General features: G+C 67.7%; 45 protein-coding genes, 1 tRNA gene and 2 pseudogenes (1 of these 48 cut by a window edge). 22 read left to right on the top strand and 26 right to left on the bottom strand.

Annotation, left to right across the window (positions count from 1 at the left end; translation table 11 throughout):
• The 8 genes from IEZ11_RS33460 to IEZ11_RS33425 all read left to right on the top strand — a co-directional run.
• Positions 1 to 700, top strand: a 700-nt coding sequence (locus tag IEZ11_RS33460; protein ID WP_229713510.1) for a WD40 repeat domain-containing protein, incomplete at its 5' end; no start/stop codon positions are given.
• Between the two features lie 369 nt (positions 701 to 1,069).
• Positions 1,070 to 2,362, top strand: a complete 1,293-nt coding sequence (locus IEZ11_RS33455; RefSeq protein WP_189266695.1) for a helix-turn-helix domain-containing protein — start codon at positions 1,070 to 1,072, stop codon at positions 2,360 to 2,362.
• A gap of 8 nt (positions 2,363 to 2,370) precedes the next feature.
• A complete protein-coding gene (locus IEZ11_RS33450; RefSeq protein ID WP_229713509.1) occupies positions 2,371 to 3,129 on the top strand; it encodes a toll/interleukin-1 receptor domain-containing protein in 759 nt (252 codons plus the stop codon).
• Complete coding sequence (locus IEZ11_RS33445; RefSeq protein ID WP_189266694.1) at positions 3,126 to 5,126, top strand: hypothetical protein; 2,001 nt, start codon at positions 3,126 to 3,128, stop codon at positions 5,124 to 5,126. Before IEZ11_RS33450 ends, IEZ11_RS33445 begins: the two co-directional genes overlap by 4 nt.
• Positions 5,123 to 6,229, top strand: a complete 1,107-nt coding sequence (locus tag IEZ11_RS51275) for a hypothetical protein (protein ID WP_229713508.1) — start codon at positions 5,123 to 5,125, stop codon at positions 6,227 to 6,229. The genes IEZ11_RS33445 and IEZ11_RS51275 overlap by 4 nt, the downstream gene beginning before the upstream one ends.
• Positions 6,219 to 6,662: a hypothetical protein gene (locus tag IEZ11_RS33435; RefSeq protein WP_189266693.1), complete on the top strand. Its 444-nt coding sequence runs from the start codon at positions 6,219 to 6,221 to the stop codon at positions 6,660 to 6,662. Before IEZ11_RS51275 ends, IEZ11_RS33435 begins: the two co-directional genes overlap by 11 nt.
• 313 nt (positions 6,663 to 6,975) lie before the next feature.
• The gene (locus IEZ11_RS33430; RefSeq protein WP_189266692.1) at positions 6,976 to 7,560 is read left to right on the top strand and encodes a class I SAM-dependent methyltransferase; all 585 of its coding nucleotides are present in this window, start codon (positions 6,976 to 6,978) and stop codon (positions 7,558 to 7,560) included.
• Between the two features lie 22 nt (positions 7,561 to 7,582).
• The gene (locus tag IEZ11_RS33425; RefSeq protein WP_229713507.1) at positions 7,583 to 8,755 is read left to right on the top strand and encodes a bifunctional class I SAM-dependent methyltransferase/NUDIX hydrolase; all 1,173 of its coding nucleotides are present in this window, start codon (positions 7,583 to 7,585) and stop codon (positions 8,753 to 8,755) included.
• 114 nt (positions 8,756 to 8,869) lie between these two features.
• Here the strand turns inward: IEZ11_RS33425 and IEZ11_RS33420 are convergent, their stop codons facing one another.
• Genes IEZ11_RS33420 through IEZ11_RS33400 form a run of 5 tightly spaced genes read right to left on the bottom strand, consistent with a single transcriptional unit; the run spans position 8,870 to position 16,165 of the window.
• Positions 8,870 to 9,226 carry a helix-turn-helix domain-containing protein gene (locus IEZ11_RS33420; RefSeq protein WP_229713514.1) on the bottom strand — a complete coding sequence of 119 codons (357 nt, stop codon included), beginning with the start codon at positions 9,224 to 9,226 and terminating at the stop codon, positions 8,870 to 8,872.
• Between the two features lie 52 nt (positions 9,227 to 9,278).
• Positions 9,279 to 10,754, bottom strand: coding sequence for a hypothetical protein (locus IEZ11_RS33415; RefSeq protein ID WP_189266690.1), 1,476 nt, complete (start codon positions 10,752 to 10,754; stop codon positions 9,279 to 9,281).
• Positions 10,754 to 11,296, bottom strand: a complete 543-nt coding sequence (locus IEZ11_RS33410) for a hypothetical protein (RefSeq protein ID WP_189266689.1) — start codon at positions 11,294 to 11,296, stop codon at positions 10,754 to 10,756. Before IEZ11_RS33410 ends, IEZ11_RS33415 begins: the two co-directional genes overlap by 1 nt.
• 7 nt (positions 11,297 to 11,303) lie before the next feature.
• Positions 11,304 to 15,731, bottom strand: coding sequence for a CHAT domain-containing tetratricopeptide repeat protein (locus IEZ11_RS33405; protein ID WP_189266688.1), 4,428 nt, complete (start codon positions 15,729 to 15,731; stop codon positions 11,304 to 11,306).
• Positions 15,732 to 15,784: 53 nt separating this feature from the next.
• Positions 15,785 to 16,165: a winged helix-turn-helix transcriptional regulator gene (locus IEZ11_RS33400; protein ID WP_189266687.1), complete on the bottom strand. Its 381-nt coding sequence runs from the start codon at positions 16,163 to 16,165 to the stop codon at positions 15,785 to 15,787.
• A 142-nt stretch (positions 16,166 to 16,307) separates the two neighbouring features.
• Between IEZ11_RS33400 and IEZ11_RS33395 the strand changes: the two genes are divergently transcribed.
• A complete protein-coding gene (locus IEZ11_RS33395) occupies positions 16,308 to 16,715 on the top strand; it encodes a RidA family protein (RefSeq protein WP_189266686.1) in 408 nt (135 codons plus the stop codon).
• A 74-nt stretch (positions 16,716 to 16,789) separates the two neighbouring features.
• On the opposite strand, the gene IEZ11_RS33390 is transcribed toward IEZ11_RS33395, so the two are convergent.
• Positions 16,790 to 18,028: an IS701 family transposase gene (locus IEZ11_RS33390; protein WP_189266685.1), complete on the bottom strand. Its 1,239-nt coding sequence runs from the start codon at positions 18,026 to 18,028 to the stop codon at positions 16,790 to 16,792.
• 339 nt (positions 18,029 to 18,367) lie between these two features.
• Here IEZ11_RS33390 and IEZ11_RS52560 point away from each other — a divergent pair.
• Positions 18,368 to 18,523 (top strand): annotated as a pseudogene (locus IEZ11_RS52560) (helix-turn-helix domain-containing protein); the annotation flags it as partial.
• 132 nt (positions 18,524 to 18,655) lie between these two features.
• Here the strand turns inward: IEZ11_RS52560 and IEZ11_RS33380 are convergent.
• The 4 genes from IEZ11_RS33380 to IEZ11_RS51265 form a co-directional block, all read right to left on the bottom strand.
• On the bottom strand, positions 18,656 to 19,411 hold the full coding sequence (locus tag IEZ11_RS33380; RefSeq protein WP_189266714.1) for a hypothetical protein: 756 nt from the start codon (positions 19,409 to 19,411) through the stop codon (positions 18,656 to 18,658).
• A 1-nt stretch (position 19,412) separates the two neighbouring features.
• On the bottom strand, positions 19,413 to 20,501 hold the full coding sequence (locus IEZ11_RS33375; RefSeq protein WP_189266684.1) for a ComEC/Rec2 family competence protein: 1,089 nt from the start codon (positions 20,499 to 20,501) through the stop codon (positions 19,413 to 19,415).
• 259 nt (positions 20,502 to 20,760) lie between these two features.
• A complete protein-coding gene (locus IEZ11_RS51270; RefSeq protein ID WP_229713506.1) occupies positions 20,761 to 21,006 on the bottom strand; it encodes a 5-formyltetrahydrofolate cyclo-ligase in 246 nt (81 codons plus the stop codon).
• Positions 20,955 to 21,128, bottom strand: a complete 174-nt coding sequence (locus IEZ11_RS51265; protein WP_229713513.1) for a hypothetical protein — start codon at positions 21,126 to 21,128, stop codon at positions 20,955 to 20,957. The genes IEZ11_RS51270 and IEZ11_RS51265 overlap by 52 nt, the downstream gene beginning before the upstream one ends.
• 489 nt (positions 21,129 to 21,617) lie before the next feature.
• Here IEZ11_RS51265 and IEZ11_RS33365 point away from each other — a divergent pair, with 489 nt between their 5' ends.
• The gene (locus tag IEZ11_RS33365; RefSeq protein ID WP_189266683.1) at positions 21,618 to 22,958 is read left to right on the top strand and encodes a recombinase family protein; all 1,341 of its coding nucleotides are present in this window, start codon (positions 21,618 to 21,620) and stop codon (positions 22,956 to 22,958) included.
• 142 nt (positions 22,959 to 23,100) lie between these two features.
• Here the strand turns inward: IEZ11_RS33365 and IEZ11_RS33360 are convergent.
• From IEZ11_RS33360 to sucC, 4 genes are all read right to left on the bottom strand, one after another.
• Positions 23,101 to 23,185 (bottom strand) — tRNA-Leu (locus IEZ11_RS33360).
• A 237-nt stretch (positions 23,186 to 23,422) separates the two neighbouring features.
• Positions 23,423 to 24,958 (bottom strand): aldehyde dehydrogenase family protein, encoded by a 1,536-nt coding sequence (locus IEZ11_RS33355; protein WP_189266682.1) that lies wholly within the window; start codon positions 24,956 to 24,958, stop codon positions 23,423 to 23,425.
• A 3-nt stretch (positions 24,959 to 24,961) separates the two neighbouring features.
• Positions 24,962 to 25,858, bottom strand: a complete 897-nt coding sequence (gene sucD, locus IEZ11_RS33350; protein WP_189266681.1) for a succinate--CoA ligase subunit alpha — start codon at positions 25,856 to 25,858, stop codon at positions 24,962 to 24,964.
• A gap of 11 nt (positions 25,859 to 25,869) precedes the next feature.
• A complete protein-coding gene (gene sucC, locus IEZ11_RS33345) occupies positions 25,870 to 27,000 on the bottom strand; it encodes an ADP-forming succinate--CoA ligase subunit beta (RefSeq protein ID WP_189266680.1) in 1,131 nt (376 codons plus the stop codon).
• A 143-nt stretch (positions 27,001 to 27,143) separates the two neighbouring features.
• Between sucC and IEZ11_RS33340 the strand changes: the two genes are divergently transcribed.
• The 4 genes from IEZ11_RS33340 (at position 27,144) to IEZ11_RS33325 (ending at position 33,765) form a co-directional block, all read left to right on the top strand.
• Positions 27,144 to 28,826: a thiamine pyrophosphate-binding protein gene (locus IEZ11_RS33340; protein WP_189266679.1), complete on the top strand. Its 1,683-nt coding sequence runs from the start codon at positions 27,144 to 27,146 to the stop codon at positions 28,824 to 28,826.
• A 12-nt stretch (positions 28,827 to 28,838) separates the two neighbouring features.
• Complete coding sequence (frc, locus tag IEZ11_RS33335; RefSeq protein WP_189266678.1) at positions 28,839 to 30,071, top strand: formyl-CoA transferase; 1,233 nt, start codon at positions 28,839 to 28,841, stop codon at positions 30,069 to 30,071.
• Between the two features lie 4 nt (positions 30,072 to 30,075).
• Complete coding sequence (locus tag IEZ11_RS33330) at positions 30,076 to 32,250, top strand: acetate--CoA ligase family protein (RefSeq protein WP_189266677.1); 2,175 nt, start codon at positions 30,076 to 30,078, stop codon at positions 32,248 to 32,250.
• A 126-nt stretch (positions 32,251 to 32,376) separates the two neighbouring features.
• A complete protein-coding gene (locus IEZ11_RS33325) occupies positions 32,377 to 33,765 on the top strand; it encodes an OFA family MFS transporter (protein WP_189266676.1) in 1,389 nt (462 codons plus the stop codon).
• Positions 33,766 to 33,783: 18 nt separating this feature from the next.
• Here IEZ11_RS33325 and IEZ11_RS33320 read toward each other — a convergent pair whose 3' ends face one another.
• Positions 33,784 to 34,992, bottom strand: coding sequence for an RNA-guided endonuclease InsQ/TnpB family protein (locus IEZ11_RS33320; RefSeq protein ID WP_189266675.1), 1,209 nt, complete (start codon positions 34,990 to 34,992; stop codon positions 33,784 to 33,786).
• Between the two features lie 137 nt (positions 34,993 to 35,129).
• Between IEZ11_RS33320 and IEZ11_RS33315 the strand changes: the two genes are divergently transcribed.
• Positions 35,130 to 36,530: an OFA family MFS transporter gene (locus IEZ11_RS33315; protein ID WP_189266674.1), complete on the top strand. Its 1,401-nt coding sequence runs from the start codon at positions 35,130 to 35,132 to the stop codon at positions 36,528 to 36,530.
• A gap of 401 nt (positions 36,531 to 36,931) precedes the next feature.
• On the opposite strand, the pseudogene IEZ11_RS51260 reads toward IEZ11_RS33315, so the two are convergent.
• The 3 genes and pseudogenes from IEZ11_RS51260 to IEZ11_RS52555 form a co-directional block, all read right to left on the bottom strand.
• Positions 36,932 to 37,135: pseudogene (locus tag IEZ11_RS51260) on the bottom strand (transposase); the annotation flags it as partial.
• A 27-nt stretch (positions 37,136 to 37,162) separates the two neighbouring features.
• The gene (locus IEZ11_RS33305; protein WP_189266672.1) at positions 37,163 to 37,369 is read right to left on the bottom strand and encodes a hypothetical protein; all 207 of its coding nucleotides are present in this window, start codon (positions 37,367 to 37,369) and stop codon (positions 37,163 to 37,165) included.
• A complete protein-coding gene (locus IEZ11_RS52555) occupies positions 37,366 to 37,551 on the bottom strand; it encodes a helix-turn-helix domain-containing protein (protein WP_189266710.1) in 186 nt (61 codons plus the stop codon). The genes IEZ11_RS33305 and IEZ11_RS52555 overlap by 4 nt, the downstream gene beginning before the upstream one ends.
• 814 nt (positions 37,552 to 38,365) lie before the next feature.
• On the opposite strand from IEZ11_RS52555, the gene IEZ11_RS33295 reads away from it, so the two are divergent.
• Positions 38,366 to 38,563, top strand: a complete 198-nt coding sequence (locus tag IEZ11_RS33295) for a hypothetical protein (RefSeq protein ID WP_189266671.1) — start codon at positions 38,366 to 38,368, stop codon at positions 38,561 to 38,563.
• 46 nt (positions 38,564 to 38,609) lie between these two features.
• On the opposite strand, the gene IEZ11_RS33290 is transcribed toward IEZ11_RS33295, so the two are convergent.
• From IEZ11_RS33290 to IEZ11_RS33280, 3 genes are all read right to left on the bottom strand, one after another.
• Positions 38,610 to 39,311 (bottom strand): TRADD-N-associated membrane domain-containing protein, encoded by a 702-nt coding sequence (locus IEZ11_RS33290; protein WP_229713505.1) that lies wholly within the window; start codon positions 39,309 to 39,311, stop codon positions 38,610 to 38,612.
• A 149-nt stretch (positions 39,312 to 39,460) separates the two neighbouring features.
• A complete protein-coding gene (locus IEZ11_RS33285; RefSeq protein ID WP_189266670.1) occupies positions 39,461 to 40,318 on the bottom strand; it encodes a helix-turn-helix domain-containing protein in 858 nt (285 codons plus the stop codon).
• A gap of 15 nt (positions 40,319 to 40,333) precedes the next feature.
• Entirely contained in the window at positions 40,334 to 41,086 is a 753-nt protein-coding gene (locus IEZ11_RS33280; RefSeq protein ID WP_189266669.1) for a DUF6879 family protein, read from the bottom strand.
• Positions 41,087 to 41,259: 173 nt separating this feature from the next.
• Here IEZ11_RS33280 and IEZ11_RS33275 point away from each other — a divergent pair, with 173 nt between their 5' ends.
• From IEZ11_RS33275 to IEZ11_RS33265, 3 genes are read left to right on the top strand one after another with little or no spacing between them, the layout of a single operon-like run.
• Complete coding sequence (locus tag IEZ11_RS33275) at positions 41,260 to 41,466, top strand: hypothetical protein (protein ID WP_189266668.1); 207 nt, start codon at positions 41,260 to 41,262, stop codon at positions 41,464 to 41,466.
• A complete protein-coding gene (locus IEZ11_RS33270; RefSeq protein ID WP_189266713.1) occupies positions 41,459 to 41,689 on the top strand; it encodes a hypothetical protein in 231 nt (76 codons plus the stop codon). The genes IEZ11_RS33275 and IEZ11_RS33270 overlap by 8 nt, the downstream gene beginning before the upstream one ends.
• On the top strand, positions 41,686 to 41,871 hold the full coding sequence (locus IEZ11_RS33265) for a hypothetical protein (protein WP_189266667.1): 186 nt from the start codon (positions 41,686 to 41,688) through the stop codon (positions 41,869 to 41,871). Before IEZ11_RS33270 ends, IEZ11_RS33265 begins: the two co-directional genes overlap by 4 nt.
• Before the next feature lie 453 nt (positions 41,872 to 42,324).
• On the opposite strand, the gene IEZ11_RS33260 is transcribed toward IEZ11_RS33265, so the two are convergent.
• On the bottom strand, positions 42,325 to 43,290 hold the full coding sequence (locus IEZ11_RS33260; RefSeq protein WP_189266666.1) for a hypothetical protein: 966 nt from the start codon (positions 43,288 to 43,290) through the stop codon (positions 42,325 to 42,327).
• A 730-nt stretch (positions 43,291 to 44,020) separates the two neighbouring features.
• Here IEZ11_RS33260 and IEZ11_RS51255 point away from each other — a divergent pair.
• On the top strand, positions 44,021 to 44,257 hold the full coding sequence (locus IEZ11_RS51255) for a VOC family protein (RefSeq protein ID WP_229713504.1): 237 nt from the start codon (positions 44,021 to 44,023) through the stop codon (positions 44,255 to 44,257).
• Positions 44,254 to 45,243 carry a hypothetical protein gene (locus IEZ11_RS33250; protein ID WP_189266665.1) on the top strand — a complete coding sequence of 330 codons (990 nt, stop codon included), beginning with the start codon at positions 44,254 to 44,256 and terminating at the stop codon, positions 45,241 to 45,243. Before IEZ11_RS51255 ends, IEZ11_RS33250 begins: the two co-directional genes overlap by 4 nt.
• A 12-nt stretch (positions 45,244 to 45,255) precedes the next feature.
• On the opposite strand, the gene IEZ11_RS33245 is transcribed toward IEZ11_RS33250, so the two are convergent.
• From IEZ11_RS33245 to IEZ11_RS33235, 4 genes are all read right to left on the bottom strand, one after another.
• Positions 45,256 to 45,933: a GntR family transcriptional regulator gene (locus IEZ11_RS33245; protein ID WP_189266664.1), complete on the bottom strand. Its 678-nt coding sequence runs from the start codon at positions 45,931 to 45,933 to the stop codon at positions 45,256 to 45,258.
• 141 nt (positions 45,934 to 46,074) lie between these two features.
• On the bottom strand, positions 46,075 to 47,022 hold the full coding sequence (locus IEZ11_RS33240; protein ID WP_189266663.1) for a beta-ketoacyl-ACP synthase III: 948 nt from the start codon (positions 47,020 to 47,022) through the stop codon (positions 46,075 to 46,077).
• Between the two features lie 147 nt (positions 47,023 to 47,169).
• Positions 47,170 to 47,304, bottom strand: a complete 135-nt coding sequence (locus tag IEZ11_RS52055; protein WP_268239940.1) for an MFS transporter small subunit — start codon at positions 47,302 to 47,304, stop codon at positions 47,170 to 47,172.
• Positions 47,279 to 48,352, bottom strand: partial view of an OFA family MFS transporter gene (locus tag IEZ11_RS33235; RefSeq protein ID WP_189266662.1) — the 3' portion only. 255 nt of this gene lie beyond the right edge of the window; the window shows 1,074 of its 1,329 coding nt (coding positions 256–1,329); the start codon falls outside the window, past its right edge; its stop codon occupies positions 47,279 to 47,281. Before IEZ11_RS33235 ends, IEZ11_RS52055 begins: the two co-directional genes overlap by 26 nt.

Below are 48,352 nucleotides of genomic sequence, written 5' to 3'. Positions count from 1 at the left end.
CGCGTTTCCGCACGTCAACCCCCGAATCCACGGACTATCCCGCTACATCAACTGCGGAACCCGGGACAAAATGCGGCCCATGATTCCTGTCACCCCAGGGGTCGGGGGATTCACGGTGAAATCCGTGAAGTTCAGTCCGGACGGCCACACCCTTGCCACCGGCGTCGCCGACACCACAGTGAGACTCTGGGACGTGGCAACGCTCAGACCCCGCGGCACGCTCGTAGGCCACACAAATGTGGTGCAGGCGGTGGCGTTCAGCCCGGACGGCCGCACCCTCGCCACTGCGAGTGATGACAAAACCGCCCGGCTCTGGAACGTGACCACGGCCAAGTCCCGTTCCACGCTCACGGGCCACACTGGCAAGGTGTACTCGGTGGCGTTCAGCCAGGACGCTCGCACCCTCGCCACAGCCAGTGACGACCATACAGTGCGAATGTGGGACGTGATTACGGGCAAGGTCCGCGCCGCCTTCGCCGGCCACACCGGCCCGGTGTACTCGGTGGCGTTCGGCCGGGACGGCCGCACCCTCGCCACAGCCAGTGACGACAGGACCGTACGGCTGTGGAATGCAGCGCTTCCGAAGCCTGACGCAGCGATCCAAACCATCTGCCGAAACGTCAACCGCGACCTGACTCAGGACGAACGGGCGTCCTTCCTGCCGGGACTATCAGTTGGCCGAGTGTGCCCTTCGACCTGACTGTCCCCGAGCCTGAGGCCTTAACGCGGGCATAGTTGAGGGACACGGCCGTCACGGGTAGCACGCGCCATCGGCCCCCACTCGACGACGCAGCCGCTCATGAAGGTCACATACTCCTCCGTTCGGTCACCACCCCAGGTCATCTGGCGACACGGGCTCGCATCGACTTTGTCAAGACTGCTTTCCGCCCTCCCAACACCTCCGGATCAGGCTGTCCTCAGCTTCCAGCTGCGACGACACGTGCGGCGTCTCATCTGCGGGAAAGGAAACGGGAAACAGCATCGTTCGCCTTGTCCGTCCGGCCGGGGTTGCCGCAGTCTTTCGAGCGGCAACCCCGTTCGCCTGGATGGATGGTTATGGAGGTCTTCCGTGCCGCAACCGTCCACCGACTTCGGCGAGGAGCTGAGGCAACGGCGCCTGGACGCCGGACTCAGTCTCACCGCGCTGTCGGCCACCGTGCACTACAGCAAGGCACAGCTGAGCAAGGTCGAACGAGGTATCAAGGCGCCCAGTCGCGATCTGGCCCGACTATGCGACGCCGCCCTGCAAGCCGATGGAGCGCTGATCTCGTTGGTCGCCGCGCCCGCCGCGGTCGCGCCGGACGCAGCGATGCCCAACGGGATCGACGAGGAGGAGTGGATGATGCAGCTGTCATCGGGCAGTCCGAGCTGGTTCCAGCCCGTGAGCCGGCGTCAGGTCGTGAGTGCCGGTGCGGCCTCGCTCATGAAGTGGCGCGCGGGGGGCCAAGGACCAGTCTCTGCGGCTGCCGCGGGCGGCATGCTCGAAGCGTCGCGCGCACTGTTCAGGTACTACCGCCAGCTCGGCCAGAGCGTAGAACCCGGTTTCCTGTTACCGAGCCTGATCGCGCAGACACACACCTTGCGAGAGCTGTCCGTGCATGCAGACTTCCGCACCTGCCGACAACTGCTGGAGCTCGGCTCCCGGTACGCCGAATACGTCGGTTGGTTGGTGCAGGAGAGCGGAGACGAGCAGGCGGCGCTTTGGTGGACACAGCGCGCGGTGGATCTCGCGGCCGCCGCCGGTGACCGCACACTGGGCGGATATGCGCTGGTCCGCCGAGCGCTGGTCACGCTGTACCAGGAGGACGCGGAGCAGACAGTCGCCCTTGCACAGCGCGCGCAGAGCGGCACGCTCCCGCCGCGAATTCGAGGGTTGGCTGCGCAGCGTGAGGCGCAGGGGCACGCGCTCGCCGGCGATCACGACGCATGCCTTCGCGCCCTGGACCGGGCCCGGCCACTACTGGCCCGCCAGGAAGACGACGCCGACGCACCAGTGATCGGCAGCATGCACCTGCCCGACTCGGTCGGCATGGTCACCGGGTGGTGCCTATTCGACCTCGGCCGCCCGCGGGAGGCGGCAGAGGAGCTGACCCGGCAACTCGCACGGGTCTCCCCCGAGGCGATGCGCACGCAGGTGCGGTACGGCATACGTCGAGCGCTGGCCTACGCGTCGGACGGTGAGATCGAGCAGGCATGCGCGTTGACGGCACCGCTGCTCGACGCGGTGACAGCGGTTCGGTCGGCGACCGTCATGATCGATCTCCGGAGTCTCGCTCGCGTGCTGGGCCGCTACTCCGATCACGCCTCGGTACGTCAAGTGGCTGCGCGGCTCGGCGTCTTATCGCACACCCCCACTTCCTGAAGAGAGGCATGGCTGTGGCCGATGTGTTCATCAACTACCGGACTGGAGACGGCGACAAGACCGCCGCACTCATTGACCATGAGCTGTCGCGCCGCTTCGGCCGGGACCGCGCCTTCCGCGCCTCGAAGTCCATCGCCCCGGGCAGCGCCTACCCCGACGCCCTCTTGACCGGTCTGCGCCGCAGCTCTGTGCTTCTGGCGATCATCGGGCCGGACTGGACGAACTTCCGGGCCCGGCTGCACGACCCGGAGGACTGGGTACGCAAAGAGATCTTGGAGGCGTTCGCCAGCGGTATCCCGGTCATCCCTGTACTCGACGGCCGGAAAACGGACCGGCTGAACAAGGCGGACCTGCCAGATGAGTTGGCGCGGCTGGCCGATCTTCAGTCCATACCGTTCGACGGGCACGACGCCGAGGCATGCCTGAAGCGCCTCGGCGACCTGGTGGCCGGGATAGCCGGGCTGCGCGACCTGGACCGGGATGCCGCCCCCGCGCCCACGCCCAACTCGGTGACGAACTCGACCGGAGACGTGCACGGAACGACCGTACAGAGCCGGGACTTCACCGGAGACGTCGGCGGGACCGTCGTCAAGGGCTCCAACGGGCCCGTGCACACGGGACAGGGCAACATTTATCAGAACTCGCAACACGTGTCCGGTGGCCGGCACTTCTCCGGCAACGGGATGACCTACTACGAGGGCGACCATCACGGAGACAACCGGCACCGCTTCGGTGATGCCGACCGGCGCGAGGGCGACGACGCGTGAGCGAGCCCTACAGCACATGGGTCGACAGCCCCCGCGGGCCCATACACACCGGCAGCGGCGACATGTACGTCACCGTCGGCACTCAGCTGCAGGGAGTGGACAGATCCGCCTTCCGTCGTGTTGCCGACGATCAGCTCGCATGGCTGCGCAGGGTGTTGGTCACGCCGACCGGCATGGGAGACGCCCGCCACAAGCTGGCCGACACCGGCACCGTCATCCTCGACGGCCCGCCGGGAAGCGGTCGTACCTCCGCGGCCCGTGTACTCCTGCACGAACATCACCAGGACGCCGGCGTCTTCCACGAACTTCTGCCGGACGAAGAGGACGAGCTGTCCCTGCGGGACCCTGATCTCGTCGGTGGCGGGGACCGGCTGCTGCTGGACCTTTCGGCCGCCGACGTGCGCCTTTGGGCCGCAGCCCGGACGGACCTCTCCGCTCTCCGCAAGGCCGTGCACGAACAACACGCCCATCTTGTAGTCGTCATGCCTCGCGGGAACACCCTCGACTCGGACCTGCAGCCATACCGGGTCGAGATCGAACGCCCACCCGCCCTGGAGGCTTTCCGGCGCCACCTTCGTGTCCATGGTCTTTCGTACGACCAGTACCTACGGACTGATCCGACCGTCACGGAATTTCTGTACGAACAGCGGCCGATGCGAGAGATCGCGACGTTCGCCGACCTGGTACGCCGCGCCCGCGAGGCAGCTCGTGCCGACGACGGGTTCGCGGAGTGGTGCGCGACAGCGCGCAGAGCGCGGGACGATCGACGCAAGGAGATCGCCGCGTTTGTCACCAGGTTGCATGAGGGCCCGCAGCGGGCCTTGCTGATCACCCTCGCCATGCTGCACGGCGCCCACGCCGACGTCATCCACCAAGCGAGCCGACTCCTGCTCAGCACCCTCAAGCACCCACCGGACGAAATCCCATTACTCCAGCGCAAGGACCTCGCCGAGCGATTGGGAGAGATTTCAGCCAGTGCCGGTCCGGACGGCCACGTCCGCTTCGCGGAACTCGACTACGACGCCGCGATCCGCGCCCACTTCTGGAACCACATGCCCGAACTGCGGCAGTACCTCGGCATCTGGACCGCGCGCAGCGTGGACCTGAACGACCCGCATCTCACCCAGGGCCTCCGTGACGGGCTGGTGGCGAAGCTGGCCGGGCAGTATCTGCGGACCGGCCGGGAGGAAGGCCTGGCCTCCCTGGCCGAGGACTGGAGCACAACGGCCCCGAGTCGCGCACGCCTGGAGGCCGCCGTCCATGCACTCACCTGCGGTCTGAACGACCCCGCGCACGCCAGGAGCTTTCGCCAACGGATCTACCAGTGGTGTGCCAACAAGCAGCTCAAAGGAGAGTTCGCACAGGTCCTCGTCCGAGTCTGCAGGGACGTCATCGCCTCAAGCCACCCCGATCAGGCCCTGCTCCGGTTGTACCACCTGGCTCGGCGGGAACGAGGCACCGCCCACGCCGCGGAGGAACTGTGCGACCTGGTGGCAACGAGCGGCCGACTACGGCGGCGGTTGCTGGACCGCCTGGCGCGCTCTGCCCTCTCACCCGCCGAACTCCGCGTCTTCCTGCGAGTCTGTGACCCGGTACCGCTGATCGCCCCATATGACAACGCGCGGTCCCTGGTGGAGGAGAGCGGGGTACAGAATTCCGTCATCATGTGCTGGCGAGCGGTGCTGCACGGGCTGCCGCGTGCGACGTGGCAGCCGTACGCAGAACGCTGGCTGCACGCGGCGACCGACTCCGAACACCGCGGTGAGCTCCTGCTGGACCTCATCGTGGGCGCGGCCGACCAGTGTGACGACAAGCGCGGCGCAACCTTCGCCGAACTGTACGCAAGCGCCCGCAGCGCCGAGTCCACCGCCCCCGACGGAGCCGCACGAGCCACCGCGACCACCGAGCGGCTGCTCCAAAAGATCTCCGCGGCCCAGGGCATCGCTCTGGACGACACCTCACCGCCGACGGAATCACCCAGGGGGACCACACCATGACGACCGGCTGCAAGACGACGACCGTCTTCCTCACCATCCTGTGCGGCCTGCTGCTGACCATTCTCGGCCTGACTCAGAATTGGCCCACGTTCGCGTGGCCCGCACTGGCCTTACTCCTCGTCGGAGTCCCTACAGCCGCGTTCAAGATCGCCGTATTACGACGTGGATCCCTGCCAGTAGACGTGCAGGAGCAACGCACAGATCCCCCCGTTGAGCGCAGGGAACACCACGTCAGACATGTGGCACTACCCAGCCATTGGGCCGACTACGACTTCTTGTTCTCGGCAACTGTGCGGTGGTACCCCCTCGAAGCAGTCGGCAACGAACTCCTCCTCAACCCAGCCGGCCTCGCAGTCGAAGCGGTCCTGGACCGAGCCCGCTCGATAACCGAGCAGCGGGAGCCAGGTCGGCCATCCCTGGTTCAGAATGAACTGAGCGGTGCGCTCAGCAGGATGCGCCCGGACCCCACCGGACACCTTCACGTCATGGCGGAGGACATCACACTGAGCTTGCGCGAACACGACCAAGAACGGCTGGACCGTCTCGCCGAAGTACGCAAGGACAAGGCTGTCTGGGAACATCAGCGGAAGTACGAACAGAGCAAGCGTCAATACCTGAGCGAAGACGTACTGAAGGACACCGGCAGCGCGGTCGTCTGGTGGCTCGCCAAAAACGACGACCATGTAGAGAAGACCGTGGCTGACCTCGGCCTGCTCGCCCAGCTCACGTCTGCCGCCAACGACACGGACGTACCCGGACGGCTTCTTCATCTCATAGCTCCGCCGCACGACGAACAACCCGGTCCACTGCAGGAGTCGGCACCCTCCTTCGAACAAGAGCCGACGGCCGCCGAACACTTCGAGGCCTTCCTCAACAGCATGGGCTTCAAAGACGGAGACGTCCGACGAGCAATGCTGGCCAAGCAAATTGCCGACGTCATCAAGACACAGGACCGGCACGAGACCGCCGAGGACCTACTACGCAGGTTCGACCCGCCTGCGAGCTTCACGCCGGACATCGGTGATACATCGGCCTCAGCACACGCCACGACCGACGAAACGCCCGAAGCGCCGCCCTTTGAAAGGAAAGACGATGGACAGTGAGCTGGCCGCCCTGGCCGCATCCGGAGCGACCACCCTGGTCTCACTCATGGTCACAGACTCCTGGATGCACGCCCGGGAGCACGTCGGGCGGTACTTCTCACGCATCGGTGCAGATGAAACCTCGATCACCAACTTGGACACTGCCCGAACTCGACTACTCGCCGCCGAAGCCAGAGGTGACGCACAAACGACCCGTGACATCACCAACCAGTGGCACGCTTACCTGCGACATCTCCTGCGGCCAAGCTCCGCAACCAGCGACGACCTCCGTGGCTTACTCACATCCTTGCAGGACGTCGCGAACAACGCGGATACACAACCAAGCACTGTGCGCAACACCATCAGTGGAGGTGCACAGCACGGTCCCGTCATCCAATCCGGCCGGATCACCGGACTCACCTTCCACACACACCACCCCACCGATCCGGCGTAGGACCGGGCCACGGCCGTCGCACCATCAGTACGGGGCCGAACTGCCAATATGGCAAGCCTTGTGCCCTCCGCGGTTCCAGGGGCGGATGCAGGCCGTCAGCACCACGGTGATTGCCGGTTCCTGTCCGCTCGCTGTCGCGATCGCCGCTGTTCTGGTTGCCCATCTGCTCGACGTGCGCACCGCCCTCGCGCCCGATGCACTCCTCCAGGCATCCCCGTCCTGCTTCTGCTGCTGTGCTCCGTCCGAAGCCTCCGCTACCAATGCCCACCGGGACCACGGCCTCGGCTGTCCCGTCCGCTTGCGAAGGAGCCGAATGTCGACCATCACTGCCACCGCCGACTACTGGGAGCCGCTCTGGGCCGGCGGACGCCGGTACCGGGAAATCAGCAGCGCCGAGGCCACACTCCTGGCGGATCATGTCGGACCTAGCTGTGGACGCCCGGCCCTCGACATCGGCACCGGCGACGGTGCCCTCGCCCACCACCTCCACGCACTCGGTTACCGCACCACCGGCATCGACTTCTCCCCCAGCGCCATCGCCGCAGCAGTCGAGAAGCCCCGGAGCCACCAGCATGGCGAAGGGCCGACCTGGCATCTGATGGACTTCGCCGCCGACGACATCAACGCCCTGCCGGACCGCGCGTACGCGGTCGTCACCTGCCGCCTGGTCTACCGGTGGATGGACGACAAGCCGGCCTTCCTCGACCGAGTCCGGAAGGTCCTGGCAGCCGATGGGACCTTCTGGGTCGTCACCGAACTCGCCGGCCGTCGCGAGGACAGCGACCCCTGCAAGCACCTCGGGATCACCGTCGCCGAGGCCGAGACACTCACCGCGGGATGGTCCGTCGTACGCACCGCCGATCTCGACGTGCTGCGCTGCTACGCACTCCGCCCCTGAACCCGGCATGGGAGACAACGCGTTGGACCTCGAACGACAGACACGCCTCGCCTGGGACGCCTACGGAACACACCACCTGCGGCGCGGTACGCCCCTGACGGAGGTGGACCAGATCACGTGGGGCCCCGCGGCGGACGGGCCGGGCGACGGCATCCTCGGGGACCTCAGGGGCCTACGCGTCCTGGACCTCGGCTGCGGCCCCGCCCGGCACGCCGCACACCTAGCCCGCGCCTATGCTGCGCAGGTCGACGGCGTCGATGCCTCCCCCAGCCAGATCGAGCGGGCCCGCACCCGCTACCCCGATGTGCCGGGACTACAGCTGGTCAACGCCGATGCCGTCGAGCACCTGGGCACGGCAGCACCGTACGACGTGATCTACTCCCTGAACACCTTCCACTTCCTCGACCCCCACCGACTCCTGCCCGCCTTGGCGACCGCCCTCAAGCCGGGGGGCAGGCTGTACTTCACCGTGCTGCACACCAATTCCGCCGGCGACGGCCCCACCTCGACCGTCATTTCTCGTCCGGAGATCCTGCGCCTGGCTGGCGGCAGCGACCTCACTGTGCACATGTGGGTGCTCACACCGGAGTTGTGGGAAGACCTGCTCATGCAGTACGGGCTCCGTGTGCAGGGCATCACCGTCCTCGACGCGCCGCAGGAGGACAACAACGCCTCCTACCGGCTCTTCCAGGCCCACCGACCGGCTCGCATCACCGCCCGTCCCCGCACCCCGAAGCCACCCGTCGCCCATGCGGCTGTCGGCGTCGGCGCCGTGGTGTTCGGCCCCCGGGGCCTCCTCCTGGGTCGGCACCGGCTGGGCACGCGAGAGCTGCCCGGCGGAACCGTGGAGCCGGGCGAGTCTCTGCAAGAGGCAGTGGTGCGGGAACTCGCCGAGGAGACCGGCCTGTGCGCCGAACCCGCCGACGTCCGCCTCATGGGCATGCTCCTCGACCAGGTCGGCGACGTCGTCCGCATCACCTTCGGCGCACTCGTCACCCGCTGGCGCGGGGAGCCGGCCGACCAGCCCGACGAGAGCGTCGGCGACTGGCGCTGGTGGCCTGTGGACGCCCTACCCCCGGACCTGTTCGAGTGCAGTGCCCAAATCCTCACCGCCTGGCGCCCCGACCTGCCCATCGACCACGCACCCGCCCGCTTCACCTTCATCAGCGAACTACCCAGTCCCACCACTGCATGATCCCACTCCTACCTACGGGCGTGGATGATTCTCCGATCGTCAAACATCAAGTCCGGTTCCGAGACCACTCCCCCACCGCGCCTCGCCCGAGGACGCGGAAAACCCATCATGGGGCTACCGCAGGGTACAGACTCGTGGAAAGACCCACAGTTCCCCGTCGGGCTCCCACCTCATCCGCCCCGGTGGCACGGTCTTGACCACGGAGATGATCTGGGATCGGTCCTCCTCGGTGATCCGCCACTCGCGGCCCTGCCCGCCCAGATCCTCCAGCCCCTGCAGGCCTGAGCGATTGAAGCGGTGCAACCACCACCAGACCGTTCTCTGGCTGCAGCCCAGTTCCACCGCGATCGCCGGCACCGCAGGCCCGACCAGCTCAACTGGATCATCCGGGCCCGCATCACTGCATCGCGCGGCGCCTTCCGCGCCCGCGACAAACGGCGAACCACGTCCCGGCCGTGCCCGTAAAATCATCGTCAACCATCCCACCACCAGGACATATACCCAGCGAAAGAGGAACCCAGCACTAGCCGGGCGGAGCGGCTTGCGCCGGGCCGCTTGCGCAGCTCGTGGGCGCGGGTTCCGCGTACTGGAGTGTGCCGACTTCAGGCAAGGCGCCGCGATAGAGAAAGGCGCATAGAGCAGCCCAGGTACGCCGCTCCTCTGCCAGATCGCTGGGAGCGCGCAGTCGCATGCCCTCGAGGACACGTGAGCGGTGGAGATCGAAGGTAGATCGCACCTTCTCGGCGAAGGTGATCCCGGCTTGTACTGCCCCGCGGTAGGCGATGAGTGACAGCGTGACAATATCCGTGCAAAACAGGGTGGCCAGACCGAGGCGCAGTACGACTGTGCGGGTTCCCAGAAGTTCGGCCGAGTGATTGGCCAGCGTCAGGACGAGTGGCACGGCGGAAGCTCCGAACAACAGGAGCGTCAGGAGCCACAGCTTCGACCGGTGAGCGGTGCCCCAAGTACCGACGGCACACGCTCCCGCGCTCCCCAGAGCAGCCCAGAGCAGCGCGGGGCGGCCCGGATCGGGCACCCGGAAAGCCACCCAGGTGGCAATTGGCAGTCCGAACAGGCCGATGTAGGCGGCCAGCGTGCACAACAGGTCCAGACTGGCTTTGGCCCTGCGGACAGCATCCGCGTCGTCCGCGGGCAGTACGGGCTGTAGCCGGGACCAGATCACCACGGGATCGAGTCCGTAGCGGACGCGTGGGTGCTGCTCCGCTGCCCGGACGATGTTGCCCAGGCTGGTCGGCAGGGGCTTGACCGGAGGCTGCGGATAGCGCAGGAACAACTGCTGCTGCACCGTCGAGCGCTCTTCGCGCAGGGCCAGTTCAGCTTCCTCCAATGCGTGGGCCAGCTCATTGGCAGCGACGGCGAAGCGCCCGAGGCGTCGTTTCCAGGTCTCGTCCTGGGTGGTTCCGGAGTGTGGAGCCAACTGTTCGGCGAGGTCGCGGCAGCGTGTGGACCAGCCGGACAGTGGATCCGACGTGATCTGCAGCCTCAGGATCGTTTCCAGAGCGTCGAGTTCGGCCTCGATCCGTTCCGTGGGCCAGACGACCGTGGGGGCAGCGACGGCCCCCGGTTCGGGGAAGGCCGCCCGTTCGGCAGAGGCCGCGATTTCCGCCTGTTCCAGTTCCCGATCCCTTGCGATTAGGTCCTGTCGGGCGCGGGCATGCCGTCTGCTGCCGCGCCGGGTCAGGACCGACAAAGGTCCCTCCTGCGGCCAGTACCCCTGGAAGAGCCGGTCGAGCGCGGCTCCGGAAGCCTGCCACAGCAGGGACCAGAAGACCACGAATGCAATCCATCCGACGACGATGCCGGCCTGGACCACGCCGGGCTGGTGCGCCCACACGCGCACCCCCTGGCCGGTCTTATGCTCGGCCAGGCCAGCGGTGAGCGCGGCGCCGGTCCAGAAGACCAGGCTCGGGAAGAAGACGGTGGCGAGAGCCCTGCGATCGAAGAAGCCGCTCACCTCCTTGAGGACCGTGGTGAACATCAGGAAGTCACCCGTTCCATCGGTCCGTGAAAGAAGTCGCCGACACACCGAGGCGGCTTGTCACCGGGCGGAGCCGCGCGCAACAGGCGGACGCTCGGTGGATCGCATTTGTTGCACTGGTAGCGCAGCGACGGGATATCAGGGGTTCCCTGGCGTTGCCGGTTCGCGGTGAGGAGCTCAAGTGGAATGGCCTGGATCAAGATGTCCCGGGCGATGATCCCGGCGGGACCAGATGCATTCAGCACGACCGCGCCGGTCGTGTTCCCGTGGACCAGTTCCAGGGCCAGGGTTAGAAGCGTTTCCGCCTCCAGGATGTCAGGCTCAGTGCCCACGACCACCACCGAATTGGGGGTGGAAAGCGTTCCGTCCGCGTTGCGAGTCAGGAGTGCGTGCAGGGGACGGTCCTGCCCGGCGCCGGCCCCGCGGACCAGGGCGAATCGGCAATCCGCCTGCTCGAGGGCCAGCAGGATCTCCGCGGTGCCGTCGCTCTGGTCGACGTCGACACATTTCTCCCGTATAGAGGAAATGTTCACTTCTGCCATGTCTCCCCTACCTCCAATCTCCCACGAGGACGAACGAGGCCCAGTAATAGGGGTCAGAAAAGGGCTGGACCGAGTAGTCCACCTGTTCCGGTGCCATCGCCCGCAGCTCCAAAAGCGGCAGCTTCCGCCGCGCCGCGTCCACGATGCGCCGTACGGCGTCGGAGGTCGTCCGTTGCTCCGTGAGCAGGCGGTAGGCTGCGACCGCGGATGTCAGGTCGCCGGCTAGGACCTGGATGTCGGCCCGGTCCAGCTGAAGGAGCATGCGTTCGGTGCCTTCCGTCTCGTCGATCCGCCGGTCGCAGTACTCCATCACGTCTTGAGCGGTGAGATCCGCGACAGCGAGCTGAGCCTGGCGCAGAGCGTCGGCCAGGGTGACGTCCGATCGTGACTCCGTCGCGTTGCGGTGGAAGCATGTCATCAGCAGGCATGTGGCCAGGTCATCGACGGGCCAAAGACTGACCAGCACGCTCGGAACCCCGGCCTGCAGGAGCGCGCGAGGGAGTCCGATCAGTTCGTCGCCGGCACGCTCTTCGCTTCGCCCACTGTCACAGGCGCTGAGCACCACCAAATCGATGCTCAGCGACAGGCGCATAACGGCTTCCGCGGTAAGGACCGTCTCCTTCGCCAAGGCGCCCGCATCGGGTGCGAGCACCACTCCCGAATCGAGGGAGCGCTCCTCGCTAAATCGTCCATGACAGGCCAGGTGCAGTACGTCGGGGCCACCGGTTCGAGCCGCGCGGTTGAGCAATGTGGAGGCCTTGGCCTCGCTGCCCACGAGGGCTCGGGTGCCGAAGAGGGCGGCAACCTCTGTCGCTTCGAAACGCGAGTGCGGCAGGTCAGCACCGGAATCGCCGAGCACCAGGGCGGTGGTCCAGCGGCCGGCTGATCCTTGGCCCGTGCCACGGGTGTCTCGGGCCTTCTGACAGCGGCTGAGCACTGCGGCGCTCGGCGTGTAGCAGAAGGAACGGGTCCGCAGCAGTGGGGCGCCGTCGACCGGAACGGCATGCAACGGCACTTGGTGAAGAACACGATGCGGTACGACCCACAGGAGGTCACCGGGGCGGCTGCGCCGCACGACGGGTTCGACGAGCGGGGCGAGGCGCTCCAGCACGCTTGACGAGAGAGGGCGGGAAGTCCCTCCTGTACGGGGCGGCAGCAACTGTGCTACGAGTTCGCGCAGTTCGAACTCCCGCATGTCGATCCGGTCCATCTGCGGCACGGTGTCCCCGGCACGAAGGAAGAAGACAAGAATCTCCTCGTCCATGACGAGGTATTCGACCAGTAGGGCCCGTTCTTCCCCAAGGACCCGCAGTTGGTCGGCGATCTCACGGGCGTCCATCACACGGTCGGCACGTGCTTCGTGCCCCACCACGAGGGCCTCGTCGTAGCTGGATTCCAGCCTGCGGACTGCAGCCTCCTCTTCTTCGAGTCGACGCTCGACCAGGGACACGGTCACCGGCTCGTCTAGCGTCGTCGGTCCACCCCGGTCCACCGACCAGCGGCCACCCTGGCGTTCGTACGTGTGAAGCAGCTCGATCTCGGCCTCCGGACGAGGTGCGTCAACGAGTTCGTGCAGCACTGCTCGCCTGGCTCGGGCAGCTTCCAGATACGTCCGCAGCTCTTCACTCGTGGTGTCGAGCACCGTTCCGTCCGCGTCCAGTTGGTCGAGGAACGCCTGCGCCTTGGACCGTTCGAGGAGTTGGAACAGTGTTCCCAAGTCTTCCGCGTTCAGCGCGCAGGACATGGCCTGCGCGTGCAGCTGGAGATGCTCCGCCTGCCACGATATGCGCGCGTTCAGCCCTCTCAGGGTCAGTCGGAACTCCTCGACGATCGACAGCACCGTTAGGAATTCCGCCAATGCAGGGGCACACCTGCCGAGTTGCCCGAGCGCCGTCCCCCGGATCTGATGCCAGACCTTGCGCTGCTGCCAGGTGATCTCCGGTCCGATCTCCATACCGTCCAGAAGCTTCAGGGCTTCCTCCGCCTGCTGCTCCACCACCAGGATCCAGGCCAGATTGGCTTGCAGCACGGCTCGCGCGTAGGTGAAATCCGCCGGGATCCATTCCAGCGTCCGCAAAGCGAGCCCTCGTGCCTCGTCGAGTCTTCGCGACCTCATGAAGACGGTGACGCGCAGATTGTCCCGCCAGAACATATCATCCGGTTCCAATGCCTCGTCCGCGAGAGACTCCAACACGGCCAACGCCTCGTCATGACGGCCGGCATCGCGGAGGAGGCGTGCGCTTTGCAGTTGGGACCGCACGGTATCCGTCCGGTCGGTGCCCAAGGCGAATTCGCTGGCCTTGTCCATGGCTCTTTCGAAATGACCGAGCATCGACATGGCGTCTGCACGCAGTCGATTGAGGTAGCTCTGCATCTCGGCCCTCACTAGGGCGGCCAACTCCAAGTGTTCGAGTGACAGGAAGACGGCTTCGTGCCCGGAGCCACGGGCGTTGCACATCACCGAACGCACGTGGTCATCCACACGTTGATGCGGGCCGAGTCCCAGAAAGGAGGCAGATTTCTCGGCCGCTGACATCGCGTCGAGTGCCTCCTGGAGCCGATGGAGTCGCATGAGGCTGTCCGCCCGAATCGCATCGGCCAGCGCCGCGAGCAACGGCAGTCCGATCAGTTCCAACTCGGCGCGCGCTGCCGCGAGCTTCGCAGCCGCCTCGCTCCACCGGCGCGCGGGGTTGTCGTGAGTGTGGCTCTCGTACAGGGCCTGGAACGGTGCTTCCAATCCGGGCAGGGCGCTGGTGAGGTGCTTCATCGCCGAGAGGTCGTCCATGAGGCTGGTAAGTATCAGCGGGCTCCACACAGCGCGTTCCAGCAGCCAGCCGAAGGCCTCTCGTGCGCGCTCCTGGTGGCCCCCCTCGAGGTGCGCTGCTTGTGCAAGGTCCAGGAGAGCGTCCCGGACCCTCAACAGGGAGAAGGCGGTAGACCAGCCTCGCTCGGCCGGCTCATGTTCGTCGCTGCGTGACACCAGGGCGACTCCCCGCCACAGTAGCGCCCAGCCGTCCTGCGGATGTCGGTCGAGGACCTGCGAGAACGTAGCGACCGCCTGTGCAGGGCAGCCGCACGCGCTCTCCGCCTGCCCTCGCGCGCGCAGGGCAGGCGCATGGGCGGGAAATCGGTCCACTAGTTCGGCCAAGGCCTCACGGGCGGCAATGGGTTCCGGGGACGATTCGGAAAGGTCGGCCATGCGGCTCAGTTCACGCACCGCCTCGTCGACTCTCCCGCACTCGACCAGCCACTCACACAGGGTGGTGCGGGTCTCACGACTGTCGTCACCTGCCGCCACGGCCCGGGCGTACGCGTCGCAAGCCTGCTCCGTCCGCCTCGCCCGCCGTAGGGCGTCGCCCAGGAGTCGGTGGACGATTTGCTGCATCGCCGGGTCGTCCCGTGCCAGGAGCGGATGGGCATGCTCCGCAACCTGCTCCGGAAGGCCCACCTCTGCCAGGCTTCGCAGTCGGGCGATGAGAACCAGTCTGCTCAGCTCCTGTGACGTCAGGTTCCATACATCATGCGTGGATGAGGCCTGTCCGAAGGACTCCGCCTCCGCCGAAGCGTCAGCTCCGTCCAAGGACTCGAGGATGAGGTCATATTCGGCGATGGCAGCGGTGTGCTCCCCGAGAGCCTCATGGATATTTCCACGGGTGAGGCGATAGAGGACCTCGTCCGGCTTCAGTTCGATGGCCCGTGACTGCGACTCGAGAGCCTCGTCGAGACGGCCGAGCCCCATCAGCGCTGCCGTCAGTCCGGTATGGAGACCACCTCTCTCCGGGTCGAGCGCGATGGCTCGGCGATAGGCCCCCTCGGCGGATGCGTGGTCCGCCATGCGGCCCATGGAGAATGCCATCAAGGCGGCCACGTCCGCACCGTCAGGGGCGATCCGCAGGAGGATTCGGCACACCTCAATGCAGGCGGGATAGTTCTCCGCAACGTAATAGACGTGCTGAGCGAAGCCGGTCAGAAAGTCCCAGATCTGGTTGTGGTCAACAGCCGGAAGGAGAACGTCGTACACAGCATGGGCAGGAGGTTTCGCGGCCGATTCCATGAGCTGGGGAATCGAGACGGCATGTTGAACCGCGGCGGCGACACGGCCCTCGGCAGCGTGCGCCCCGACCAAGGCGATCGCTGCGCGGAGCTGACCTCGCGGCGAACTGTGAGTGCGGCTCTCCCGCCACAACTCCCCGGCCAACTCGACGACGAGGTCACTCCGTTCCTGACTCTCGTACAGCTCGCACGCCCGAAACCCGAAGTGGGCGTACCAGCCGAAGGCCTCACCGTCCGCCTCCGTGAGCTGGTCCCTGGCACGGTCCACGCCTCGGAGGAGAGCCTCCAGTGCTTCCTGTGTGCCCCCCTCCGTCCGGGCCTGTTCCACCTCATCGCTGATGGCCAGCATGGCGCGCCGGAAGTTTGTCGCCTGTTCTTCCATGATCCCCCTAATACTCCAGCTGTAGATCGTGATCAGCCGTCAGCCGTCAGCCGTCAGGCGTCGAAGCGGTGGCGGGCGGCCTCGATGTGCGCGAAGTAGCGGTGCGTCCAGTCGCACATTCCGTCGACGGTTGCGCGTAGGCCCTGGCCCGGCTCGGTGAGGGTGTATTCGACACGTGGTGGGACGGTGGGGTGCACGTTTCTCTCGACCAGGCCGTTGCGCTCCAGCATGCGCAGGTTCTGGGTGAGCATCTTGTGGCTGATGCCCTCGATCTCGTTCCGCAGTTCGCTGAAGCGCAGGGTGCGGTCACCGAGAGTCTCGATGATCAGGAACGCCCACTTGTTGGCAACGTCAGAGAAGATCTCTCGCGCCAATGAGTCCGCGCGCCTGAGGTCTGCTTCCTCGGACGGGCCCTTGATCTGTTTGGTCACCATCGGGTTCCCCAGTCACTGGAAAGTGCGTTCTTCCATGTCAGCGTCCACTCTCCTACGGTTCCTGAGTAACCACAAGAGACCGAAGGCGCCTTGAATGGGTGGACACGAGCCCACAGGCGCTTAGGACAAGGAGGCAGGCAGCATGGCCATCAACCTGGTAAACCCGAGTGGATTGCCCAAGATCGATGTCTACCGGCAGGTGTCGATCGCAACGGGGTCGAAGCTAGTCTTCATCGCCGGCCAGGTCGCCTGGGATGCCGAGGGGATCACGGTCGGCGAAGGCGACCTCGCCGCGCAGGTCGAGCAGTGCTACCTCAATATCGGCACCGCCCTGGCCGAGGCTGGCGGCTCCTTCAACGACGTGGCGAAACTGACCTTCTACGTCGTCGACTGGACCCCCGACAAGATGCCCCCACTCCTGGAGGGCATCTCCCGGGCGTCTGCGAAGCTGGGCATCACCCCGGTCCCGCCGGCCACGCTGCTGGGTGTTGCGGCCCTGGACGTCCCCGACCATCTGGTCGAGATCGAAGCCACCGCGATCCTGGACTGAACAGATGCCCTTCGTCCACTGAGCACGGAAGTGCCAACGAATGTGCTCAGTGGCCAACCAGCCTGCTCAGCACATCAGGTCTGATGCGCGGCTTGCCGATGGTAATGGCCGACTCGGGACCGGGCCTGATGGCGTCGCCGCCAGTCGGACCAACTCAGCCAGTGGGCGTCGTCGTGCACGGGTCGCACGACCAGGGCGACGAACACGCGCTGGATCTCATTGCAGCTGAGCGGGATCAGCTCCTCCGGGGCGGGGTGCCGGGCGTGCTCGTCGGCACGGACGGCAGCGAGGAAGGCGTGGGCGAGCATGGCGAGGGTGACCCAGCGGGTCCAGGAGACGAAGCGGCGGACTTGGTGCTCGTCGAGCCCGGCGAGCCCCTTCTCGGCCTGGAAGGTCTCCTCCACCCGCCACCTTGAACCCGCGACTCGCACCAGCGTCGTCAAAGGCACCGGGCCGGACGAGAAACAACGGTAGAAGGCGAGTTCACCGGTGGTGCGGTTGCGGCGGATCAGCAGCTGGCTGCTGCCGGGGTGCGGATCGGTGAGATCGATGACTGCCCAGTCGTAGAAGCGGTGGCCCTTGGCTCCGGCCCCGGCGGACAGCCGTTGCCAGGCCCGTTTGGGGAGCCGCTTGACCAGGCTGTCTGCCCGGAACTTGCCTGCGGCGGTGGGGACTTCGGCCGAGCACGCGATGGCTAGCACATAGCTCGTGCCGCGTGCTTCCAGAGCCGCCCGTAGCTTCGGGTTCCCGCCGTAGACCTCGTCCCCCGTAATCCAGGCGGCGCGATGCCCGGCGTCCAGGAACCGCTCGATCATCTGCCGGGCGAGATCCGGCTTGGTCGCGAAGGCGGACTTTTCGGGAAGGCCCGCGGCCTGGCAGCGATCCGGATCGTTTGCCCATGAGCGCGGGATGTACAACTCCCGGTCGATCGCTGCGTGTCCGCGCCGACCGGCGTAGACAAGGTAGACCGCCACCTGGGAGTTCTCGACTCTCCCGGCGGTGCCGGTGTACTGGCGCTGAACGCCGACAGTGTGGACGCCCTTCTTCACATCCCCGGTCTCGTCGACCACCAGCACGGCCTGCTCGTCGTTGAGATGGTCCACGACGTAGTCGCGGACATCGTCGCGTACCGCGTCGGCGTCCCAGACGGCCCGGCACAGCAGGTGCTGCATCCCGTGTGGGGACTTCTCCCCGGCCCATTCGGCGATCGTCCAGCAGTTCTTGCGCGGCAGGTCCGACAACAGCCCGAGCGTCAACCGCCGTACCCGGCACCGGGGTTCGACCCGCGCGAACCGACCTGCGATCCGCCCCATGAGCACCTCGAACCCTTCCCGCCACCGAGCGGGATCTATGCTGTGACCTGCGGCCACCGTCTCATCGTCAGTCCACACAACTCACGATGATCAACGGTGGCCGTACCTGTCCCCGCACCGGCCCTAACCAGCAAGATCACGATCTACAGCTGGAGTACTAACCTCGCCACGACTGTACTGAGCCAAGGAGTGCTTCCGAGCAGGGGTCACCAGGGCCGCATCGGCCAGCGTCACCAAATTCCCGCCGATCCGAGAGCCGACCGAACTCAGCGGCATCTTGGGCCCGTTGACGTTTGTCGCTTGGGATGCCGGTCCCGGCCCGCCCGCTGTTACGGTCTGATGGGAAAGTGCTTGACCGCTGGCATAAACAGCTTGCGTGACCGACACTCGGGCCGCCGAGGCGGAGAAGCGGGCAGTGCAGGAGCAGGAAGCCGCGCAGCAGTAGCTGGCCTGCTAGGGCGGGCGCCATCGACGGTCAGCCGGGAGCTGCGGCGCAACAGCCGTCCGTGGTGCGGCACAAGCAGCATGATCCTCAGAACCGCGGTCTGTTGGGTGACCACGTCACCCTGTCGGTGCCGTCCAGCACGGGCAGCGGCAGCGTCTCGGCGACCGTGGCGGAGCGTCGACCTACTGGGTTCCCTCGGGGCTGGGCTCGGCCTTCTCAGCAGCGAGGACGACGGCAGCTTGCAGCAGCTCGTACGCGTACCGTTCGGCCGCATTCTTCATCCGCACAGGCGACGGAAGAACACACCAAATAGCGAGGCAAGCCGCTGTGGCGAGAAGGGCCAGGATATTCACCGTCGTGAGCGCCGGCCGATGCTCGACGTTCGCGAGCCACAGCATGTACCCCACAACCCCAAGCACGACCACGAGCGCGGTGATACGGCCGGTCCAACGGATGCCGTAGAGGTTCCGATGAAACCCGTATCCTCGGTTCTCGGCACGTAGGAGGGGGAACTTCGTCTCGTTACGCGTGAGGTTCCGAACTTGTCCTACGGCCACCTCGATCGCCTCGTCGGCCCTGGTCGGGTTCGCCCGTTCACTGCGGGCCGAGGCAAACTCGATCCCGGTCACGGATGACACGGCCTTCCGCCAGGTCTCCCGCTGTAGCGAGTTCTGCCCCTCTTGCAGAAGCCGGAGCTTCTGGATGGTCGGCGAGCCACCCCATGAAGCCCAGAGCACCTCTTGAACCTTCCGGCCTTGGTGGCGCACGAGTTCGGCAAGGACGATCGGACCACCGGCCAGCGACAGCGCAGTGAGAACCGATACAATCACAGGAGCCTTGCTCAAACCGAGAACGGCCAGCGCGACGCTGACAGGCAACAGCGCGAGGAGGCCGGGCGCAAGTCGCGCCCGGCGCTCGTAGTCGTCCAGCCAGAGCACGCTACGCGTCCCCGCTGTCTTCCACTTGGGTGTGAAGCGGCTCAGGGGTCGAGGTACCGTAACCCTCCCGATCAGGGGCATCGTGGAAGTGACACTTCGACATGCCCTGCGTCAGATGGACAGGGTATCCACGCCGCAGGAAGGCGTTCGTCGTCTTCTTCGCGGGGTGCTTGTGCTCCGGGTTCTTCAGCGGAACCGATGCGAAGGCCGTCCCGATGACGGCTGCCTGCCCCTTGGGTCCGAGCAGCCGGTTAAGGATCGACGGACTCACGTTCCGGCGGCTGCCATGGTGAGGCACCTGGACAAAGCCCAGTTCGCCAGGCTGGAAGCCTTCAGCTTCAAGGACATCAAGCGCCTGCCCGAGGGCAGGAATCCCAGCGTCACCCGTGAACAGGAACTTCCGTCCGGCGACCTCCAACAAGCAGATGGCACTGGTGTTGTTCTTAGCGGAGGTCTCTCCGTTCTCACCCAGCGTCTCGGTGTCGAGGTCTTCATGAGACGTTTCCGCGAGCAGTTTGTGCACCAGCGTTTCCCAACTCGCTCTAGCTGCCGCATCGGAGTCGGGCTCAACAATCTCCGCGAGCAGTTCCCGGTAATAGTCCTCGGTGGGACCGAGCACCCGGAAGGCACCGTCGTCACTCGTCCAGCCAAGGAACGGTTCCTCGATGGGAACGCCCTGCGCCTTGGCGACCTCTTCAAGGTCTGTTGCACCTTGAAGAGAGTCCCTCAACTCCGTACGTAGCGCCCGCGAGTTGAGAGAGAGGATCATCTTTGCCCGCGCCATGTCGGACGAATGGCTCCAGGGCAGATGCATGAGGAGCTTCTTGACGGTCAGCTCCTCCAGGACGACTCGCAGTCCGCTGATGTGGTCCTGGTCTGGATGCGTTGAAACCACAAGATCAACGATGCCGGTGTTGTAGTGCTTCCGGATGTGCTCAACGAGGGCTTCACCGGCTTTGAGGTAGCCGCCGTCAATAACGATCACGGTCTGCTCGTTACGTGGACCGTAGAGGTTGCCGTAACGAAGAGCGATGGCGTCGCCACCGCTCGACTCGTCCCCAACGGGGAGGAAATCTATCTCGTAGCCCACAGAGGACCTACCTGTCACACGTCGTTGTGTTCCGCGAGATATTAGCACTCTCTATGACTACGCTAAGAACAGATAACTTTCCTCCACCCAGCCCACGTTGTCGCATCTGTTGCGGTAAAGGTCATCCGGCTCCCTGTCAACTGATGGGGAGAGAGCTACGCCGGTCAACGCTCCGTCGACGTCTGGATGTCCGCGATCTTGTCGGGCGTCAAGTCCTCCCACATCAAACCGCACGGTCGGCGACGGCTCGCGCACGGGATCACCTCGTCAGGGTGACGATGCGGTCGACGCTGAATTCGTGCTCGGTATTGGGAATCTCGTCCTCGATGGCCTGAAGCTGGTACACCGGTGCGACGATGTCGGTCTTCTCGGTGACGAGGCCGGCTTCGATTGGAAGGGCAACTTCAAGGTCGCATTGCCCGGCGACCTCGCCGATCCGGGCACCGGAGCGGTTCACGGCGGCGTTGCCGCAGACGGCGATGTCAATGGATCGCACCTCATCCACACGGACCTGCCACGCAACCCGAGCCGTGCCTTCTTCTCGGCTGTCTCCTCGGGTGAGATCAAGAGTCCGTCCACGGACAGCGGCCACGACGAGGCACTGGCCGAATCCACTCCACCCTTCACCGCGAACTCCCGCTGATGAACGTCCGAGGCGTACTCGGCGCACCCGGCCACCACCCGAGAGCACGACGGCCGGACCCACGCATCAAGGTCGAGGCCATTCCTCTCGCTGCCCCCTTGATCGGTCCGGGTGCTCTCAGCCACCGAGCCCACCGCCGAAGGCCTGCGCCGGTACACAACGCGTGCACGGGTTGGCTTTCTCGATCTCCGCGCAGACCGCCTCGAAGCCTCAGCATGGCAGGGCCCTTCCGCGACCGCGGGACGTTCCGATCTTCACTCTTTCGGGTCAACCGTCCCTGGTCTTTGCGCTCGTTGACGCCCCTGCGGGCATCTCCCCGGTGCGGGGAGCTCGGCGACCGACAGGAGGCGTCGAACATGGCAGCGCATAACGCCGTAGCCCGACAGGTACCTGCCCCGTCGGCGGGCCACGGGCCCCTGACCCGGTGGGCTCACGACTCCGCCCTGCACGCTGTCCCCAACGACTGCCCGCACATGGGTGGCCTGCGGTTCGCTTTCTACGGACGGGTCTCCACCGAGGACCACCAGGACCCGGCCACCTCACGAGCCTGGCAGCTGCTGGGCGCCCAGGCGCTGGCGTCCGGACACGGGCGGATCGTTGCCGAGTACTTCGACGTCGGCCGCAGCCGGACCGTCCCCTGGGCCCGCAGGCCGGAAGCAGCTGCGCTGCTCGCCGCGATGGCCGCCCCGGACCGGGACTTCGACGCGGTCATCGTCGGCTCCAGCGAACGCGCCTTCTACGGCAACCAGTTCGCCGCCATGGCCCCGCTCTTCGATCACTACGGGGTGGAGGTGTGGGTGCCGGAACTGGGCGGCGCCATCGACCCGCAGATCGCCGGCCAGGAAGAACTCATGATCCTCCTCGGCATCCTGTCCAAACGGGAGATCGCCCGCGCCCGCATCCGGGTCCGCAGCGCGATGACCGTGCAGACCCGCGACCAGGGCCGCTACCTCGGCGGCCGACCTCCCTACGGATACCGGCTCGCCGACGCAGGTCCGCACCCCAACCGGACTTTCGCCCGCCGCGGTGTACGCATCCAACGCCTGGACATCGATCCGGAGTGCGGGACCGTCGTGTCCTGGATCTTCGCCCAACGCCTCGCCGGGCACAGCGTGGCCCACATCACCCGTGCCCTCAACGATGCCGGCATCCCCAGCCCGTCCGCTGCCGACCCGGGGCGCAACCCGCGCCCGACCAGCCGGCGGTGGGTCCTCACCACGGTGCGCTCCATCCTGGCCAACCCCCGCTACACCGGCCACCAGGTCTGGAACCGGCAGCGCACCGACCACGACCTCATCGACCCCGCCAACACCAGCCTCGGCCACCGCGACGTGATGCGCTGGAACGCCCCCACCGACTGGATCATCTCAACGACACCGGCGCACCCGGCACTGGTCAGCGAGGCCGACTTCGTCACCGTCCAGCACACTCGCGCCGCCCGGCAGACAGCACCGGGACGGACGTACACCCTGGCGGGACTACTGCGCTGCGCAATGTGCGGACGCCGGATGGAATCCCACTGGACCCACCGCCCCGCCTACCGGTGCCGGCACGGCCACTCCAGCGCCACCCCGCCCCTCCCCCACCGGACACCCAACGCCTACGTCCGCGAAGACCACGTAATGCCCCACCTGCCCGCACTGATCATCCGCCTTACCCACCACACGACCGAGCTGAACATCTCGGCAGCCCCACCATCGCCCGCCAACGCCGTCGAGCACCTCCGCACCGAATCGATCGCCGTCATCTTCGACCCGACCACCCGGACCCTGACCGCAGACACCCCCCGAGGAGAAAGGATCACCATCGGCTGACCGGCACCGCAGCAGCACAGCGAGCGCATAAAGGAGGAAGTCACAAGCCTGCCGAGACGACAGAACACCCGCGCCCAGCCGGAAGCCGGAGGCGGGTGTCGGTCTGCCCTGCCCGTGAAACGGGACTCAGGGGGCAATGGTGTGTCCGAGGGGGGACTTGAACCCCCACGCCCGATAAAGGGCACTAGCACCTCAAGCTAGCGCGTCTGCCATTCCGCCACCCGGACCAGGTGTCCGTCGCCTGGCCGGGGGTGTTCCCCGCGGCGACATGGACAACAATACCAAGCTTTCGGAGTGCCTTTCACCTGCGTTTCCGTCGGCATACCCGCAGGTGGGCGGCGCCTCACCATACGTGTCCGGACCGCTACCGCGCGGGCCCCGTCCCTTCCGTCCGCGCCTGGCCCGGCGCAGGTCCGGGCCAGGGCTCACCACACCGTGGGCATCGTCCGCCCGGGTGCTCGTCGTCACGGCATGAGCTGGTACTCCGGGAAGTTCCCCGGTGGCCGCTCCCCCGCCGGACCCTGCGTCACCGCCCGCACCAGCAGTTCCCCGCCGACGAAGGCGCCCCGCCAGGACGCGCCCAGGCCGCCGAACAGTTCGTCGCGGTCGCCGCGGGAGCGTGGCGTGCCGTGGCCGACCTTGAAGGCGCGGATCTGCGGGGCCAGACGCGCGAAGGTGGCCTCGTCGTCGGTGGAGAGGGTGGCGACCAGCGCGCCGTTGGAGGCGTTCATGGCGGCCAGCAGTTCGGCCTCGGTGTCGACCAGGACGATCGTGTCGACCGGGCCGAACGGTTCCGCGTGATGGAGGGGTGACGACGGGGGCGGATTGAGGAGGGTGACCGGGTGGACGTACGCCGACGTGTCCTGGCCGGGCAGGAAGCGGGCGCCGGCCGGGCTGCCGCGGTGCAGCGGGACGGCGCCGCGGTCGACGGCCTCGGCGACCTGGTCGGTCAGGTCCTTGGCCTTGGCCGCGTTGATCACCGGCCCGAAGTCCAGTTCGGGGGGCTGGTCGGCCGGGTCGGCGACCGCGAGGGGGTGGCCGACGCGCAGCTCGCGGACGGCCGGCAGGTAGGCCGAGAGGAACTCGTCGAAGAGCTCGCGCTGGACGACGAAGCGCGGGTAGGCGGTGCAGCGCTGTTTGCCGTAGTCGAAGAGCTTGGGGACGACGGCGGTGAACGCGGCCCAGTCGGTGAGGTTCCAGATGCCCCAGGTGTTGAGTCCCTCCTGTTCGAGCACGTGCCGTTTACCGAGGTCGGTGACGGCCGTCGCCACCGCCGCCCCCGTGTCCCGGCCGCCGACGAAGGAGACACAGCCGATCTCGGGCGCCCGCACCAGCGCCTCGGACAGCTCGCCCCCGCTGCCGCTGAGCAGCGTCACCGGCAGGCCCTCGCGGGCGGCCAGCGCGCAGGCCAGGGTGAGACAGGCGACCCCGCCGTCGGTCGGGGTCTTCGCCACCACCGCGTTGCCCGCCAGAGCCTGCACCAGTACCGCGTGGACCAGCACGCTCATCGGGTAGTTCCAGCTGGCGATGTTGGACACCGGCCCGTCCAGCGGGGCCCGCCCCGCGAGCATCGGCTCGATGCCGTCGACGTACCAGCGCACCCCGTCGATCGCCCGCTCGACGTCCGCCAGGGCGAGCCGCCAGGGCTTGCCGATCTCCCAGACGAGGAGCAGGGCGAGGAGTTCGCGGTGTTCGGTCAGGGCGTCCAGGGTGGCGGCCACCCTGGCCCGGCGCTCCGCCAGCGGGACGTGCCGCCAGGCGCGGTGCTGGTCGAGGCAGGCGCCGACGGCCCGGCGGGCGGTCTCCCGGTCCAGGCGCGGGGCGCCGGCTATGGGGCTGCCGTCGACGGGGCTGGTCGCGGGGAGCGGACGGCCGTCGGACCGCCAGGCGGCGGCCCAGAGGTTGCGGACGCGGTCGTCCCGGAAGGCCTCGGGGGCGACGGTGAGGCAGCGCCGCCAGGCGTCGTCCCAGGCGGTGCCGGGTTTCACGGCGAGATCCACGGATCAGCTCCCTTCCGGCCGACGCGCGTCGAGCAGTTCCAGGACCAGCCGGGCGGTCTCGGTCGGCGTGCTTCCCACCCGCACCCCGGCCGCCTCCAGCGCCTCCTGCTTGGCCCGCGCGGTACCGGCCGAACCGGAGACGATGGCACCCGCGTGGCCCATCGTGCGGCCCTCGGGCGCGGTGAACCCGGCGATGTAGCCGACGACCGGCTTGGTGACGTGCTCGCGGATGTGGGCGGCGGCCCGTTCCTCCGCGTCACCGCCGATCTCCCCGATGAGGACGACGAGTTCGGTGTCCGGGTCCTCCTGGAAGGCGCCGAGGCAGTCGATGTGGCTGGTCCCGACGACCGGGTCACCGCCGATGCCCACGCAGGTGGAGAAGCCGATGTCCCTCAGTTCGTACATGAGTTGGTAGGTCAGCGTGCCCGACTTGGAGACGAGCCCGATCCGGCCGGGCTTGGTGATGTCGGCGGGGATGATGCCCGCGTCGGACTGGCCCGGGGTGATCACCCCCGGGCAGTTGGGGCCGATGATCCGGGTGCCCCGGTCCCGGGCGTACGACGTGAAGGCCACCGCGTCGTGGACCGGGATGCCCTCGGTGATCACCACCGCGAGGCCGATGCCGGCGTCGGCCGCCTCCAGCACCGCCGCCTTGGCGAAGGCGGGCGGCACGAAGACCACGGTGACGTCGGCGCCGGTCGCCGCCATGCCCTCGGCGACCGTGCCGAAGACCGGTAGCGCCCGTTCGCCGAAGTCGACGGTCCGGCCGGCCTTGCGCGGGTTGACCCCGCCGACCACGTCCGTCCCGGCCGCGAGCATCCGGCGGGTGTGCCTCATGCCCTCGCCGCCGGTCATGCCCTGGACGAGGACCTTGCTCTCCTTGGTGAGGTAGATCGCCATGTCCCGGCTCCTCAGGCGGTGTGGGCGAGTTCGGCGGCGCGGCGGGCGGCGCCGTCCATGGTGGTGGCCTGTTCGACCAGGGGATGCGCACGGCCGTCCAGGATCGCCCGGCCGCGTGCCGCGTTGTTTCCGTCGAGGCGGACCACCAGCGGCCTGGTCAGCCGGACGGCCTCCAGGGCCCGCACGATGCCGTCGGCGACCGCGTCGCACGCCGTGATCCCGCCGAAGACGTTGACGAGGACGGACCTGACGGCCGGGTCGGAGAGGATGACGGACAGGCCGTCGGCCATGACCTGGGCGGACGCGCCGCCGCCGATGTCCAGGAAGTTCGCCGGGCGCGCGCCGCAGCCGGCCACCACGTCCAGGGTGGACATCACCAGGCCCGCGCCGTTGCCGATGATGCCGACCTCGCCGTCCAGCTTGACGTAGTTGAGCCCCTTCGCCGCGGCCGCCGCCTCCAGCGGGTCGTGCCGCTCGGCCGCGTCGTCTCCCCAACGGGCCTGCCGGAAGCGGGCGTTGTCGTCGAGTGTGACCTTGCCGTCGAGGGCCAGGATCCGGCCCTCCCGGGTGCGCACGAGCGGGTTTACCTCGACCAGCAGGGCGTCCTCGCGGACGAGTACCTGCCAGAGCCGTACCAGGACGTCGGCGGTCTGCGGCGGCAGACCGGCGGCGCCGGCGATCTCCTGCGCCGTGGCGGAGGTGACGCCGACCGCGGGGTCGATGCGCACCCGCGCCACCGCCTGCGGCCGGGTCGCGGCCACCTCCTCGATCTCGGTGCCGCCCTCCGCGGAGGCGATCGCCAGGAAGCCGCCGGCCGCCCGGTCGAGGACGTAGGAGACGTAGAACTCGCTCTCGATGTCCACCGGTTGGGCCAGCATCACCTTGCTGACCGTGTGTCCTCTGATGTCCATGCCGAGGATCTGACGGGCCGTGAGTTCCGCCGCGGCCGGATCGGCGGCGAGTTTCACCCCGCCCGCCCTGCCCCGGCCACCGGTCTTGACCTGCGCCTTCACGACGACCCTGCCGCCGAGCCGGCGGGCGATCTCGCGGGCCTCCTTGGGCGAGTCGGTGACCTCGGCCCTCGGCACCACGATGCCGTGTTCCTCGAAGAGTTCCCTTGCCTGGTGTTCGTACAGGTCCATTTCGGCTCCTGTCTGGAAAGTGCCGCACGCCCCTGGACACCACCCACCGGATGCGGGATAACAAGGTTCATACAGTATTCGTCGACTGTATGCAATCTACCGCGAGAGCGTTCCAACCCCCTACGAAGGGACAGGACTTCGCCATGCCCGACGACACCCAGGACGTGATTTCCGGTGGTCATCTCGTTGCGAAGGCGCTGAAGGCAGAGGGGGTCGACCGCATCTACACGCTGTGCGGCGGCCACATCATCGACATCTACGACGGCTGCGTCGACGAGGGCATAGAAGTCGTCGACGTCCGACACGAGCAGGTGGCAGCCCACGCCGCCGACGGCTACGCGCGCATCACCGGCAGGCCCGGGTGCGCTGTGGTGACCGCCGGTCCGGGTACCACCGACGCGGTCACCGGGGTCGCCAACGCCTTCCGCGCGGAGTCCCCGATGCTGCTGATCGGCGGTCAGGGGGCGCTCGCCCAGCACAAGATGGGGTCCCTCCAGGACCTGCCGCACGTCGACATGATGACGCCGATCACCAAGTTCGCGGCGACCGTCCCGGACACGGCGCGCGCCGCCGACATGGTGTCGATGGCGTTCCGGGAGTGCTACCACGGCGCGCCCGGACCCTCCTTCCTGGAGATCCCGCGTGACGTGCTGGACGCCAAGGTCCCGGCGCAGAAGGCGCGGGTCCCGAAGGCGGGCGCCTACCGCGCCTCCACCCGCTCCGCCGGCGACCCCGAAGCCGTCGAACGGCTCGCCGACCTCCTCGTGCACGCGGAGAAGCCGGCCATCCTGCTGGGCAGCCAGGTCTGGACGACCCGGGGCGCCGCGGCCGCCGTCGACCTCGTCCGGGCCCTCGACATCCCGGCGTACATGAACGGCGCCGGACGCGGCACCCTGCCGCCCGGCGACCCGCACCACTTCCAGCTCTCCCGCCGGTACGCCTTCTCCAACGCCGACGTCATCGTGGTCGTCGGCACCCCCTTCGACTTCCGCATGGGCTACGGCAAGCGCCTCTCCCCCACCGCGACCGTCGTGCAGATCGACCTCGACTACCGCACGGTCGGCAAGAACCGGGACATCGGCCTGGGGATCGTCGGGGACGCCGGGCTCGTCCTGAAGTCCGTCGCCGAGGCCGCGTCCGGCCGCCTCAACGGCGGTGCCGCCAGGCGCAAGGAGTGGCTCGACGAGCTGCGGGCCGCCGAACGGACGGCGCTGGAGAAGCGGTTGCCGCACCTGCGCTCGGACGCCTCCCCCATCCACCCCTACCGTCTGGTCAGCGAGATCAACGACTTCCTCACCGAGGACTCGATCTACGTCGGCGACGGCGGCGACATCGTCACCTTCTCCGGGCAGGTCGTGCAGCCCAAGTCGCCGGGCCACTGGATGGACCCGGGCCCGCTCGGCACCCTCGGCGTCGGTGTCCCCTTCGTGCTCGCCGCCAAGCAGGCCCGCCCCGACAAGGAGGTGGTCGCCCTCTTCGGCGACGGCGCCTTCTCCCTCACCGGCTGGGACTTCGAGACCCTGGTCCGCTACGACCTCCCGTTCGTCGGGATCGTCGGCAACAACTCCTCGATGAACCAGATCCGTTACGGCCAGGCCGCCAAGTACGGCAAGGAGCGCGAGCGGGTCGGCAACACCCTCGGGGACGTGCACTACGACAAGTTCGCCCAGATGCTGGGCGGTTACGGCGAGGAGGTCCGCGACCCCGCCGACATCGGCCCCGCCCTGCGCCGGGCCCGGGAGTCGGGCAGGCCGTCGCTGATCAACGTCTGGGTCGACCCGGACGCGTACGCCCCCGGGACCATGAACCAGACCATGTACAAGTGAGGTGGAACTCCCATGACCACCAAGGCACTTGAGGGCATACGCGTCCTCGACATGACCCACGTCCAGTCGGGCCCCTCCGCGACCCAGCTGCTCGCCTGGCTCGGTGCGGACGTCGTCAAACTGGAGGCGCCGACCGGTGACATCACGCGCAGGCAGCTGCGCGACCTCCCGGACGTCGACTCCCTCTACTTCACGATGCTCAACTGCAACAAGCGGAGCATCACCCTCAACACCAAGACCGAGCGCGGCAAGGAACTCCTGACCGAGCTGATCCGGCGCTCGGACGTGATGGTGGAGAACTTCGGACCGGGCGCGGTCGACCGGATGGGGTTCACCTGGGACCGCATCAAGGAGATCAACCCGCGGATCGTGTACGCCTCCATCAAGGGGTTCGGGGAGGGTCCGTACACCGACTTCAAGGCGTACGAGGTCGTCGCCCAGGCGATGGGCGGGTCGATGTCGACCACCGGCTTCGAGGACGGCCCGCCGCTGGCCACGGGCGCGCAGATCGGTGACTCGGGCACCGGAGTGCATACAGTGGCCGGGATACTGGCGGCACTGTTCCAGCGCGAGCACACCGGCCGCGGCCAGCGCGTCAACGTCGCCATGCAGCACGCCGTACTCAACCTCTGCCGGGTCAAGCTGCGCGACCAGCAGCGGCTCACGCACGGTCGGCTCGCCGAGTACCCCAACGAGGACTTCGGCGACGAGGTGCCCCGCTCCGGCAACGCCTCCGGCGGCGGCCAGCCCGGCTGGGCGGTCCGGTGCGCGCCGGGCGGCCCGAACGACTACGTGTACGTCATCGTGCAGCCCGTCGGCTGGCAGCCCATCACCCACCTCATCGGCCGGCCGGAGCTCGCGGCGGACCCCGAGTGGGCCACCCCGGAGGCCCGCCTCCCCAAGCTCAACAAGATGTTCCAGCTGATCGAGGAGTGGTCCTCGACGCTCCCCAAGTGGGAGGTGCTTGAGCAGCTCAACGCCCGCAACATCCCGTGCGGGCCGATCCTGTCCACCAAGGAGATCATCGAGGACGAGTCGCTGGTCGCCAACGGGATGGTGGTGACCGTCCCGCACCCCGAGCGCGGCGAGTTCGTCACCGTCGGCAGCCCGCTCAAGCTCTCCGACTCCCCGGTCGACGTCACCGGTTCGCCACTGCTCGGCGAGCACAACGAAGCGGTCTACATCGGCGAACTCGGTCTCGGCGACGAGGAGTTGCGCCTGCTCAAGTCGAACGGGGTGATCTGACGTGATGGCGGAGGACCGGGAGCTGCGGGTCCGTACGCTCCTCGACTCGGTGCGCGCGGAGGGCCGTACGGCACTCACCGCGCCCGAGGGCAAGGTGATCGCCGACGCGTACGGGATCGCCGTACCGGGCGAGGAGCTGGCGACGGACGTGGACGAGGCGGTGGCGTACGCGGCGCGCTTCGGCGGACCGGTGGTCATGAAGATCGTCTCGCCGGACATCCTGCACAAGACCGACGCGGGCGGGGTGATCGTGGGCGTCGAGGGCGCGGCGGACGTACGGGGCGCCTTCCACCGGATCATCGAGAACGCGCGCGCCTACGACGCCGACGCGCGTATCGAGGGCGTCCAGGTCCAGGAGTTGCTGCCGAAGGGGACGGAGGTCATCGTCGGCGCGGTCACCGACCCCACCTTCGGCAAGGTCGTCGCCTTCGGGCTGGGCGGGGTGCTGGTGGAGGTGCTCAAGGACGTGACCTTCCGGCTCGCGCCGGTCACCGCCGACGAGGCACTGTCGATGCTGGACTCCGTCAAGGCCGCCGAGGTGCTGCGCGGGGTGCGCGGACAGGCGGGCGTGGACCGGTGGGCGGTCGCCGAGCAGATCCGCCGGGTCTCCCAACTGGTCGCGGACTTCCCCGAGATCGCCGAGGTGGACCTCAACCCGGTGATCGCGACCCCGGAGGGCGCCATCGCCGCCGACATCCGGATCATCCTGGCGGAGCAACAGCCGCCACCGCGCAGGAAGTACACACGCGAGGAGATCCTGGAGTCCATGCGCCGGCTGATGCAGCCCCGTTCGGTCGCCGTGATCGGTGCCTCCAACGAGCAGGGCAAGATCGGCAATTCGGTGATGCGCAACCTCGTGGACGGCGGCTTCGCCGGGGAGATCCATCCGGTGAACCCCAGGGCCGATGACATTCTGGGCCGCAAGGCGTACAAGAGTGTCACGGACGTTCCCGGTGAGGTGGATGTGGCCGTCTTCGCCATCCCCGCCAAGTTCGTGGCGGCGGCGCTGGAGGAGGTGGGCCGGAAGCGGATCCCCAACGCCGTACTGATCCCGTCCGGTTTCGCGGAGACCGGCGAGGAGGAGCTCCAGGCCGAGATCGTCGCGATCGGCGAGCGGTACGGCATCCGCCTCCTCGGCCCGAACATCTACGGCTACTACTCCACCTGGCAGGACCTGTGCGCCACGTTCTGCACGCCGTACGACGTGAAGGGCGGGGTGGCGCTGACGTCCCAGTCGGGCGGGATCGGCATGGCCATCCTGGGCTTCGCCCGCACCACCAAGACGGGTGTGTCGGCGATCGTCGGCCTCGGCAACAAGTCGGACCTGGACGAGGACGACCTGCTGACCTGGTTCGGCGAGGACCCGCACACCGAGTGCATCGCGATGCATCTGGAGGACCTGAAGGACGGCCGCGCCTTCGTGGAGGCCGCGCGGGCGACCGTACCGAAGAAGCCGGTCGTGGTCCTCAAGGCGGGCCGTACGGCGGCCGGTGCCAAGGCGGCCGGATCGCACACCGGCGCGCTCGCGGGCGACGACGCGGTGTACGACGACATCCTGCGGCAGGCGGGGGTGATCCGCGCGCCCGGCCTGAACGACATGCTGGAGTACGCGCGCGGCCTGCCGGTGCTGCCGGCACCGCGGGGCGACAACGTCGTGATCATCACCGGCGCGGGCGGCAGCGGTGTCCTGCTCTCCGACGCCATCACCGACAACGGGCTGACCCTGATGGAGATACCGCCGGACCTGGACGAGGCGTTCCGCCGCTTCATCCCGCCGTTCGGCGCCGCCGGCAACCCGGTGGACATCACGGGCGGCGAGCCGCCGTCGACGTACGAGGCGACGATCCGGCTGGGCCTTGAGGACCCGCGGATCCACGCACTCGTCCTCGGCTACTGGCACACCATCGTCACCCCGCCGATGGTCTTCGCCGAACTGACGGCCCGGGTGGTCGCGGAGTTCCGCGAGCGGGGCATCGAGAAGCCGGTCGTCGCCTCGCTCGCGGGGGACGTCGAGGTCGAGGAGGCCTGCCAGTACCTGTACGAGCGGGGGGTCGTGGCGTACCCGTACACGACCGAACGGCCGGTGGCCGTGCTCGGCGCCAAGTACCGCTGGGCGCGGGCGGCCGGGCTGCTGGGGAGCGATCGGACGGAGAGCGCGCGGTTGGGGGGCGGGTCATGACGTAGCCGAGGAAGGGGCCGGCCGGCGGAGCGCGTCCCCGGCCGGCCCCGGGACCCGTGCGCGCGCGAAAGGCATTGGACAGGGGGCGCTGGCCAGAACTTTCGACGCAAGGGGTGCTGAGCGAACATGTCATCCATCGATCTATCGCCGTCCGTCCCCTTCAGGGAGGTGACGGACCGCAACGGCCGCAGATACCGGATCGGCGAACGCGATGTCGATCTCATGGGCCGGCCACGCAAGTGGATGGTCGTCCTGCCCTGGGTGGGCATGATGGGCATCAGCTCCGCCGAGTACGCGTTCACGTCGGCGGAGGACACGCTGCACGAGGCGCATCTGTGGAGCAGCGGGCACATCTTCTGGCTGATGGGCGTCTGGGTGTTCTTCCAGGCGGCCGTGGCCTTCCCGGCCGGGCAACTGCGGGAGAGCGGAAGGCTTTCCGCACGGACGGCCATGCTGATGGGCGCGGCCGGCACGCTGCTGGGCTATCTGGCGCTGGCGTTCGCGCCGAACGTGGTCGTCGCCTATCTCGGCTTCGGCATGTGCAGCGGTATCGGCGCCGGTCTCGTCTACGCGACCTGCGTGAACATGGTCGGCAAGTGGTATCCGGAGCGCAAGGGCGGCAAGACGGGCTTCGTGAACGGCGGTTTCGCCTACGGGTCGGTGCCCTTCGTCTTCCTCTTCACCTCGGTCCTCGACCTGAGCAACTACAAGGTGCTCCTCTCCTCGGTCGGCATCGGGCTGTGCCTGGTGGTGGCGTCGGCCGGCTGGTTCTTCAAGGACCCGCCGAAGAACTGGTGGCCGCCGCAGGTCGATCCGCTCAAGGTCACTCAAGACCCGAAGATACGACGGGCGTTGGCGAAGAACCCGCCCGCGGTCAAGCAGTACACCCCGAAGGAGGCCGCCCGCACGCCCGTCCTGTGGATGATGTGGTTCTGTCTGCTCTGCACCGCGGGGATCAACATCTTCGGCATCGCCTTCCAGGTGCCGTTCGGCAAGGACATGGGTTTCGCGGGCGGGATTGTGGCCACGGCCATGTCCCTGAAGGCGATCGTCAACGGCACCGGACGCGGCGTCATCGGCTGGATCTCGGACCGCTACGGCCGCCGCCACACGCTCGTCATCGTGTGCATCGTGCTCGGCACGGCGCAGTTCGGTGTCCTGGTCTCCGGCCAGACGCACAGCATGCCGTTCTTCCTGTTCTGCTCCATGGTCTCCGGGTTCGGCGGCGGGGCGATCTTCCCGCTCTTCGCGGCCATGACGGCGGACTACTTCGGTGAGAACAACAACGCCACCAACTACGGGATGGTCTACAGCTCCAAGCTGATCTCCGGCCTGGTGGGCTCCGGTCTGGGCGCGGTCGTCGTCGGTGAGTGGGACTACCACGGCGCGTTCGTGCTCGCGGGCTCCGTGGGCCTGGCCTCCGCAGTGCTGGCCCTCTTCCTCAAGGCACCGGGCAGGCCCAGCGCCCGGCGCATCGTCCCCAACCCGCAACCGCTCGGCGAGGAGATGGCGTGACTTGGCTTCCTCGCCCACCTAACGGCGGGGGATTCCCACCCTCGCGGGTGAGGCTTTCTGCTTCATCGACGACTGCCCCGTCCGGGAGGACTCCCGTTGAGGTCTTACACCGTCTCCACAGGCAGACACCGCCAGCCCGGCGGCCAGAATGTTCTTCGCCGCGTTCACGTCGCGGTCATGCACCGCACCGCAGCCACACGTCCACTCACGGACGTTCAACGGCAGCGTCCCGCAGACTGTGCCGCAGGCCCCGCACAGTTTGCTGCTGGGAAACCAGCGGTCCACAACCACGAGTTCACGCCCATACCAGGCGCACTTGTATTCCAACATCATCCGCAGGTCTCGCCAGGCCGCATCCGATATGGCGCGGGCCAGCGTGTGGTTCCTGACCATGTTGCGGACGGTGAGATCCTCGATCACGACCGTTTGGTTCTCACGGACGAGACGAGTCGACAGCTTGTGCAGGAAGTCGCGACGCCTGTCGGCGATCCGCGCGTGGACCTTGGCAACGCGACGCCGAGCCTTCTCGCGATTCGCCGAACCCTTCGCCTTACGGGACAACTCCCGCTGAGCCTTCGCCAGGCGGACGCGGTCCCGTCGCCCATGCTTTGGGTTGGCGATCTTCTCCCCTGTGGACAGGGTTACCAAGGACGTGATCCCGGCGTCCAGGCCCACCGCCGCGTCCGTGGCAGGTGCGGCGGTGATGTCGTCCTCGCAAAGAAGAGAGACGAACCAGCGCCCCGCCGCGTCGCGGGACACCGTGACCGTGGTCGGCTCCGCACCTTCGGGGAGGGGCCGCGACCAACGGATGTCCAGAGGCTCCGCCATTTTCGCGAGCGTCAGACGCCCCTCACGCCACTTGAAACCGGAGCGTGTGAACTCGGCCGACGCCCGGGACTTCTTCCGGCTTTTGAACCGCGGGTACTTGGACCGCTTGGCGAAGAAGCTTCCGAACGCCGTCTGAAGATGTCGGAGCGCCTGCTGGAGCGGGACGGAGGACACCTCGGAGAGGAAGGCGAGCTCCTCAGTCTTCTTCCACTCCGTAAGCGCTGCGGACGATTGCACGTAAGAGATCCGGCGCTGCTCGCCGTACCAGGCCTGTGTGCGCTCCTCCAGCGCCTTGTTGTACACGAGGCGGACGCAGCCGAACGTGCGGGACAGCTCCGCTGTCTGCTCGTCCGTGGGATAGAAGCGGTACTTGAAGGCCCGCTTGACCTGCCGCGTCACGCTTCACATTCTATCAGGTTCCGTGTAAGCAACGCTCGTTGGGCGGTCGACGGACCGCTCCCCCGCTGCGCGGCTCCGGAACCGGGATGCGTTTCATCCCCCGGCTCAAGCCGGGGATTCCACCCAAGGAGACCCCGATGACGGCTGACCCTGTGGCCACGAACAGCACCGGCGCCGAACGACGTCCGTACCGCGAGGTGACGGACGCCCGCGGCCGGGTGTACCGGATCGGCGAGACCGACCGGGACATCCTCGGCCACTCCCGCAACCTCATGGTGTATCTCCCGTGGGTCGCCATGATGGCCATCAGCGTCTTCGAGTACGCGTACGGCTCCGCGGAGGACACGCTGTCCCATGCGCACGGCTGGACGCAGTCCAACACCTTCTGGATCCTGAGCATCTGGGTCTTCTTCCAGGCCGGCATCGCGTTCCCGGCGGGCTGGCTGCGAGAGAAGGGCATCCTGACCGCGCGCCGTGCGATGTACACCGGGGCGGCGATGTGCCTGGTCGGCTTCCTGGCCCTGTCCCACCTGCACAACGTGTGGCTGGCGATCCTGGGCTTCGGCGTGATCGGCGGGCTCGGTGCCGGTCTGGTCTACGCGACCTGCATCAACATGGTCGGCAAGTGGTTCCCCGAACGCCGGGGCGCTCGCACGGGTTTCGTGAACGGCGGCTTCGCGTACGGCTCGCTCCCGTTCATCTTCATCTTCAACTACGCCTTCGACACCGCGAATTACCACCGAGTCCTGGACCTGATCGGCGTCTACGTGATGGTCGTCGTCCTGGTCTCGGCGTTCTTCTTCAAGGACCCGCCGAAGAACTGGTGGCCGGCCGAGATAGACCCGCTCACCCACGCGGGCGACAGCAGGACCGGTACGGCCCTCGCCAAGAACCCGCCCGCGGTGAAGCAGTTCACGCCGAAGGAGGCGATCCGCACCGGCATGCTCCCCCTGATGTGGATCTCCATCGTCATGACGGCGGGCGTCTCGATCTTCGGCATCTCCTTCCAGGTGGACTTCGCGAAGGACGTCGGTTTCGGCCCCCTGGTCGCGGCCTCCTCGATGGGCGTGATGGCGGTCATCAACGGCGTCGGCCGTGGCGTGGTGGGCTGGCTCTCGGACCGTCTCGGCCGCAAGCCGACCCTCGTCTGCGTCATCGTCGTCCTGGGCCTGGCCCAGTTCGGTGTGATCTGGGCCGGTGACGTGAAGAGCGAGTGGCTGTTCCTGTTCTTCGCCTTCCTCTCCGGCTTCGGCGGCGGCGCCTTCTACCCGCTCTTCGCCGCCCTCACCCCGGACTACTTCGGCGAGAACTACAACGCCACCAACTACGGCCTGGTCTACAGCGGCAAACTCGTCAGCGGCCTCTTCGGCGGCGGCCTCGGCTCCATGGTGGTCGGCGCCTGGGGCTACAACGGCGCCTACGCCCTGGCGGGCGGCATCTCGATGCTGGCGGCGGCGATAGCACTGCTGCTGCGCCAGCCGGGCCGGGCCGGCACGGGAGCGAAGGTGGGCGCGGTACAGGCACAGACGGCCGCCTGACGGTCTCCGCCGAGCCTCAGGGCGAAGATCTTCCCGGTAATGAGTCCCGGACCGGCGTCCGGGACTCAGCCGCTTCCAGAACGCGGTACGCGCCGCCTTCCCGGGCAACGCTGTACCCGATCCGCAGGACGGCGGACCTCGACGGACACCCTGAAGCACCTGAGACCGAACACCGACGAGAGTCGCCGGAAAGGGCCCCTCGTCATGGGACCGGGCACGCCCATTCCCGGGGGTACCGCTTCTTCCTGGGCGAGAAGGCCAGGGTCAAACCGTCCCTCGATGCACAGCGGCGACACCAGGTTGGGAACCCACACCGGCCGGCCGGAGCTGGGCAGGGCCGCCATGATCTCGTCCCAGACCCCGCAGGTGCGCCACGTCCTGTAACGGGAGTGGATGCCCTTCCATGGACCGAACCGCTCCGGCAACTCCTCCCAGAGACAACCGGTGCGGGCCTTGTAGAACATCGCGTCGAGCATCGTGCGACCTGGCCGGCACCTGTGGTTGGGGGGTTCCCGCGCCTTCACGACCGACTCGGCCAGCGCCCAGGCCTCGTCGCTCAGCTCGTCCGGGACGAGCCGCTCATGGGCTTTGAAGCACTCCGCCATCGAAGCGGGCGGATAACCCGCTGGACGTCAGACGTGAGGTTTCCTCGGTGGTGGTGAGTCCCGGATTTCGGCGTCCGGGACTGAGCCGTTTCCGGGGTCAAGGCATTCGGTTACCTTCGGGCCGAAGAGCATGATCAGCAGCCGCGCGTACTCGGCGTCACGGTGCTCGTGGGCTTCCCAGCGGACGGCGGGCTTCGGCTCGGGCGTCTCGGCCTCGGGCAGGGCGGCGTTCACTCGGCCACCGCCTCAAAGAAGGCGTCCATGGGCGTGGCGAGAGCGTGCGCCAACTCGGCCAGCGCAACGGCGCTGGGGACGCGGTAACCGAGTTCGTACTTGGAGATGACCGCCGGACTACGGCCGGTCTGCGCGGGCAGCCTCCGCAGGCCGAGGCCGCGTTCGTTACGGGCGCGCCGCAGGGCGGTGGGGGTTGAACTTCAGGGCGGGCACAGGGGCTCCCACGATTCGAGAACTGCCCTGGTGGGGGCGGTGGGGTGGCCTCAGCCCTGACCGCTACCTTGCAGAACCCCAGCTCGGCGGTCTCGTCGCTGGGGCGGAAGGGCGCTGTGCGCTCCGTCCACTACTAGTGGAACACCCTGGAGCTACTTGCCACCAGCCCCCGCGAAACATGCGTGGACGGCAAGCTCACGGGGGGCGTGACGACCCCTCGACGGCGTCCGCGGCTGTCACGGAAAGTGTCGCGCGGAGACACGGGAAGTGAGTGCCGGCCGGGCCCCAGGAGCTGACCGCCGTCGTACGCACGGCACCCGACCAGCGGTGAACTTGTCCCGGTCTTCCGTGGGGTCTCCGGCAGCTGCTCGCGGCCGGGCGGGGCGCGGGGCCGCACCCGCCAGCACGACCCCCCGTGAGCACCCACCGTCTCCGTCTGGCCACCCAAGGCGGGCGGGTTCAGCTAGAGTTGACTTCTATCGGCTAACCCGCGACCGACGTAGTCGGGCAGGCGACCTAGTAGCAATTCCACTACACGGTAGTGGGGTTCCCACCTAGGCCCGCCGAGTCGTGTTTGTCCTGCAACCTAACCCCCGCCGAGACTGCCTGCGGGGGCCACCACAGACCACGGAATAGGCACCGATCCACAGCCAAACGCAGCCCTGGCTAGGCACCGAGAGCCTGAACGTCGGCACGCCCTCAGCAAGACCTCACGTACATCACGTGGTGGTCGGCTGAGAGCTGCGTGCCACAGTCCGACCGCCAGGAAGGTAAGTCGGACAGTTGAACCTCTCTCTCGGTGTCAAGGTGCTCGTGATCGTCACCTGCACGCTGTTCTCCACCAACGTCGCCACGGCAGCCGCCTGGTTGAGCCACACGCCTGGTTCCCCTGCGGGTCAGGCTGTCATGTACGGCGGGAGTTCCTTCGGGGGCTGCTTCCTGCTGTGCCTGGCGGTGCTGAAGGCTCTGAAGGTGTTGTGACGCGCGGAAGTCCCGGTAGTGCAGTCGGCACCCCGGGACTTCGCCGTCAGCGGTCGGAGTCGCCCGGCTCGATCTCTTTGGGCGCGTCAGCGGGGAGCAGGCTGTTGAACAGCGTGTCGGGGTTCGGGTGGATGTTCAGCGCCTTCAAGGCCGCCGCCGAGTTCAGCCGGTCCTTGAGGTCCTTGTCCCCGATTCGGTCGATAAGCGTGGTGGCCACCTCGATCTGGTGATCCACGTCAATCTTGTCCTCGTTGCGCTTAGCCGCCTCGGTCAGATCGGCCATGGCGCGCTTCGCGTGACGGTGTAGCGCACCGCCGCCCAGGCTGGCGGCCAGCCCTGAGGCCCCCGTCACGTAGCCATGCGGGCTACCCGTGTTCGCCAAGGCCATAACAACACCAGCGACCATAGCCACGACACCGACTGCTACCGCAAACACGCTGATGAAGATCATCCACTGGGCGTGCTTCATCTTGAGCTTCAGGACGTCGAAGTGGAACTCCTGGCGCCGTTCGGCAAGGCCCGGCTTGTGCTCGGCAGCCTCCGGAGAGCGAACGTCAGTCCCGTGCGAGATGAAGACGTTGTTGACCTCGCCCGCCGTCTGGACGACCTGCTGGTCCGTACGGGCAGCAGCGCGAGCAGCCACGGTGGCCTCCAGCGCCAACCTCAACAACTTCCGGTTGGAGTCCCTCGTCTCGCTAGTTTCGCTGACAGGCGTGTGCAGGATGCGTTGCCACACTTCGTCACTCAAGCCCCGAATGGGGGATCTCACCTCATCGGGGCGGTCGTCCCCATCGTCCGTTGTCGCCACCAAGTCCCGGCCCCCGATCGCACCACCTGACGCTCCGCCAACTCATTTCAGGGTAGCGCTGGGTGACGACAAGGGGGGCGCCTCAGGCTTCAAAGGGGATCGAGGGCACGGCGGGCCGAGTTGATGATGTTGTGGGCGTCGGAACCGTAGACGGCGGACTCGCTCAGGGTCTTCCAGACGCGGAGGTAGGTGGCCACGCTGTCGGAATCGGATAGCCAAAGCTCCGCGTGCCAGTCCTCGACGATCGCCAGGCGCTCGTCATAGACCCAGAACGAATTGCCCGGCCAGATCTTGAGGGAGGCCGTGAAGGGGATGACGCCGAGTTCGACGGTGTCCAGCCCGATCGCGCTGGCCAGGTGGTGAAGCTGGGTTGCGAGGACGGCGGGCGGACAGATCAGGGAACGCACTGCGCCTTCCCAGACCATGATCCGGTACTTGCGGCCGGGACGGTAGAGCCCTTCCTGGCGCTGGATCCGAGCGCGCACGGCGTCCTCGGTGTCACGCGGGGAGCGCATCAGGTCGGCGTGCCGGTTGAAGGTGTGGCGGGCGTAGTCCGGCGTCTGGAGCATGCCGGGGATCAGCACGTTCTCCCAGATCGTCAGGACACGGGAGCGCTCGTGCTCCACGGTCGCCGCATCCTGGACGGCCCGGTGACCGGCAGCCAGCTGCCGCCGCCATGACCGGATGTGTGACTCGAACCCCCGGAGCCTGGCCAAGAGGTCGTCGTACGAACCAGGCTGGCCGGTGCCGTCGGCCCAGGCGCGCAGGTCCTCAGCGGTGGCGGTCTGCCTGCCGTTCTCAAGCTTGCTGACCTTGACCTTGGTCCAGCCCGCGCCAAGCCGCTCGGCGAGCTGAGTACCGGTGAGACGGCCGTCCGGGCACGTGAACCGCAGCTCTCGGAGCCGGGCCCCGAGTGCCTCACGTGCCTGCTGGTAGTCCGTGCTCACCGGTACTCACCTGCCTTACCCGTTCGTGTTCAGGCGCGCCGCGAACTCCCTGGACGGGACGGCGTAGTGCTGGGCCACGTCGCGCAGCCGGTTGTACTGGTTCACACGTGCCGGCTCAGTGATGAGTTCCGCGCCTGTGAGGACGTCCGTATCATCGAAGAGACACAGGGCGACGATGTGCGAGTCGAAGATCCAGAAGTCCTCATCGGGCAGGTTGGCCTTCTGTGCGTCGTCGCGCCACATGTTCCGGACCTCTTCGCCGAGGGCCGCGTTGTACTCGGCGTGCGCCAGGAGGTACCGCTGTCCCTCGGTCGGCGGGTTGTCGAGAATGCGGACCCGGCCGACGTACGCCCCGCCCTGCGTCTTGGGGAGGATGGTGCGCGCCCAGGGGGCGTCCATGTTCCACTTCGGCTCCTCGCCCCTCACGAACTGAGCATAGGTCTCCTCTGCCTGGTCGACCGCATAGCCCTTGCGCATCTCCAGGTGCCAGGCGGAGTGCTGGAAGTTCTCGAAGAGCCGGGCGAAGGTGGCCGGGTCGAGGATGCGCGGTTCGGTGTCGCGGTCTTTGGGGCCGAAGTCGATCAGGGTGTTGCGCGGGACCACGATCGGGATCTCGTCCTCGTCCAGGTGCTGGAGCTGGGCGATGGAGGCCGGGTCGGTGAGCCTGGGGCCGTGCACGATGATCTCGCCCGTGTCGAGGTCTTCATGGATCGCGGGGCAGGAACCGCCGCCGCTACCAGTGCCGTTGAAGCGCAGTCGTCGCGCCATGACCAGTTCCTTCCCTCTGGGGACTGATCTCCCAAGCATCACGAAGACCAACGCCCGCTTCACGGGGTTCGGTTGCCCTTCGTGGATAACATCGCGTAACTCCGCCCCGATATCAAGAAACTTCGAGAAACTCCCGTAGCGATCAGCGGTGGTCGGTTTCTAGCGTCCGGTTCATGGCACCGAAGAAAACGCAGGACGTCACCGACACTCAGGCCGCAGTCGAAGCGCTCAGAGCGGCCCTGGACGACGCGGGGATCGTCCTCCCGTCGTTGAGGGTGGACCCCGCCTCACCCGGGTTGCAGCTGGTCGAGCTGGGGCGGGTGCGCGCCGACGTTGCCGTCCGGCTGGCCAGGGCACTCCAGCAGGGACCCCGTGAGTGAGCAGGCGGAGGGCTCGCTGGTCTTCGACCCGGCCAGGGGCGAACTGGGCTACGTGATGGGGAACGAAGGTCCGTACGTCCAGCTTCGGCCGGTCGCGGGCGGGCGGGAGTGGGACGCCGACCCCGCTCTGGTCCGCCCGGCCACCCCGGACGAGCGTCTCGAAGCCGTACGCATCCGGACCCGCGCCATGAACTTCTTCAGCAACAACGGGATCTTCTCGTGAGCGCCCCGACCGAGGACACCTCGACCATGAGCCCGGAGTGCGCCCTGGCCCATCGGCCGGGTTACTCCAAGCTGCACCAGGACTGCCGACAGACCAGGGACATCCCCCTCCCCCAGAGCCGGGGCATCCTCCTCGTCCCCCGCTGCACCTGCTCCCACCACCGCTACACCTCCCCCGGCTGACGCCCTCTCACAAACCTTCCAGCTCCCCGACCTGCGCCTGAGCCTCACTCCAATTCGACCATGGTGGGGCTCAGTTTGGTCTCGTCGTGGTTCGCCTCGCCATGCGCTACATTCGAGACAGCAAGTCGTCAGGTTCTCTGCCTCTCCGGAGACCTCACGGGCTGCCGCTCAGCGTTTCGACGGGGTGCATCGCAGCAATCGGGGTGCACACCACCTGTACGGCGTGAGTCGAAACCATAGCGGCGGACCGCTCCAGTTCCCGAGCTTGCTCGGGCTGTCGGCGACCAGCTGAGTAAAACCGAGAACATACGCGCACACGTCGGCGCCCGTGTCTCGGTCCGAACCGTAAGGGACGGATCGAGGCTGCCTACGCCACCGATTCCGACCCATGACAGGGAAGGTAAGGATCGATAGGGCGTGAGGTCTCCCGCCCGGTAAGGGCGGGAGACCTCGTTACAGAGCGTCGATCACGAGGCGAAGGAGTGCCTCTAGCCACGCATGCGGCGGCATGTAGCCCATCTTGATCAGATCCGCCGACTCACGGATCTGACGGTGCAACGCGTCATGCCCCTGAGGCTTGAAGTTCTTGAGCTGGCGCAGGTAGTCCTTGTCGGTCTGCTTCCAGGCCTGCGGTGGGCTACTGGCCAACTGCTCGAAGTTGTTCGCGCCGAACACAGGCGGCACGTGATCGAGGATTGCCCTCAGCAGCATGTGGCACGAATAAGGGTTCTCCATCGCGTAGTTGCTGTTCAGCTCGCGTAGGAGCTGGATCAATTTGTTGAGGCTCCACTTCGTCGTACTGTGCTTCGCTTCAAGCTCCTGGATCAGCGACTCGTCGACGTACACCGGGGCCGGAGGCTGCGACTCAGGTGCGGGCGACTCCTCCGGCTCAGAGTTGAAGCCCATGGGTGAGGTGGGCAGCTGGCGCACGATGACCGATTGCGGGAGGCGGAACCTGTGGCTGGGGCCGGTCCGCACCGGCTCGGCCCCGATCACCACCGGTTCCGGCATCAGCTCCGTCACTCGGGCCACGTACGACTTCACGTCGCTGAGACCTGCGTAGCGAGAGATGTCACGCCCCAGGTCTCGAATCCACTCGCCGTCCTCAGCCCACTTCGAGCCGCCGAACGTGGGGGGCTCGTGGTTCAGGATCTCGGGCAAGCGAGCCATGAACAGGTCGCTGATCGAAGGCAACGCCTGCTTGATCGTCTTGGCCGTGTAGACCGCCTGTACAACCTTGTCCGGTTCCAGAGGTACCGCGCGGTAGATCTCGACCAGCTTCCGCAGGACGTTGAGGAACGGATGTGCCATGACCGACATGAGCGACGGAACGTGCAGGGCGGCAGCGACGGTCAGGTGTGGCTTCACATCGTCCTGGATGTAGCCGAAACGGGGCTCCCAGGACAGTCCGTAGGACACGCCCATACCTGGCTGGGGTCCTACCCGAGGCAGGGACTGAATCAGCTTGTCAGCGTCCAAGCCCTCAAGGCGATTCAGGGTCTCCCTGACGAAGTACCACGTTGGCCAATCGCCGGTCCGGACGTAGTGGTCGGCCATCGTCTGGAGCAACAGCGTCTGGTCAGGACTGAGCGGGGCAAGCAGGTCCGTCACTGGTCATCCGATCACAAGTGCCATGAAGGTGACGAACATCGTACTGACGCCCACCGACAGTCGGCCCCGGCTTTTCGTGTGGGTCCTCCGGGCTCCCACGGGGCCCCGGAGGGGCTGAGAGGGCACGCAGGCCACCGAGACCGCCCCAGGTACAGGAGCGCCCCGGACAGCCGTGGAGGACGTCCGGGGCGCAGCTCACGCGGAGTGACTAGGCCGCCAGCAGCACGCGAAAGGGGACCGAGGAAGAAGCAGTACCCCCCGTCATAGGACCGGGGGCACCGATCACCTGGCACCCGTCGGTCTGTGCACAGTTCCCGTGGCACCGCGACAGGTTCCCCCATGCGGTACCGAGCGCGCGGCAGGTGGTGGGGAACGGCCGTGGAGGTGCCGGATCCGGCGCTCCTGGCCCGCTTCTGCGCGGAACTGCCGGAGTGGCCGATCGTGCACGAGGAGCCCGGGACGGCTGTCGTCGCACCGTCCCAGGGAGCCGTCTGCCTGGTCTTCCACAAGGCCGCCGGCCGACGGTGTGCAGCGCCCGATGAGGCTCCTCGACTTCCAGGTGGACGACCTGGACGCGGCGGTGGCCGAGGCCGTCGCCGGTGGAGCCGTGCTCGCGCCGGACCAGCCGCAGGACCACGTCCGCGTGCTGTTCGATCCGGCTGGCCATCCCTTCCGCCTGTGCCGGGAAAACGGGTCGACGCGGGGCACGTGGGATCCCGTAGATTCCGGCGGGGGATTCGGCAGTGGCTCCCAGGAGTGGAGGGCTCGTCGATGAGCGTGGAGTGGATACCGGTGAAGGCGGCGCCGAAGTCGCTGGCGTGGCAGGGCGACGAGTTGGTCTCCACGGTCGGCGGCGGTCGGCGCTGGGACCGCGACGGGGTGGAGCGCGCGGCGACCTGCGCATGGACGTTTCCGTTCGACGCCGGGGCCGCCTCCGCCTCGGGGCGCTACTGCGCGGCGTACCAGGAGCGTGGCACCAAGGGGGTGCTGCTCGAAGGCGAACGGGTCGTGCGGGAGCTGAACCGCAGCTCCTACCAGGCGCCGGAGTACGACTACCCGCTCGCCCTGGGCGCGTTGGGCGACGGACGCGAGGTCGTCGTGCACTGCCCCGACGAGTACAACGTGCTCCAGATCGAGGACGCGGCGAGCGGCGAGCGGCTCACCGCGGGCGACCGAGAGCCCCGGGACGTCTTCCACTCCAGGCTGAGCCTGAGCCCGGACGGCCGGCACCTGCTCTCCGTGGGCTGGTACTGGCAGCCCTTCGGAGCGGCCATGGTCTACGACACCGCGCTCGCGCTCAGCGACCCCGGCACCCTGGACGGCGACGGGCTGCTGCCGTTGTCCGTGGTCTTGAACGGGGAGGTGACGGCGGGCTGTTGGCTCGACGCCGACCGGCTGGTCCTGGCGACGGGAACGGAGGAGTGGGACGACGAGGAGCAGGTCGGGCTGCCACCGCGGCACCTCGGGGTGTGGTCGGTGTCGGAGCGGGACTGGCTCCACCGCAGCCCGGTCGCCGATGCCGAGCCCGGCGTCCTGCTGCTGCCCCGTGGCGACCAGGTGATCCTCTTCCCGGGCTGTCCGCGACTGCTCGACGCGGCCACCGGGGTCGTCGTCGCGGAGTGGCCCGAGGTGGCCGTGCCCCTCAGATCGGGGTGTTTCGGCAGCGACCGCGTCCCGAGCCCCGTCGCCGCCCTGCACCCCGACGGCACCCGGCTGGCCGTCGCGGGGACCGACGGCATCGCCCTCGTCACGCTGCCGTGAGGCCGCGCCGGTTCAGGACTTCGCCTGCTCGTGGTACGACCGCCGGGTGTGCTCCGTGTGTTCGCGCATCAGGCGGGTCGCCAGCTGTTCGTCGCGGGCCGTGATCGCCGCGATCAGTTCGCGGTGCTCGATCCAGGACTGCCGGCCGCGCTGGCGGGCCACCGGGGTGTAGTACCAGCGGACCCGGCGGTCGACCTGGGCGGCGAGTCCGGCGAGGACGGTGTTGCCGGCCAGGTCCATGATCTTGGCGTGGAACGCGGCGTTCAGGGCGACGGCCTCGTCCACCTCGTCCGCAGCGACCGCCTGCTCGCCCTCGGCGCAGAGGGATTCGAGGGCGGCCACTCCCGCGCTGCCCGCGTTGGCGGCCGCCAGCCGCGCCGCCTCGGCCTCCAACAGGGTCCGGACCGTGAGGAGTTGGTCGGCCTCCGCCTCCGTCGGCTCGTGCACGAACGCGCCCTGGGCGGGCCGCAGGTCGACCCAGCCCTCGGTGTTCAGCCGCTGGAGCGCCTCGCGCACCGGCTGCCGGGAGACGCCCAGATGGCCGGCGAGTTCGCTCTCGACCAGGTGCTGGCCGGGCTGGAGGGCGCGGGTGGTGATGAGTTCCAGCAGCGCCTCGTACACGCGGTCGCGGAGCGGGCCGGGGCGTTCCAGCTTCGGCACCGCACCCTGCGGCAGTCCGGCAGACAGCATCGGTCTCCCCCTCCTCGGCAGACGCGCAGCGAGTCCGTCTCAGTATCGATTGTCTTTCGTCTACAGTCTACGGTGCCCAGAAGCCGGGCGGAGCGGGTGCCGGGCACGGCGCCCGGCCCGGACCGCCCGGCGCGGCGCCGCTCACGGACAGCGGACGACCTGGCCGGCGTAGGAGAGGTTGCCGCCGAAGCCGAACAGCAGGACCGGGTCGCCGCTGGAGATCCGCCCCTGTTCGACCAGCTTGGAGAAGGCCAGCGGGATGCTCGCGGCCGAGGTGTTCCCCGACTCGACGACGTCACGGGCGACGACCGCGTTGACCGCGCCGATCTTCGCGGCGAGCGGCTCGATGATGCGCAGGTTCGCCTGGTGCAGCACGACCGCCGCGAGGTCGGCGGGGGTGACCCCGGCCTTCTCGCAGGCGCGCCGGGCGATGGGCGGCAGCTGGGTGGTGGCCCAGCGGTAGACGCTCTGCCCCTCCTGCGCGAACCGGGGCGGGGTGCCCTCGATCCGTACGGCGTGGCTCATCTCGGGGACCGAGCCCCACAGCACCGGCCCGATCCCGGGCTCCTCGCCCGGCCCGCACGCCTCGACCACGGCCGCGCCCGCCCCGTCGCCGACCAGGACACACGTCGTGCGGTCGGTCCAGTCCGTCACCTCGGACATCTTGTCGGCGCCGATGACCAGCGCACGGGTGGCGGCGCCCGCCCGGACGGTGTGGTCGGCGGTGGCGAGCGCGTGGGTGAAGCCGGCGCACACCACGTTGATGTCTATCGCGGCCGGCTGCGGGATGCCGAGCCGGGCGGCGACGCGGGCGGCCATGTTCGGGGAGCGGTCGATCGCGGTGGAGGTGGCGACCAGGACCAGGTCGATGTCCGCGGGGGTGAGGCCGGCCGCGGCGAGGGCCTTGGCCGCGGCGTGTGCGGCCAGTTCGTCGACGGGTTCGTCGGGGCCCGCGATGTGCCGGGTGTTGATGCCCACCCGGCTGCGGATCCACTCGTCACTGGTGTCGACCATGCTCGCCAGGTCCTCGTTGGTGAGTACCTTCGCGGGCTGGTAGTGGCCGACGGCGGCGATGCGCGAGCCGTTCATGGGTGGTGGGTCCCCCTCGTTGCCTCGGTATGGGCCCACCAGTCTGTTCAGTGACTCACGGGTACGAGGACACGTAAGGCCACAGGAAACGAGCGCCCGAGTTGTCGGCTTCTTGCAGACCCTCGGACGCCCGAACATGCTTCCGGTTCAGCCGTTGAACAGCTGTGTCGCCTTCTGTACGAGTTCGTACACGCCGTAGGCGAAGGGCGCGCCCACCCAGAGCCAGGCCACGGCGATCAGCCAGCGGCGGTCGGGCTCAGGCCGGCTGCTGTCGTTCGACATCGACTGCCTCCCTCGGGGCGGGGATGTGGTGGCGGGCGTCGACCGGCCGGACGAGTTCGTTGGCGACGAAGCCGATGACGAGCAGGCCGATCATGATGCCGAAGGACAGGGTGTACAGGTCGGAGCCGTGCTTGCCGGCGTCCTTCTGGTGGTCGGCTATCCAGTTGACGATCAGCGGGCCGAGCACCCCGGCGAGCGACCAGGCGGTGAGCAGCCGGCCGTGGATGGCGCCGACCTGGTAGGTGCCGAAGAGGTCCTTGAGGTAGGCGGGGACAGTGGCGAAGCCGCCGCCGTAGAAGGAGAGGATCACCAGCGCGCAGAGGATGAACAGCGGTTTGGAGGAGTCGCCGAAGAGGGTGATCAGCAGGTACATCAGGGCACCGACGCCGAGGTAGACGCGGTAGATGTTCTTGCGGCCGATCAGGTCGGAGGTGGACGACCAGCCGATCCGGCCCGCCATGTTGGCGGCGGACAGCAGGGCGACGAACCCGGCCGCCGCGGACACCGTCACCGGGGTGGAGCTGTCGGCGAAGAAGTCCGTGATCATCGGGGCGGCCTTCTCCAGGATGCCGATGCCGGCGGTCACGTTCATGCAGAGCACGACCCACAGGCACCAGAACTGCGGGGTGCGGATCGCGCTGTTCGCGGAGACCTGGACCCCCTCGAAGGCGCTCGGCACGTCCGCGACCGGCTTCTCGCCGCGCGGGACGCGGATCAGCAGCACGCCGAGGGTCATGAAGACGGCGTACGACAGCCCGTGCACCAGGAAGGCGAGTGCGATGCCATCGTTGTCACTGCCGAAGGACGAGAGCATCTGCGCGGACCAGGGCGAGGCGATCAGCGCTCCGCCGCCGAAGCCCATGATGGCGATGCCGGTGGCCATACCGGGGCGGTCCGGGAACCACTTGATCAGTGTGGAGACGGGCGAGATGTAGCCGATGCCCAGGCCGATGCCGCCGACGAAGCCGTAGCCGAGGACGATCAGCCAGAACTGCTTGGTCTCGGCGCCGAGGGCGGAGATCAGGAAGCCGGAGGAGAAGCAGATCAG

The organism is Streptomyces fuscichromogenes, from assembly GCF_014645815.1.
GTDB classification, from domain to species: domain Bacteria; phylum Actinomycetota; class Actinomycetes; order Streptomycetales; family Streptomycetaceae; genus Streptomyces; species Streptomyces fuscichromogenes.
The sequence above is the reverse complement of the archived record's forward strand: the minus strand, read 5'-3'. Positions and strand labels throughout refer to the sequence as shown.

Excerpts from the sequence above, each read along its gene's own strand:
- sucC (WP_189266680.1), bottom strand. The coding sequence starts at position 27,000 with ATGGACCTGTACGAACACCAGGCAAGGGAACTCTTCGAGGAACACGGC.
- IEZ11_RS33420 (WP_229713514.1), bottom strand. The coding sequence starts at position 9,226 with ATGATTTTACGGGCACGGCCGGGACGTGGTTCGCCGTTTGTCGCGGGC.
- IEZ11_RS33415 (WP_189266690.1), bottom strand. The coding sequence starts at position 10,754 with ATGTTCACCACGGTCCTCAAGGAGGTGAGCGGCTTCTTCGATCGCAGG.
- IEZ11_RS33405 (WP_189266688.1), bottom strand. The coding sequence starts at position 15,731 with ATGGAAGAACAGGCGACAAACTTCCGGCGCGCCATGCTGGCCATCAGC.
- IEZ11_RS33400 (WP_189266687.1), bottom strand. The coding sequence starts at position 16,165 with ATGGTGACCAAACAGATCAAGGGCCCGTCCGAGGAAGCAGACCTCAGG.
- frc (WP_189266678.1), top strand. The coding sequence starts at position 28,839 with ATGACCACCAAGGCACTTGAGGGCATACGCGTCCTCGACATGACCCAC.
- IEZ11_RS33410 (WP_189266689.1), bottom strand. The coding sequence starts at position 11,296 with ATGGCAGAAGTGAACATTTCCTCTATACGGGAGAAATGTGTCGACGTC.
- IEZ11_RS51275 (WP_229713508.1), top strand. The coding sequence starts at position 5,123 with ATGACGACCGGCTGCAAGACGACGACCGTCTTCCTCACCATCCTGTGC.
- IEZ11_RS33365 (WP_189266683.1), top strand. The coding sequence starts at position 21,618 with ATGGGTGGCCTGCGGTTCGCTTTCTACGGACGGGTCTCCACCGAGGAC.
- IEZ11_RS33450 (WP_229713509.1), top strand. The coding sequence starts at position 2,371 with ATGGCTGTGGCCGATGTGTTCATCAACTACCGGACTGGAGACGGCGAC.
- IEZ11_RS33280 (WP_189266669.1), bottom strand. The coding sequence starts at position 41,086 with ATGGCGCGACGACTGCGCTTCAACGGCACTGGTAGCGGCGGCGGTTCC.
- IEZ11_RS33390 (WP_189266685.1), bottom strand. The coding sequence starts at position 18,028 with ATGGGGCGGATCGCAGGTCGGTTCGCGCGGGTCGAACCCCGGTGCCGG.
- IEZ11_RS33315 (WP_189266674.1), top strand. The coding sequence starts at position 35,130 with ATGACGGCTGACCCTGTGGCCACGAACAGCACCGGCGCCGAACGACGT.
- IEZ11_RS33430 (WP_189266692.1), top strand. The coding sequence starts at position 6,976 with ATGTCGACCATCACTGCCACCGCCGACTACTGGGAGCCGCTCTGGGCC.
- IEZ11_RS33240 (WP_189266663.1), bottom strand. The coding sequence starts at position 47,022 with ATGAACGGCTCGCGCATCGCCGCCGTCGGCCACTACCAGCCCGCGAAG.
- IEZ11_RS33245 (WP_189266664.1), bottom strand. The coding sequence starts at position 45,933 with ATGCTGTCTGCCGGACTGCCGCAGGGTGCGGTGCCGAAGCTGGAACGC.
- IEZ11_RS52055 (WP_268239940.1), bottom strand. The coding sequence starts at position 47,304 with ATGTCGAACGACAGCAGCCGGCCTGAGCCCGACCGCCGCTGGCTGATC.
- IEZ11_RS33340 (WP_189266679.1), top strand. The coding sequence starts at position 27,144 with ATGCCCGACGACACCCAGGACGTGATTTCCGGTGGTCATCTCGTTGCG.
- IEZ11_RS33435 (WP_189266693.1), top strand. The coding sequence starts at position 6,219 with ATGGACAGTGAGCTGGCCGCCCTGGCCGCATCCGGAGCGACCACCCTG.
- IEZ11_RS33250 (WP_189266665.1), top strand. The coding sequence starts at position 44,254 with ATGAGCGTGGAGTGGATACCGGTGAAGGCGGCGCCGAAGTCGCTGGCG.
- IEZ11_RS51255 (WP_229713504.1), top strand. The coding sequence starts at position 44,021 with ATGAGGCTCCTCGACTTCCAGGTGGACGACCTGGACGCGGCGGTGGCC.
- sucD (WP_189266681.1), bottom strand. The coding sequence starts at position 25,858 with ATGGCGATCTACCTCACCAAGGAGAGCAAGGTCCTCGTCCAGGGCATG.
- IEZ11_RS33275 (WP_189266668.1), top strand. The coding sequence starts at position 41,260 with ATGGCACCGAAGAAAACGCAGGACGTCACCGACACTCAGGCCGCAGTC.
- IEZ11_RS33395 (WP_189266686.1), top strand. The coding sequence starts at position 16,308 with ATGGCCATCAACCTGGTAAACCCGAGTGGATTGCCCAAGATCGATGTC.
- IEZ11_RS33330 (WP_189266677.1), top strand. The coding sequence starts at position 30,076 with ATGGCGGAGGACCGGGAGCTGCGGGTCCGTACGCTCCTCGACTCGGTG.
- IEZ11_RS33325 (WP_189266676.1), top strand. The coding sequence starts at position 32,377 with ATGTCATCCATCGATCTATCGCCGTCCGTCCCCTTCAGGGAGGTGACG.